Source organism: Streptomyces sp. NBC_00554 (genome assembly GCF_041431135.1).
Lineage (GTDB): Bacteria > Actinomycetota > Actinomycetes > Streptomycetales > Streptomycetaceae > Streptomyces.
This window is the reverse complement of the sequence record NZ_CP107799.1, coordinates 7055632-7111123: the sequence shown is the minus strand read 5'-3', so window position 1 is coordinate 7111123 and position 55492 is coordinate 7055632. Positions and strand designations below refer to the sequence as shown.

Genomic DNA, 55492 nt, shown 5'->3' with positions numbered 1-55492 from the left:
AGCGCCGCGATGGTGGTACCCCGGGCATGGGCACGCCGTAGCGCCTCCAGCACGGGTCCGGGCGCGGGCGTCACATGATCATCGAGCCCCGGGACCACGATCAGCTCGGCCCGCGGCAGCCAGGCCAGCGTCCGGTCCGGGGTGACCGCGAGTCCGCCGCGCATCGCCACGGGGGCGGGGTCGGCGGCGACCCGTCGCAGGTCGAAGGCGGGTACGCCACGGTCGGTACGGTCCACACCCCACACCTCGGTGATGATGCTGACGTCGAAGGCCCGGACGCCGGGAAAGGCGAGGAGCGCGATGCGATGGGCGCGTGTCGTCGACTGGGTCACCCTGGCAGTAAACCATCGAACGCTGGCTTCCTGCCCCCTGGGGCGAGCTGCCGGACGGCGGCACGATGGTCCCCATGGAGATCACAGAGAACGCGGCGCTGATAGTGGTGGACGTGCAGCAGGGCTTCGACGAGATGGCTGCCTCGATCCCGCGCAACAACCCCGCCGCCGACGAGAACATCGCCTCCCTCATCGCGGCCTGGCAGGACACGGGCCGCCCGGTCGTCTTCGTACGACACGACTCGACCAAGCCGGACTCGCCCCTGCGGCCGGGGTACCCGGGCAACGACTTCAAGGAGTACGTCGAGCAGCGGCGCGGCCTTGGCAGGGGCCCGGAGCTGTTCATCACCAAGACCGTCAACTCGGCCTTCTACGGCGCCCCGGACCTGGACGCCTGGCTCAAGGCCTCCGGCATCACCCAGATCGCCATCGCCGGCATCCAGACCAACATGTGCGCGGAGACCACGGCCCGCATGGGCGGCAACCTCGGCTACGACGTCCTGTTCGCCTTCGACGCCACGTACACCTTCGACCAGGCGGGCCCGTTCGGCTGGCACCTGACGGCCGACGAACTGAGCCGCGCGACCGCCGTGACACTGCACGGAGGTGACTTCGCCCGGGTGGTGACGACGAAGGAGGTGGTGGACGCGGCGCGGTCCTAGCCGGGGCTAGAGCTGGGCGACGAAGGCGGTGAAGGCGGCCGGGGTGAGGGCGAGGGCGGGACCGTCGGGGACCTTGGAGTCGCGAACGGCGATGGTGGCGCAGGGGGTTGAGGCGATCTCGACGCACTCGCCACCCTGGTCGCTGCTGTACGTCGACTTGCGCCAGGCCACGGTGCCGAGCGGCGCGCACTCGACGCATTCGCCCCCCTGGTCGCCGCTGTAGCTGGACTTACGCCACTGAGTCCCGGTCGGAATCGCGTTGCTCCCCATAGCGTTCCTCCATTACGTGCCGGATCAGCCCCGCCGAATCCCTGAGGGAGAGAGCGGCGGCCTGAAGATGATCGTAACGGAGTGAACAGTCCTTGACAGTGTCCGGGTTGGCGGTCGGATGCCCCGTCCCGTAGCCCTCGGTGTAGACGATGTCCGGGTCACTCGCGAAGCGGAAGAGGGTGTAGGAACCCTGTAGCCCGGAATGAGCCCCAGCGGAGTACGGCAACACCTGGATGTTGACTCGGGGGTTCTCCTCGAAGTCCAACAGCCGGGCCAGTTGGCCCCGCATGGTTTCCGGACCGCCCATCTCCTGGTAGAGCGCGGCCTCGCTGATGACCGCCCAGAGCACCGGCGGCTCGGCCTTGTCGAAGATGCGCTGACGCGCCAGCCGTACGGCGGTCCGGTCGTCGAGCCTGCTGGAGTCCAGAGCGCCGAGCACGGCACGCGCGTACGCCCCGGTCTGCAACAGGCCGTGCACCATGTGCGTCTGGAAGGTACAGATCTCGATCGCCCGCGCCTCAAGCTCCGCCACCTGCTGGAACCAAGCCGGAAGCTGACTCCTCAACACCAGCCCCACCAGCCGCGACAACAACCCCCCGGTCCCCAACGCCGCATCCGCCCGCTCGCTGAACACATCCGTCGGCAGCTTCCGAGCCGTCTCGATCTGTCCCACCAGCGACCCGGTGTAGTTGACGACGTCTCCGAACTCCTTCTGCGTGAGCCCGGCGGCCTCTCGATGCCGCCGCAGCTCGAAACCGTAGTAATCGAGCGGCGACGCGCTCGGATCGAGGACGCTGATGTTGGTCACGGACGGCCCCTCTCACCCAACTCGGCTTGCGAGCCAGTTGTGTTCGGTCGGTAGCTCAGCGTAGCGAACGGCCGCCACGATCGTCCTGTGAACGAACTCTTCCCTCCCCCACCCGTCCAGTACGGCATGCGCTTCACGGTCGGCGAGCACTCGGCGGGTCACGTACGGCGGATCGTCCGCGCCTACCTCCGCCACTGGGGCATGCCGGACCTGACCGACCCCGTCGGCCTGGCGGTCACCGAGCTGCTCGCCAACGTTCTGCGTCATGTCCCGGACCGCAACTGCGAGTTGCTGGTCCTGCGGCAGTCGTACGGCGTCCGCGTCGAGGTGTCGGACAGCTCGGCCGACCTCCCGACCGTCTCGGCCCCCGACGGTGACTCGGAGGGCGGCCGAGGCCTGGTCCTCGTCGAGGCGATGGCCGACGAGTGGGGTGTGGAGCCGACCGGAGGCGGCAAGACGGTGTGGTTCGAGTGCGCTGCGGCCAAGGAGGACGAAAGGCATTAGAGGCGTCCCGGAATGGTCCCGAAGTCACAACAACCCCTCGACACAGGGTAGTTGGAGCTTCACCATGGTGCCCCATGGCATATGCCGACGGGTGGGCCATGCCGAGCCAGGGGGGTCACTGTGGGATACGAACGACTGCCGCGCGAGTACCGGATGAGACCGTCCCGGAGGAACGCGTTCCTCGGGGTGATGGTCGTGGGCACACTGGCCGTGGTGCTGCCCATGGTGACCGCCGACGACTTACCCGCCGCGTTCAAGTACCTCTTCCTCCTGGGATGGGTGCTGCTCTTCGGGTGGCTCTTCTACGCGACCCTGCGCTGCTCCACCAGCGCGAACATCAAGGCGCTCGATGTGCGCGGCATGATCAGGCACCGGCGGTTGGCATGGGAGGACATCCAGGACATCAGGTCGGAGTTCAGCGCGGCGGGGGCGGCGCAGAGCGGTGCGGCCAGCGTGCTGGTGCACGCGTACGACCGGAACGGCGCCAAGGTGCTGCTGCCGTTCGTCGACGACATTCATGTGAACGTCGAGCGTGAACTCACGCTGCTGCTGGAGGCATGGCAGGAACTGCGCGGTGAGGACTGGGCGCCCGACCCGGCGGCCGCCGTTCGCATCGACCGGCGCGATGCCCGCCAGGCGGCCCTCATGGCGGGGTTCGCCGTCGCGATGATCGCGCTCATCCCGCTGACCGTACTGATGCTGCTCCCACTCTTCGTCGACCTGCCGGAGTGGCTGGAGTCGATCCTGTCACCGCTCACGGTCATGGGACTGGGACTGCCCTTGATCTTCGTACTGACAGCGCTCTCCACGTACCGCAACCGCCGCCCCAGCGGCTGACATTCCGGCGGTCATGCGGACGACCCGAAAGAGGGGCGGTCGCCGTCAGTGCGACGACCGCCCCTCGTTCACTGCGTGTTGCGGGACTCAGGCCGAGGACGGGCGGTACACCGCAATGCGTGCCATCTCCACAGGAGCGGCGTACCGGTTCCAACTGGTCCACGTGGAGTTGTTCTTGATCCGCGAGTTGTACGTTCCGGTGGCGAGCTTGGGGAAGCTCACGTGACCGACCCGGCTGTCGTTGTACTGAATCTCGTGCTCCGCGGTACCTGCGATACCGGAGGACTCCGACACGTAGCCGTCGTGGAAGGCCGACATGGTGGTCCAGTCGGTGCCACCACTCATAGCGGAGTCGGGCATGGTGCTCGGGAGCGAATCGAGGAACGCGCTGCTCGGCCGCATGTCCTTGCACTGCTGCCACACGAACCTGCAGAGGCCGTCGTTGGTGCTGCCGCCGTGGGGGGTGGCGAGCGTCGCGACGTCCTCGATGTAGAGGTAATCCGGGAAGCCCGCGGCGTGGATTTTGGTGTAGTGCAGCGCGGCACGGACGACCAGACCACCCATGGAGTGGGCGACGACGTCGATCTTCTTGCTCCCCTTCGAGGGCTTTGAGAAGTTGTCGTAGACGTAGTTGGCGAATGCCTGGGCCACCACCCTGATCGGCGTGTCCTTGTTGCCGGGGAACTCGTGGCTGCAGTTCGTGTTGGCTTTGTAGTAGCCGAAGGTCAGAAGGCTTCCGCGCCACCCCTTGTCCGCGAAGTGATTACGGGCGGCGGACCAGGTAGCGCGGCAGTCGTGTCCGGACTTGGTCGGATCGCCCTGGATCCCGTGCACGAAGATGACCGTGTTGGTGTTCGTGGTCGACCGGGCCGGCGCCGCACTGGCCGGCGTGACTGTGAGCACGGTGACGGCAAGTGCCAGCACCGCGGAGAGAAACAGCGTGAGCCGTCTCAGCAATCCCTGCATGAAGATCCCCCGTGATTGATGGTCGATTCCGCCCAGGGCGGCCTGGTACGAAATTAAGGGACGGGCTGGAGAAGGACATGTCACGCGAACGCGTGACAGCGCCGCCGCCCCCGGCCTTGCGGGGATGCCATGAGAGAGGCATCCCCGCAAGGCACAGAAGCCCGTCAGCCTCGGCTACGCGGAAGCGGAGATCAGGTCGCCCACCTGTCGCAGGTGCTGGCGTTCACCCAGCGGTGCGAGCTGATGGAGTTGTTGGCCGAGTAGCCGCTGGTGAAGTAGTTGTCGGTGAGGTCTGAGGCGTAGCCCTCGTTGCGGGAGAGGCAGGTGTGGCCGCCGGTCCAGCCCGTGCCGGTTCCGTTGAAGAACTGGACCTCTTGGAAGTTGCCCTTGTTGAGGATGGACGAGGCCTTGTTGGAGTCGACGCCCCAGTCCGAGTCGTTGCCCGAGACCTTGCCGAGCTGCCCGACGCAGTCGACATAGTCGTAGGCGTACATGTAGCCGGCCGTGGCGGCCGAGTAGTTGTCGGAACAGGTCTCGGCGGCGTGCGCGGCGGAGACGGGGACGACGGTTCCGAGAGCGGCCATGCCCAGGACGGTCAGGGTGGCGGACAGTTTTCTCATGGGTGTAACTCCTCGATCATCTGATGGGTGGGACTCCCCGCGGCCATGACGCCACGGAAATCTTCGGTGGGGCGCCTACCGGATTTCGAGGTTCCTGGCCCGGGAAAGGGCGGTCATCCTCAGCTGCTGATAGGTCGCGAACTCTTCGGGGTAATCACGCAGCGTCTTTTCCCTGTATTCACCTTCGAGGGAACGCGCGGTCTCCCCGAGGGATGTTTCAAGGGCACACTCGGCCTCGGCCACAGCCAATTTCACCTCGGCGCTCTGGGCTTGGGCCGCATTCATTCCCTTGACCAGAGACTCCCGTTTCTGGCGTATCTCGTCCGGGCTCCCGAAGGGGTTTCCCGACTCGTTCATACATCGGGACCATGCCTTGACCGCGGTGACCAGGCGCTCGTCCTGGAGAATCTGTGGGACATACAGCGGAGTCAGCCCGGTCACGGTCTTCTTGACCCGGAACCAGGTCGGATGGTCGCCGTAGAGCCGCTCCTGCGCTTCGACGTGACAGCCTTCGCGTGGTGTCCGGATGGTGCCGCCGGACGGCAGTCCGACGGATATGGCGTCGTCGAAATCGCCGTCGAGCGCGCGGGAGTAGCGGATGCGCTCCTGCTCGGGGAGTGCGTTGTGGTAGGTGACATTGGGGTGACTGCGGCGTGCCTTCTCGGCCGCGATGTCGAAGGGCCGGCCGTAGCCGTAACGGCGAGCCCACTCCACGTCGTCCACCACGTACGCCCCGGCCTTGCGTTCCGCGACGCTCGCCACCGGCGCCGGCCAGTAGGGGTGGCCCTGGCGCTCCATGCAGTTCTCGACGAGTTCTTCCTCCGCGCGGTCGACCTGGACCTCCTCCGCGACGGTCAGGTCTCTGACCTGTTCGCCCGCCCCGCCGACCACTTCGCCTTTCTGCGGCCGTTCCATATCCTTCGGGTTTCCGCTCTCGGCCTCGCAGCCGGCCACCAGGCAGACGATGAGAGCCAGTGAAAGAAGGACGGAGGATTTTCCCTTCACACGAACTTCGAATAACACCCGAGATTCCCCCCTAACACCCGAGATTCCCCCTCGATCGGCCCGGTTCCGAAGATTACGGGGCGGGCCGGAGGAAGGCATGTCACGCGAACGCGTGACATGCGCCGCCGCCCCTGCGCCGCGAGATATCGCGAGTGCCCCTGTCGGTCGCGCTCGCGTTCGTCTAAGCTCAGCAGCCGGTCTCGTCGGCGTGCGGAGGAAACGTTGTGAGGAAAGCGGTCGAAATTCCCTCACTTCTCTTAGCGGAGGCGGGAATTCCTTTGGCGGAGAATCCGTGTTGACGCAGGGACCCGCCCAGCTTCAGCTTCGGCGCAAGTCGGCGCGCCTGTCCGCTGTCCTGCGGGCGGCCAGTTCCGTCGGGGCGGCCGTGGTCGCCGTGGTCGGCCTCGCACCGCCCGCCCGCCCCGCCTGGGTGGCCGTCGCGGTCGTCGGACTGCTGGTGTGGAGCGGCCTGTTCACCGTCCTGATGTTCCGCCCGGAACCTCGGCCCTGGCTCTACGCCGGTGACATCGCCGTCGTCCTGCTGCTCTGCCTGGCGCACGGCAAGCTCGTCCCGGCCGAGGTCCTGGGAGCGAGCGCGGGCAGCGGATGGGTCGACATGGTCGCCAGCACCGGCGTCTTCATCGCCCAGTTCGTGCTGCGGCAGCCCTGGGCGATGGCGGCGGCGATCGCCATCGCGGTGGCCTACGCGGTGGGCGCCCCCGGCGTACGGGAAGCCCCCGTCATCCTGGTGCTCCAGGGGCTGCTGGCCGCCGCCGTCGTGGTCCTGCTGCGGCACGGAGCGCGCAGGGCGGACCGCGCACTGTCGGAGGAGGCATCGGCGCGGGCGTCGGCGCGGGCCCGGTCCGCCGCCCGCAGCGACGAACTGGAGCAGCAGCGGCTGCTGCACGACACCGTGCTCGCCACGCTCACCATCGTGGGCACCGGCAGCATCACCCGTTACTCCGCCGCGCTGCCGGAACGGGCCGCGGCCGACCTGGCCGTCATCGAGAACCTGCGGGCGCACCCCGGCGCGGCACGCGATGTGGCGCACGACCCCGCCCCGCTGGATGTCGAGCTGCGCACCGTCGTTCTGACGCGCCGCGTCGGACTCCCGCCACTGGACATCGAGTTCGACGTGCCGCCGCTGGACCTGCCGCACGAGGTCGTGGTGGCCCTCTCGCAAGGGGTCGCCGAGGCCCTGACCAATGTGGCCCAGCACGCGAACACCCGCGCCGCCCGGGTCACGGCCCGGCGTGCCGGTGAGGGCGTCACCGTCGAAGTCCACGACAGCGGAAGCGGGTTCGACCCCATGACCGTCGCCTCCCACCGACGCGGACTGCGGGAATCGGTCTACGGCCGGATGCGTGCCGTGGGCGGCAGCGCCCGGGCGGAATCGTCCCCCGGCGCCGGCACCCGGGTCGTGCTGAGGTGGGAACCATGACCGCCGACGTCGTAAAGGGCATGGTCGCCACCCGTTTCGCCAAGGCCGTCAACATCGGTCTTGTGGTGATCGTCGGCGTCTGGCACCTCGGCCTGGACACCCTGCTGGTGCTCAGGGGCTGGCCGGTGTACGAGCCGCGGGCCGCCGCCGCGGGCTCCTGGCTGGCCCTCACGCTCGTGCTGACGGTCGGTGCGGTCCTGCTGCTGCGTTCGGCGCTCGGCACGGGCACCGCGCGGATGCTTGCGGGGGCGGCGCTGGTCACCGGCGTCGTCGCCACCGCCGCGTACCCGGCGGGCGAAGCGATCGGCGATGTGAGCTGGGCGGGGAACACCGTGGGCTGGTTCGGCGTACTGCTGCTGATACAGCGTCCGCTGTGGGAGCTGATCACCCTGCTCGCCGCCAACACGGCTGTCACGGTGGGCTTCCTGGCCGCCGACGGCGCACTCGACCATGTCACCGTCTCCCGCCTGCTGGCCATGATCTACACCACCGCCGGTATCCAGTTGACCTTCGCGTACCTGGCACGGCAGCTCAACGACGGTGCGAGGGAAGCCACCGAGATCGCCGCGGGACAGGCGGAGTACCTCGCCCGCGCGACCGCCGACGAGACCGTGCACGCCGAGCGCCGGCGCCGCTATGAGTACCTGCGCATCAGGGTGGAACCACTGCTGAGTGGTCTGGCGGAACGTCGACTGGACCCGGCGGACACCGTCGTACGCCAGCGTGCCGCCGTGGAGGCGGCCCGGCTGCGGAGGCTGTTCGTGGAGACGGACGACACCCCGCACCCGCTCCTGCACGAACTGCGGGCCTGTGCCGATGTCGCCGAGCGGCGTGGCGTACGCGTGACCCTGCTGAGCTACGGCGAGTTGCCCGACCTGCCGGCCTCCGCCCGCCGCGAACTGGCGGAAGGAACCTTGCTGGTCCTGGCAACCGCAGCCACCCGAGCGCGCGTGACTGTGGTGACGACACCCGAGGACGTGGTGGTGAGCGTGGTGGCCGACGCCCCGCCGGAGACGCTCGTGGAATCGCCGGGCCCGCTCACCGTGTCCGCCGCGTACGACCAGGAGGAGGATCAGTTGTGGTGGGAAACCCGATGGCCCTTACGTCCGGCTCCCTGACCGTTGCCATCGTCGACGACCACCCTGTCGTCATCGAAGGCATCCAGACCTGGCTGTCCGAGGAGCCGCGGATCTCGGTGGAGCACACCGGCGAAACCGCGGATGTGGAGCCCGGCGTCGCGGATGTCCTCATCCTCGATCTGAATCTGCACGGCAGACTCGTCATCGGCGACATCGCCACGCTGGCCGCGGCGGGCCAACGGGTCATCGCCTTCTCGCAGTTCACCGAGCAGCGGGTGGTGCTCGAATCGCTGGAGGCCGGCGCCTGCGAGTTCGTCGCGAAGAACGAAGGACGGGCCCACCTGGTGAACGCGGTGCTGGCGGCGGCGGGCGACAGACCGTACGTCACGCCCACGGCCGCGGGCGTCCTCGTCGGTGACCGCGGCGCGAGCAGACCCAAACTGTCCTCGCAGGAACGCACCGCCCTGCTCTGGTGGTTCCAGTCCATGTCGAAGGCTTCGGTCGCCCGCCGCATGGGCGTATCGGTTCACACGGTCGACGTGTACATCCGCCGCGCGAGAGTCAAGTACGCGCAGGTCGGCAGAACCGCACCGACAAAGGCGGACATGCTGGCCCGGGCGATCGAGGACGGCTTGGTGACACCCGACGACATCACGGGCTACGAGTCGGCGGCGGTCAGCGGGGGTTGAGCAGTTCTGCCGGTGGTGCAGGCCTTCACAGCAGCCCGAGATCCCGCGCCCGCAGCGCCGCCTGCGTACGGTCGCGCAGTGCCAGGCGGCTCAGGATGCGGGAGACGTGGTTCTTGACCGTGCCCTCGCTGAGGTACAGGCGTGCGGCGATCTCCCGGTTGGTGTGGCCGTGCGCCAGGAGCCGCAGGATGTCCGTCTCGCGTGGGCTCAGCGAGACGGCGGGGGCGGCCTTCGTCACGGGGGTGGGCGACGGGAGGGCAGCCGTCAGGTGGCGGGCGACCGTGGAGTCGAGCTGGGTGACGCCCGCGTGGGCCAGGCGTACCGCTTGGGCGAGTTCCTCGGCGGGGAGGTCCTTGAGGAGGTAGCCGTGGGCTCCGGCGCGCAGAGCCTGGACTACGTACTCCTCGTCGTCGAAGGTCGTCAGCATCACGACCCGGCACTCCGGCGCCCGGCCGCGCAGCACGGCCACCGCCTCGACGCCGTCCATCTCCGGCATCCGTACGTCCATCAGGACGACGTCCGGGCTCAGTTCGAGGGTCTTGGCGACGGCGTCCCGGCCGTCGACCGCCGTACCGACGACCTCGATACCGGGACGGATGGACAGCAGGGAGGCGATGCCGTCGCGGATGAGCCGCTGGTCGTCGACGACCAGCACTCTCACCCGCACCAACTCTTCATCCATGTCACGTCTTTCCTCGCGGAACCGTCACCGTAAGCCGCGTGCCCGCCCCCGGCCCGCTCTCGATGTCCACACTCCCCGCCACCAGTTGCACCCGTTCCCGCATCCCGACAAGACCGAACCCACCGGCCGCCGAATCCGCCGCGTCCGGCGCGAAGCCCAGGCCGTCGTCGGTCACGACCATCCGCGCCGCCTCCCCCTCCAGACAGACCACCACCGTCACCCGCGAAGCCCGCGCATGACGCCGCGCGTTGGTCACGCCTTCCTGCGCGGCCCGGTACAGGGCGGTCAACTCGGCTGCTCCGTAAGCGTTCTCGTCTCCACTCACCTCGACGGTGACCCGCGGCGGCGTCGCTCCGTCCTCCGCGAGCCCGGCCAGCGCGACCGAGAGCGAAGGCCGCGCCGCCTCGTCGCGCAGCGCACGCACCGACTGCCGTACGTCGCCCAGCGCGAGCCGCACCGACCGCCGGGCCTCGTTCAGCGCGCGCTGGGCCGCGTCGGGGTCCAGGGCCCGGAAGTCCGAGGCCATCTCCAACTGCACGGACATCGCGGTGAGATGGTGCCCGAGACTGTCGTGGATGTCGCGGGCCAGCCGGTTGCGTTCGGTGGCGGCGGAGAGCTCGGCGACCTGTGCCGCGTACTCCTCCACCTCGCGCCGTGCGCGCTGCTCGCCGACCGCCACGGCGGCCATGGAGAGCGCGAGGACCAGGCCGACGGTGAGCATCAGCAGGTCGGACACGTGCTCCAGGTCGCGGTACCAGCCGGGTGCGGTCAGCACGTACGCGGTGAGCAGCCCGGCCAGGCACAGGGCGCCGAGGACGAGCGCGGTCGTGCGGCCGAAGGCGAAGTAGGCGGTGAACGGCAGCAGCACGAACAGCACTTGGGACAGTCCCGAGGCGTCGAGGACCACCACCGCGCCGATCAGAGCGCACCGCGCGAGCAGCAACGGCACCCGGGCGGCGGGCCGGCGCCCTCCCATCGCCTCCAGGGCGAAGAGCGCCCCGAGCACGGCGACGAAGCCGGCCGCCCGCCACCACCCCGTCGGTCCCGGGCCGGCCGCCGCGTAGTACAGACCGCCGACGAGGACCACGCCGTACAGCAGCGGAGCCACCCACCGCACGGGCACGAAAACGGCCATAGGCACCCCCTGTCGTCGCCAGGCTAAGCCGGGGGCGGCCCCTGGGTGAGACCGGCGGGAGAACTCAGGGCAGCTCGGGCCGAACGGCACATGCCGAACGGCCTTCCCCCGCACGGGAGATGGTGACTTCCGTCCGCTGCCATGGCCGCTCTGCACCTCCTCTCCCCCCTCGACCGCTTCTTACGGTTGCCGCCCTGCCCCACCGTCCGAGCAACCGGAGAGACCCCATGTATTCGCCCTTCCGTACCGCCGCCCTGTGCGGAGCCCTGTCCGGCCTGCTGCTCGCCCTCCCCGCGCTGATCGAGGCGTTCACCGGGGAGACCTCCGCGACCAGCGTCCTGTTCGCCCTCTCCCCCGCGTTCGCGCTGCCCCTGCTCACCGCGCTGCACCGCAGGCAGAGCGCGGTCACCGGCCGCTTCGGGGACCTCGCCCACACCGTGAACCTCGTCGGTCTCGGGCTGTTCGGCGGTGCCGCGTTCGCCGCGAACCTGGTTCTGTTCCACTTCGACGACGCCGTCATCGACGAGGCGCTGGCCGGCGGCCCCACGGTCCCCGTGCTCATCGGCTCGGCGGCCGTGTTCGCCGTGGGCTGCGCCCTGTTCGGGGCGACGCTGATCCGCGCCCGGGTGTTCCCGAGGATCCCGTCGTGGGGATACGCCGTCGTGCTGCCGCTGTTCGCGTTCCTGACCTCGCTGCCCGACTCCCTGCTCACGGTCGCGCTGCACATCCTGGTCGGCGCCGTCCTGATCTGGCTCGCGGCCGCACTGTGGCAGCACGCGGAGGCAACGGCTTTGTCCACGTCGCGACTTCCCGTGGCTCCCTGATGAACGTTTTCGGTCCACTTCGCGTCTACACACTTGGCGCAGCCGACCCGCACCTTCGAAGACATCGAACGGAAACCCAGAGCCGTGGCCTCTGCCGCACTGACCGACCTGACCCTCGTCCGGCCGGACCGCACGGCCCCGCCCCGGAACCATCCCGTCCGCAGGTTCTGGCACCGCCACCGCCTCCCGCTCCTCGCGACGCTCCCCACGCTCCCGCTGTACGCCGTGTGGTGGGTGTTCCTCGCCACCGGCGGCGGCGACCTCGCGGCCCAGGAGGCATGGGCCCAGTTCGCGTCACGGAACGGCGGATCGGCGTACAACCTGTTCTGGTACGGCGGGATGCACACCGCCAACTACAGCCTGATATCCCCGTACTTGATGGCCACGCTGGGTGTCCGCACGGTGACCGTGGCCTCCGGGCTCGCCGCGACCTGGCTGGCGGCCGTGCTGATCGGCCGTACGGGGATACGGCGGCCGGTGGCCCCGGCACTGCTCGCCTCGCTCGCGCTGTGGTGCAACGTCGCCTCGGGGCGTACGACGTTCGCGCTCGGCGTGGCCTTCGGGCTCGCCGCCTGTGTGCTGCTGACGCGCGAACGGCGGCTGCTGCTCGCGACGGCGTACGCGGCCCTTGCGACGATGGCGAGTCCGGTGGCCGGGCTGTTCCTGGTGGTGGTGGGGGCGGCGTATCTCGTCGCACGGGACCGGGTGCGGGCCGCCGTGCTGCTGCTGCCGCCCGCCGTCGTGGTGGGTGCGACCACGCTGCTGTTCCCGTTCAGCGGCGAGCAGTTGATGCCGCCGGGCCGCATCGGGCCGCCCGTACTGCTCGGGCTGACGGTGGCCGTGCTGGCCCCGCGCGGCTGGCGGGTGGCGCGGTGGAGCGGCGTCGTCTACGCGGCCGGGACCGTCCTGACGTATCTGATCCCCTCACCCGTCGGCACGAACGTCGAGCGTTTCGCGGAACTGTTCGCACCCGCCGTACTCCTTGCGGTGCTGCTGGGCGCGCCGAGTCTCAAGCCCCTGAGGCGCACCGCGCTGATCGCGGCCCTGTGCTACTCGCTGTTCTGGGTCGGGCAGAAGACCGTCGACGACCTGGAGGTGTCGACGAACGTGCCCGCCTGGGCGGCCGACACCCAGGGCGTCATCACCGCCCTGGACCGGCTCGGCGCCGACCGCACCCGCGTCGAGGTGGTCCCGGCCCGCAACCACCGTGAGGCCACCGCGCTCGCCCCGCACGTGAACCTGGCGCGCGGCTGGAACCGCCAGCTGGACATCGAACGCGGCCGACTGTTCTACGACGGCACCTTCTCGGCGGCGACCTACCGGGCCTGGCTGGACCACTGGGCCGTCGGCCTCGTCGTCCTGCCCGGCGGCAAGCCGGACGGGTTCGCCGAGGAGGAGGCCCGCCTGGTCCGGAACCCGCCCGCGTGGCTGGAGCCGGTGTGGAGCGACGCCCACTGGCAGGTGTTCCGGGTGCGCGACGCGGCGCCGCTGGTGTCGGCGCCCGCCTCCGTCGTACGGACCACGAGCGCCGAGGTCGACGTGCGGATACCGAAGCCCGGCTCGGTGACCGTGCGGGTCGCGTACTCGCCGTGGCTGCGCGCCGACGGGGGCTGCCTCGCGCAGGACGGCGAGTTCACGCGGCTGACGGTCTCCCGGCCGGGCGAGTACCGGATCAGCTCCGAGTACGGCCCGTCACCGGGACCGGTTCCTCCGTGCTGACCTCGACCGGTTTCAGCAGCGTCCGGGGCCGCGGGCCCTGGAGCAGATAGGTCAGCCCGAAGCCGGCGCCCACGACGACCGCGCCGCCCGCCGCGTCGAGGATCCAGTGGTTGCCGGTCGCCACGATCGCGGAGGCCGTGAAGAACGGGTGCAGCAGGCCCAGTGCCTTCATCCACCACTTCGGCGCCAGGATCGCGATCACCAGCCCGCACCACAGCGACCAGCCGAAGTGCAGCGAGGGCATCGCCGCGTACTGGTTCGTGAGGGCGGTGAGCGTGCCGTAGTCCGGCTTGGAGAAGTCCTGGACGCCGTGCACCGTGTCGATGATGCCGAGGCCCGGCATCAGGCGCGGCGGGGCCAGCGGGTAGAGCCAGAAGCCGACGAGCGCGAACAGGGTGGCGAAGCCGAGCGCCGCGCGGGCCCAGCGGTAGTCGGCGGGGCGGCGGACGTAGAGCACGCCGAGGACCGACAGCGGCACGATGAAGTGGAACGACGTGTAGTAGAAGTCGAAGAAGCTCCGCAGCCAGTCGACCTTCACGACGGCGTGGTTGACCCAGTGCTCGATGTCGAGCTGCAGGAACCGCTCGATGGACAGGATCTGGTCCGCGTGGTGCTCGGCGGTGACCCGGCCACCGGTGTTGGTGCCGCCCGTCGCGGCCAGCCTGACCTGCTGGTACGCGGAGTAGCCGACGCGGATCAGGAGCAGTTCGAGCAGCAGGTTCGGGCGGGAGAGGACCCGGCCGAGGAACGGGAGCAGCGGGACACGGCTCCAGCGCGCGGGGACGGCGGGCGCGTACTCGGTGGGGATCGGCCTGCGGTAGTACTCGGACGTGCGGGACAGGAACGGCACGGCGAGAGCGGCGGCGAGCGCGGCGATCAGCACCACGTTGTCGCGCAGCGGGTAGAGCGCCGGCATGTTCGGCAGCATCATCTTCGCGGGCAGCGTGATGACGAGGATGACGGCGACGGGCCACATGTAGCGGTCCGAGGTCTTCTTGCCGACCCGTCCGACCACCGCGAGCAGCACCCACAGCAGCTGGTGCTGCCAGGTCGTGGGCGAGACGGCGACCGCGACACAGCCGGTGATCGCGACGGCGAGCAGCAGCTGACCGTCGCGCGCGTAGCGCACGGCCCTGCGCAGCCCGAGGAACGCGACGGCCGCGCCGAGCAGCAGGAAGAGGGCGATCTCCAGCGGGCCTTCCAGGCCGAGCCGCAGCAGCGCGCCGTGCAGGGACTGGTTGCCGAGGCCGTCCGCCTTGCCGCCGAGACCGACGCCCGCCAGGTGGTGCACCCAGTAGGTGTACGAGTCGTGCGGCATCGCGGCCCAGGCGAGCGCGGTGAGGGCCCCGAAGGTGGCACCAGTGGTCGCGGCGGCGTGTCTGCGGCCGGTGAACCAGAGCAGCGGCGCGAAGAGCAGCACGGTCGGCTGCAGGGCGGCGGCGAGGCCGATCAGGACGCCGCTGGCCCGCTGCCCGCGTACGGCGAAGCAGCCGAGCAGGACGAGGAGCACCGGGATGATGCTGGTCTGGCCGAGGTAGAGGGTGTTGCGCACGGGCAGCGACAGCATCAGGAGGCTGATCGCGACGGGTGCGGCGAGCAGCGAGGCCCGCCGGGTCACGGGCTTGGGCAGTGCGCGCGCCACGACCAGGCCGAGCGCGACGACAAGCAGCAGGGTGCCGAAGGTCCAGCCCCAGCCGAGGGCCTGTTCCGCCGAACGGGTGAGAGGTTTGAGGACGAGTCCCCCGAACGGGGTCCCGGTGAACTGCGAGGAGTCGTACAGCGACCCCTTCACATGCAGGACGCCGTTCTCCCCGACCCAGGTCTCCAGATCCGTCAGCCGCTCCCCCTTCGGGGTGCTCAGGACGACGGTGAGCTGCCGTACGGCCAGCACCGCGGCGATCACCCACAGCCCGATGCGGACAGCCTTCAGCCGTGCCTTCGCCGTCTCGGCAGCCCCCGCCCCGAAGGCATTACCCGCTCTTCCGCCGTGCTCCACATTCGCCACGCCGCGTCGGCCCTCCCGCCCCGTCCGTCCCACGCGTCCCACGCGTGGGTATCTGTACCGGTCCCCTTGAGGCTCACACCGCCTCCGATGTGAGACGCAGGCAACCCCCACTTCACCTGACGTCCTTCCATCTTTTGTCCGGATGACGATAGTGCGCGAACGGTTCAGTTCCACCCCAGGTCCGCGACACAGATCACAGACGACCCCCCGAAAGGCCCCGAACGACCAGGTCGCCCCGCCTGCGCACGCGGCATTTCATCGACCGGATCCAGCCGCGAACACCCGGCACAAACCGCTGGAAAACCTCGGCGCCCGCGACTAGATTCACCTCTCGGACTAGTTAGCTCATCTAAATAGGCATACGAAAGGCATGGTGCATGAGCGAGTCGCAACTCTGGAACGACGTCGACGACTACTTCACCGCCCTCCTCGCCCCCGCCGACGACACCCTGGCCGCCGCCCTGAGCGACAGCGACGCGGCCGGACTGCCACCCATCAACGTCGCGCCGAACCAGGGCAAGCTGCTCCAGCTCCTCGCCCAGATCCAGGGCGCCCGCCGCATCCTGGAGATCGGCACGCTCGGCGGCTACAGCACGATCTGGCTGGGCCGCGCCCTCCCGGCCGACGGCCGCCTGATCAGCTTCGAGTACGACCCCGCACACGCCGAGGTCGCCCGCGGCAACCTCGCCCGCGCCGGCCTCGACAAGATCACCGAAGTGCGGGTCGGGCCCGCCCTCGAGTCGCTCCCGAAGCTGGCCGAGGAGAACCCGGAGCCGTTCGACTTCGTCTTCATCGACGCGGACAAGGTGAACAACCCGCACTACATCGAGTGGGCCGTCAAGCTCACCCGCCCCGGCAGTGTGATCGTCCTCGACAACGTCGTACGGGAGGGCGCGGTCACCGACGCGGACAGCACCGACCGGAGCGTGCGGGGCACCCGGGCCGCGCTCGAACTGATCGCCGCACACCCGAAGTTGAGCGGTACGGCGGTCCAGACGGTGGGGAGCAAGGGGTACGACGGGTTCGCGCTCGCCCGGGTACTGGCCTGAGGCCGCTGTTCACACCTCGTGGTAGAAGCCCACGTTCACGCTGTAGGGGCCGGTGCGGTCCAGGATGACGATCTCTCCGGCGCTGCCCGCGGGGAGCCTGGCCGTGCCGCCGTACGGGAGGGGCTGGGTCAGCTGGCCCGCCATCGTCAGCCGTACCTCGGACGAGGGCTCGGGGCGGGAACCCTGCAACCATGTGACCTGCCAGGAGCCGTCCGGGCCGCACAGGAACTCCAGGTGCACCCGGGACACGAACAGCCAGTCGTCCGGGGTCGCGAGACGGCACACGGCCTTGTCCCTGCCCACCCGCAGCATGGCACCGGGGTCGCTCGGTGCGTCGGCCATCAGCATCCCGGCCGTCGCGCCCGCGTCCGCCCCTGTTACCGAGGCCATGGTGAGTTCGAGCACGTGCGCTCCTTCAGTTTCCTGCCGGTCCAATTGTCCACGTACGGAGCGTGTTTGACGCGCCGCCGCCGCATGATAGTTCGCCCCGTCGCCCCTGCGTGCAGCCTCCTGCACAATGGACTCATGACCGAGCGCAAGCCACCCGGTGTCAGCTTCGAGTCCTGGATCGACCGACAGATCCGCGAGGCGGAGGCGCGCGGGGAGTTCGCGGAGCTTCCCGGGGCGGGGCGGCCCATGCCCGAGATCACCGACACGTCGTACGACGAACTGTGGTGGATCAAGCGGAAGATGGCCCGCGAGGGCCTGTCCGTACTGCCTCCCACCCTCGCCCTCCGCAAAGAGGCCGAGGACGCCCTCGCAGCGGCCGCCGCGGCCCCCTCCGAGCGGGTCGTACGCCGCATCATCGAAGACATCAACACCAAGATCCGCGAAGTCATGTTCAAACCCCCACCCGGCCCACCCCTCGGCCTCAAGCCGTACGACGTCGAAGACATCGTCCGAGACTGGCAAGAACGCCGGGAGGGCCCGACCGCCCCCACTGACAACTGAGACCGCGCCCCGGAACATGGTCCGGGGCGCGGCCTCAGTGACACCTACGGGCGGCTGCCGGTGGGGGGCGCGGGGCTCCACTCTTCAACCCCGGGCCAGGGGGGAGATCTTTCAGCCCGTCCGGCGTTTGAGGACGAGGCCGTTCAGGCCGATGGCGGGGGTCTGGGGGCGGCAGCCCCCAGGTACGGGACGGGTAGGGGCGGAGGGGGCGAAGAAAATCGGTGCTCCGGCGTCGGCCGGGTGTCGCCGGGGTCAGGACCTCAGTAGGCGTTCCGTTACCTCGCGGTAGTCCCTCAGGGCGAGCCGGAGTTGCTCGGTGTCGGCGCCGGTCTTCTCCTGCCAGGACGTACGCAGCTTGGTGCGGCGCCGGGAGACGGCGTCGGTGAAGCGCGCGGCGAGCTCCTCCAGTACCTGGTCGGCCTCCGCCACGGCGTCCCGGGGTTCGTCGACGAACCCACCGACGGCATGCCGGATCCGCAGCTCGAACTTGTCGCACTCGTCCTGCGGAAGCAGCCGGGCGTCGTGGTCCGGGACCTGCCGGGTTCCGGACGTCACGGGCCGCCCGCGGACCGCCGTATCGCCCCTGCCCTCACGGACCGCACTGTCCCCGGTGTCACGGCCAAGACCGCCGGCGCCCTCGCGGGACGACGCACCGTGGGTGCCTCGCCGAGCGTCGGGATCGCTCCCGCGGACCGTACCGGCCGAGCCGCTGACCGACTCGTCCGCGGAGGTGCCGACCCCCTCGCGGGCCACCGTGCCAGGAGCGGGCCGGACGGGGACGGCCCGGTGTACGGGCGGGTCCTCGCCGCCGGTCGGGGCCTCGCGGGCGGGAGCGGCCTCGCCGGGCGCCGGGCGCGCACTGCCCTTCGTCGGGTCGGAGCGCGTCGGGTCGGACCGTGTCTGGTCGGACCGTGTCGAGTCGGGGCGGGCAGGGTCCTTGGTCTCGTCGGCCGGCATGTCCTTCATGATGTTCAACTCCCCTTCGCCTGACGCCTGGTGAACGACCAGGGCAGGTGGGTTCGACCCTCGGGGACGGAGCCCTCCGGGCGGTTGGATGCGGTCGGCGCGGTGGGCGACTTCTCGTCCGCCCCGTTGCTCGACGTGTCCTGGCGGATCGGCGTCACCAGCTCCTCGAAGAGGGCGCGCGCCTCGACCATGGCCTTGCGCAGCCCCTCGGTGCTGGCGCCGTCACCGTCCGGGGTACGGGCCAGCGCGGCCCGGTGCACCCGGCGATAGCCGAGGACATGGGGCCCGTGGTGGACGGAGAGCGCGGCGTACTGCTCCTCGTACTGACCGTCGGGGAACCCGCGCGCCCCGGCCACCTCACCGATCAGCCGGTCGGCCTCGGCCACGGCCTCCCGGGGCGACTCGACGAAGCGTTCCTGCGCGGCCGCCCAGCGGACCACGTACTTGTCGCGGACCGCGGGCTCCAACGCCCGCTCCCGCAGCGAACCGTGCCGCCGCACGCGCTCCGCGAGGTCGTGCTCGGCGGCCTTGGTGTCGCCGTCGTGCCGGGCGACGGTCCGGTCGTATTCGGGCCCGAAGCGCCGCTGCAGGCTGCGTCCGCCCTGCGGCCTTCGAGCAAGGATGGTCACGGCGGCCGCGACAACGGCGACGGCCGCCACGATCACGATCAGAGCGATGATCACGCCTGTGGACATGGGTGCCTTCCCGGGTACTCCGACTTATTCGAATTGCTCGATCTGCTCGAACTGCTCGACCCAACGGGCCGGTTCCCGCACCGGGTTGCCCGCAGAACGCCTCTCAAACAGGAACGCCCCGGAGACCGCCCGCCGAAATCCGCTTGCGGACCGCGTACGGCACCTCGTGACAATGACCGCCATGACCCGTACGCCGGCTTCCTGGACCGTCGCCCCCGAACCCTTCGACTCCCCCGTCGCCGCCGCGCTGTGGCGGGCGTACTACACGGAGGTCAGCGACCGCTGGTACCTGCTCCACGAGGGGCACCCGACCGATCCGGCGGAGCTGGAGCGGGAGGTCGCCGCCGACACCGGGGACTATCTCGCGCCGCCCGGCGGGCTGCTGCTGGTCGCGCGGTACGACGGCGAGCCCGGCGGCACGGCGGGCGTGCGGATGCTCGACGCGGGCACGGGTGAGCTGAAACGGGTCTTCGTCAGCGAGCAGCTGCGCGGCAAGGGCGGCGGCCCCGTGCTCCTCGCGGCGGCCGAGGAGGCGGCACGCGGGCTCGGCGCCGAGCGGCTGATCCTCGACACGCGAAGCGACCTGGTGGAGGCGCGTGCGCTGTACGCCCGGCACGGTTACGAGGAGACCGAGCGGCACAACGACGACATCTACGCCGAGCACTGGTTCGAGAAACGGCTCAACAGGTAACCACAACGTCAGACCGAGCGCCGCGGCACCGTCCCGTCGTGCGGGCGCTCCTCGTCGGACCCGCACAACTCGGCGTTCAACTCCTCGACCAGCTTGACCAGATCGGTCGGGCGGTCCGGCCCCCACCAGTCGCCGAGCAGCTCCCCCAGGGACTCCTCACGCGCCCTGGACAGCGTCGCGGCGGCCTCTCGGCCCTCGTCCGTCAGCACGAGGTCGAGTCCCTCGCGGACGGCGAGCCTGCGCTCCTCGACCTGCCGGGCCGCGGCCATCACGACGGTCAGCGGTACCGCGCTGTGCTCGGCCAGCTGCGCGGGCTCGGCCCACCCGTACTTCCTGATGCGCAGCAGCAGCCAGCTCGCGGCGGGCAGCAGGTCGTAGCCGGCCCGCACGGTGATCTTCTCGTAGATCTCGCGCCGCCCCTCCCGGGTGCCGAGCACGGACAGCGCCCGGCACACCTCGTCGTACGACGAACGCTCCACCGGATTGCTCGCGAGCGTCTGGGTGGCATCCGGCGCCGTGACCGACCCGCGCAGCTTGTCCTCGCGCAGGAACCACGCCAGTACGAAACCGAGGAGGGCGACCGGGGCGGCGTACAGGAACACGTCGGTGATGGCCGAGGCGTACGCGTGCAGGACGGGCGGCCTCAGCGCGGCCGGCAGGTCGGCGATGCCCTTCGGGTCGGCCTTGAGCGAGTCCACGCTGGTGCCCGCCGGGAGCTGCTGTCCGCCGAGCGCGGTCGTCAGCTTGTCGCCGAGGCGGCTCGCGAAGACCGAGCCGAAGATGGCCACGCCGAACGCGGCGCCGATGGAGCGGAAGAAGGTGGCGCCCGAGGTGGCGACGCCCAGATCCTCGTACGGGACCGCGTTCTGCACGATCAGCACCAGCACCTGCATGACCAGGCCGAGGCCCAGACCGAAGACGAAGAAGTACGCGCTCATCTCGCCGGTACTGCTGAACTCGTCGAGCTGGTGGAGGAGCAGCAGACCGAGGGCCGTGATCCCCGTACCGGCGATGGGGAACACCTTCCAGCGGCCGGTGCGGCTGACGATCTGCCCGGAGGCGGTGGAGGCGAGCAGCAGGCCGAACACCATCGGCAACAGGTGCACGCCGGACATCGTCGGCGTCACGCCCTGCACGACCTGGAGGAACGTCGGCAGGTAGGTCATCGCGCCGAACATCGCGAAGCCGACGATGAAGCTGATGACGGCGGACAGGACGAAGGTGCGGATGCGGAACAGCTTGGGCGGGAGGACCGGTTCGGCCGCCCTGCGTTCGACGGACACGAAGGCCACGGCCAGTACGACACCCAGGACCGCGAGGCCGATGATCTGCGGCGAGCCCCAGCCCCAGGTGGTGCCGCCGAACGAGGCCACCATGATCAGGGCGGTGGCGACCGCCGCGATGAGGAAGGTGCCGAGGTAGTCGATGACGTGCTTGGCCGACTTCCTCGGGATGTGCAGGACCGTCGCGATCACGATGAGCGCGACGACGCCGATGGGCAGGTTGATGTAGAAGACCCAGCGCCAGCTGAGGTGTTCGGTGAAGAGTCCGCCGAGGAGCGGGCCGAGCACACTGGTCGTGCCGAAGACGGCGCCGAACAGGCCCTGGTACTTGCCGCGTTCGCGCGGCGGGACGAGGTCTCCGACGATCGCCATCGACAGGACCATGAGTCCGCCGCCGCCGAGGCCCTGAAGCGCCCGGAAGCCGATCAGCTGCGGCATGTTCTGCGCGAGGCCGCACAGCGCGGAGCCGATCAGGAAGATCACGATCGCGGCCTGGAACAGCCTCTTCCGGCCGTACTGGTCGCCGAGCTTCCCCCACAGCGGGGTCGCCGCGGTCGACGCGAGCAGGTACGCGGTGACCACCCAGGACAGGTGGTCCAGGCCGCCGAGGTCGCTGACGATCGTCGGCAGCGCCGTCGACACGATCGTCTGGTCGAGGGAGGCCAGCAGCATGCCGAGCAGCAGCGCGCCGATCGAGACGAGGACGCTGCCGTGCACGTGCTCGCCGGCGTCGGTGGCGGCCGCCTCGCGCCGTCTGACGGCGCTCTCGTTCACGCCCAGCGGCGCGGACGGCGTGCCGTCCGTGCCGTGCCCGTCCTCGGTCATGCAGACCTCCCGCCGGCCCCGAGGGCCCCGGTAGCGTCCCGGTCACCCTCCATCCTGATCGGTGTGACCGGTTATGGCCTGTTGAGTCCTGCGGAGGCCGGGATTCCGGGGGCTCCGGGGAGATTGTGTGGGGGACGTACGGATAACCTCGGGAGTTCCTCAGGGGGAGGACAGGGGATGGATCCACGCGTGAATGAACCGAACGGGCACATATGCCCCGAGTGCGCGGCGCCCCGTGCGCCGGACGGCAGCCCGTCGTGCGCCTGCACCCAGCGTGCGTCGGATGCGCTGCGCGACGCGCGTACGGCGGAGGCGGCTGCGGCGGAGGACTTCGATCCGCTGCGGATCCGGCCGTACGTGGAGCTTGAGCCGGGGGACGCGGACACGGCCGTGGTGCCGGTGTCCGTCGCCGTACCGGGGTTCTCCGACGATGCGTCCGCGTCGACGATGCGGCTGGCGGCCGTGCCTAGCGGCGCCGGCGCGCCGCCGGACGTACCACCCCGGTCCGGGCGGCGGCGTCGCGTCGTCCTCCTGGGCGTCGCCGGGGCCGTGGTGACGGTCGTCGCCGCGGCGGGCTTCGCCAGTGGGCTGTTCTCGTACGACACTCCCTCGCGGGACGGCGCCCTGCCGGACGCCGTTCGAGCGAGCGTCCCGGAGGCGTCCCCCACGTCCGCCTCGGCGTCACCGTCCACGAGCACGTCGTCGTCGCCCCCGGCGCCGGCCGCCCCGGCGCCGCCGCCGCCCAGCGCGACCCCCTCACCGTCACGCTCGTCGGCCGCGTCCTCGACCCCGTCCCCGTCGGCCACTCCGTCCCAGACCCCGACGACCGAGCGCGCCACCGGCTCGGCGGAGGCCACCGGCGACGAATCGGACGACGGACGCCAGACCGAAATCCTGCGCCGCGGCGACGAGGGCCCCGAGGTCACCGAACTCCAGCTCCGCCTGACGCAGTTGGCCCTGTACGTCGGCAATGCCGACGGCGACTACGACAACCAGGTCGAGGAATCCGTACGCCGCTACCAGTGGGCCCGGGGAATCACAGCCGACGACCTGGGCGTGTACGGCGGGGCGACCCGGACGAGCCTGGAAGCGGAGACGACGGAGCCGTGACCGTTTCGGCCTGCTGCTCGGTGGGTGGGTCGGGGGCGTGCCGGTACGTCCGCCCGTCGCCGCCGGATCAGACGTCGCCCGAGCACTGAAACGTCCGGTGACGCGAACGTACGCGACGGGCTTTGGACGTACCGGCACGCCCCCTCCCGCCGGTGGGCATCATCAGCCAGCCCGTCCGGCGTCCGGGAAAAGTCTGCGCCATCCCAATCCCCCACCCACCCGCGGAGCCGCACCTCTCAGCCCGGCGAGCACCCTTCAGCCCGACCGGCGCCCGGGAAAACACTGCGCCATCCCAATCCCCCACCCACCCGCGGGGGCGGCACTCTTCAGCTCCGGGCAGGGCCATTCAGCCCGACCGGCGTCCAGGAAAACGCTGCACCATCCCGATCCCCCACCCACCCACGGGGGCGGCACTCTTCAGCTCCGGGTAGGGCCATTCAGCCCGTCCGGCGTTTGAGGACGAGCCCTTCGGGCGAACGGGGGTCTGGGGGCGGAGCCCCCAGGAAGCAAGGGACGGGTAGGGGCGGAGGGGGCGAAAAAACCCTTCCCCCGCACCCGCGTCGGGCCCACGCCCTCACCCCACGTACAGCCGAATCCCCCCACCGTCCACACCCTCGACCCGCACCTGCGTAAGGTCACGGACCACCACATCGGGCCGGTGGAACCCGGCCCGAGGACCGACCCCGACGACCCGCATCCCGGCGGCACGCCCCGCCGAGATCCCCGCCCCGGAGTCCTCGAAAACGACACACTCCTCAGGCGCGACGCCCAGTTCCGCGGCCCCCTTGAGGAACCCCTCGGGATCCGGCTTGCTCGCCCCGACGGACTCGGCGGTGACCCGCACATCGGGCAGCGCAAGCCCGGCCGCAGCCATCCGCGCGGTGGACAGCCCCACGTCCGCGGAGGTCACCAGCGCATGCGGAAGCCCGGCAAGGGACGCCAGGAACTCCCCCGCACCGGGAACCGCGACGACGCCGTCCATGTCGGCCGTCTCCTCGGCAAGCATCCACGCGTTGTCCGCGTAGTTCTGCTCCATCGGCCGGCTCGGCAGCAGCACGGCCATCGAGGCGTACCCCTGCCTGCCGTGGACGACCTTCATGACCTCGTCGCCGTCCAGCCCGTGCCGGTCGGCCCAGCGGCGCCAGACGCGCTCGACGACGGCGTCCGAGTTGACGAGGGTGCCGTCCATGTCGAGCAGGAGGGCGCGGGCGGTCAGAACGGTGGGAGCCGTCATCGGCATGCTCCAGGGCGCGGAAGACGTGGGAAACGAGGAAAACCCAGCAAAGGGGACCGGTTACGGCCCCCAGGGACAAGGTGACCCCGCCCGCCGGTCAGGGAGTGCGGACGGGAGCCACTTTGTTCCTTCACGATACAAAAAGAGAGGGCCTCGGCGCCACCGCCCCTGACCAGGCGCTTTACCAACGCACCTACGGAAAGTCACCCCCAAGACAGCAGGGAGACACCACCCGTACGCCGCACGGACACCTGCCCGACCGAGCACGGGGGCCTCAGCCCGTCACCGCCTCGAACAGGCTCCACACCCCGAGCCCCAGCATCAGCATCGCCGCGACCTTGGTGATCAGCCGCAGCGGCACCCGCTTCATCAGCGCCTTGCCGCCGACGATCCCGAGCCCGGCGACCGCCCACAGCGCGAGCACCGCACCGAGGCCGACGGAGAGCGGATCGTCGTAGCGGGCCGCGAGGTTCGCCGTCATGATCTGGGTGAGATCGCCGAACTCGGCGACCAGGATGAGCATGAAGCCCGCCCCGGAAACCTTCCAGAAGCTCTGGTTCGCGGGCTTGCGGACCTCCTCCTCGTCCTCGTCCTTCTTCATCAGCAGCACCGCCGCGCCACCGAGGAAGAGCACACCGGTGACGGCGTGCACGATCTGCTGCGGCAGCAGGGTCAGGACGCTGCCCGCAGCGACTGCGAGCGCTACATGGAGGGCGAACGCGGCGGCGACGCCTGCGAAGACGTACGAGGCGCGGTAGCGGGTGCCGAGGACGAGTCCGGCTAGCGCGGTCTTGTCCGGCAGTTCGGCGAGGAAGACGACGCCGAAGACGACGGCCATGACACTGAAGCTGATCAAAATTCCTCAATCGGTCGGGCTGCCCCACCGAGAGTGCTGTGACTGCGACGCGACACCTCGGCACGGCAGCACACAGGGGCACCCGTACGAAAACGTACGAATGACGCACATGTTGTGCACTGCTTGCCGAAGGTCTCGCTGGCCGGCCCCGTGAACGAGGTCTGCCTCCGGGCGCCGGCTCAGACGAGCTGAGCAGTATGTCGACGGTCCGGCGAAGAGCTACTCCCCTTCTGCGCCATCCATCGTACGGGACGGCCGCGCGGACCCCGTAGGGCCTTTGGTCCCGCCGCAGGCGTAGGAGTTCTGGTTCGTCGGACTGGCGTAGGACATCTGGTTCGCCAGATTCGTCAGAAGTCTTGATGTGTCATGAGCACGTCACTAACTTCTCACCTGACGCACATCCTCTGGAAACACGCCGCCGCAAGCATGTGCTCGCTCGCCCCCAACGACCCCCCACTCCAAGGGAGTTCGCATGCCAAAGGTCTACGCGCGTCGACGGCTGAGTGTACTCGCAGCCGTCACCGGTCTGATAGCCATGGTCGGGATTTTCAACGGCCCGACCGCCTCCGCCGCGCTGCCCACCCCGGTCAGCGCCGCCACCGCCCGCACCTACCTCGCCTCCCTCACCGTGGCGACCGAGGACCGCACCGGCTACGACCGTGATCTGTTCAACCACTGGATCACCATCAGCGGCACCTGCAACACCCGCGAGACGGTCCTGAAGCGGGACGGCACGAACGTCGTCACCAGCTCCGCCTGTGCCGCCACCAGCGGCAGTTGGTACTCCGTCTACGACGGCGCCACCTGGACCGCCGCGTCCGACCTGGACATCGACCACCTGGTCCCGCTGGCCGAGGCCTGGGACTCCGGCGCCGACAGCTGGACCAGCACCCAGCGGCAGAACTTCGCCAACGACCTGGTCCGCCCGCAGCTCATCGCCGTCACGGACAACGTGAACCAGTCGAAGAGCGACCAGGACCCGGCCGAGTGGATGCCGTCCGTCACCTCGTACGCCTGCACGTACGTCCGTGCCTGGGTCCAGGTGAAGTACTACTACGACCTCTCGGTCGACACCGCGGAGAAGGCCAAGCTGACCTCGGTCCTCAGCGGCTGCTGATCCGGCGCAATTCACAAGGTCGCGGTTCCCGGAACCTCCCCGCCGACCTCCGTCGTTCCGTACCGTACGGGGCGACGGAGGAGGCTGATCAACTTGGCGGAACTGCGCCTGGGACCGCTGCTGAGGTACGTCGACGGCTCGTCCGCGACCTTCTGGGTCGAGGCGAGCCGTCCGTGCATCGCCGAGGTGCGCTGCGCCGACGGCTCTCGCGGCGAGGCCCGGACCTTCCAAGTCGCCGGACACCACTACGCGTTGGTGCCGGTGAGCGGACTGACCCCGGGGACGGCGACCGCGTACGAGGTGTTGCTGGACGGTTCCTCCGTCTGGCCGCTGCCCGACTCCGGGTTCCCGCCCTCGGTCGTCAGCACCCTCGACGGTGACACCGTCCGGGTCACCTTCGGCTCCTGCCGCTGGGCCGCGCCGCCCGAGGACGAGAAGGACCCGGTGGGCCCGGACGCCCTCGACACCCTGGCGGCCCGCATCGCCGGGGCTCCGGAAGGCGAACGCCCGGACGTTCTGCTGCTGTTGGGCGACCAGGTGTACGCGGACGAGGTCTCCCAGGCCACGCTCGGCTGGATCGCCGCCCGCCGCGGCCTCGACGACCCCCCGGGCCACCAGGTCGCGGACTACGAGGAGTACACCCGCCTCTACTACGAGTCCTGGCTCGACCCCGAGATCCGCTGGCTGCTGTCCACCGTGCCCAGCTGCATGATCTTCGACGACCACGACGTCATCGACGACTGGAACACCAGCGCCTCCTGGGTCGCCGACATGCGCGCCACCCCGTGGTGGCGCGAGCGGATCCTGAGCGGCCTGATGTCCTACTGGGTCCACCAGCACCTCGGCAACCTCTCCCCGCGCGAACTGTCCGAGGACCTGCTGTACGCCGCCGTCCGCGAGACCCCCGACGGCACCGACGTCCTGCGCGCCTTCTCCGCCCAGGCGGACGCCGACCCCGCCTCCGTCCGCTGGAGCTACCGCCGCGACTTCGGCCGCGTCCGCGTCGTCATGCTCGACACCCGCGCGGCCCGCGTCCTCGACGAGAAGAACCGCCGGATGATCGACCCCGGGGAGGCCCAGTGGCTGCGCGAACAGGCGCTGGAGTCGCCCGGCTCGTACGACCATCTCCTCATCGGCACCTCCCTGCCCTGGCTGCTTCCCCCGCTCATACACGACGCCGAGACCTGGAACGCGGCGCTGTGCGAGGGGAAACGGGGTGAACGGTGGGCGCGGTTCGGCGAGAAGATGCGCAGGGCTGCCGACCTGGAGCACTGGGCGGCGTTCCCGTCCTCGTTCGAGGCGCTCACGGAGTTCATCGCCGGGGCGGGCTCAGGGGACGACGCCCCGGCGACGGTGTGCGTGCTGTCCGGAGACGTGCACCACGCGTATGTCGCCGAGCCGACCTGGCCCGGCGGCGCCCAGCCCGCCGCCCGGGTGCTCCAGCTGACCTGCTCCCCCGTCCACAACTCGATACCGCTGCACATAAGGCTCGGCTTCCGCTTCGGCTGGAGCGGCCTCGGGCGGGCGATCGGGCACCGGTTCACCCGGCACGGCCGCTGCGCGCACCCGCCCGTCGAGTGGCGCAGAGCCGGCGGCCCCTGGTTCGGCAACCAGCTGATGACCCTGACGCTGCGCGGGCGTTCCGCATCCCTGCGCCTGGACCAGGCACGGGCTCTGCGCGGCGGAGGCGCCCGCCTCGAAACAGTGGAGGAGTCCGTACTCACCACCTAATAGGCGCATTGCGTACGGTTGTTGTGCGCGTTGTCCCTGATGCTCGTGAGGCATCCCACACCTGACGCCGATCATCCGCCCCAGGTCTCGGCTCCCGCTCCGTACGACGGCATGATGAGGCGGACCGTCCGCTTCCAGTGGGCGGTTTGCTGCCCTGCGCCCCACACGCCCGGGAGTCACCCCTTTGTCCGCACCACCCGCCGCGCCCGCCGGGACCACCCACGCCTCGGTCGCCCTCGTCGGCGCGGGCCCGCGCGGCACCAGCGTCCTGGAACGCCTCTGCGCCTCCGTGCCGGAGCTCCTGCCGCCCGATGTGCGGCTGACCGTCCACGTCGTCGATCCCGCCCCACCGGGACCCGGCCGCGTCTGGCGCACCGCACAGTCGCCGCAGCTGCTGATGAACACCGTGGCCTCGCAGGTGACCCTGTTCACCGACGAGAGCGTGGACTGCTCGGGGCCGATACGCCCGGGGCCGAGCCTGCACGCGTGGGCGGGCGGCGAGCTGGGCCCGGACGACTATCCGACCCGCGCCCAGTACGGCCGTTACCTGGAGTGGGTCTTCGGCAGGGTCGTGCGCGGGGCACCGTCCGAGGTGCGGGTCGAGGTGCACACCGCCCGCGCGACCCGGCTCGACGACGCGCGCGACGGCCGTCAGACACTCACCCTCTCCACCGGCCGCACGTTGTCGGGGCTCGCCGCCGTGGTCCTCGCGCAGGGCCATCTGCCGGTCCTCGCCGATCCCGCGGACAGACACCTCACCGCGTACGCCGAACGGCACGGCCTGCGCCGCGTGCTGCCCGCCAACCCGGCCGACGTCGACCTCTCCGCGCCCGCCCCCGGCGAACCCGTCCTGCTGCGCGGCCTCGGCCTCAACTTCTTCGACCACATGGCCCTGTTGACCACGGGCCGCGGCGGCCGCTTCACCCGCACCCGCCAGGGCCTGCGCTACCTCCCCTCGGGCGAGGAGCCCCGCCTGTACGCCGGCTCCCGCCGCGGCATCCCGCACCAGGCCCGCGGCGACAACGCGAAGGGCCCCTACGGCCGGCACCTTCCCGTCGTCCTCACCGACGACGTGATCGCCGGCTTCCGCAAGCGCGCGGACTCCGGTGACGCGCCCGACTTCCTGCGCGAGATATGGCCACTGGTGGCGAAGGAGGTGGAAACGGTCTATTACGAGGGGCTGTTGGAGCAGGCTGGGGCGGGGCCGTTCCGGGACCGCTTCCTGGCCGTCCCCCACCGGAGTCCCCAAGAGGCCGCGCTTCTCGACGAGTTCGAGGTTCCCGCCGCCAACCGCTGGTCCTGGGACCGCATTTCACGCCCGTACGCCGGTCAGGTCTTCACGGGGCCCGATGCCTGGCGGGACTGGCTGCTCGGGTATCTGCGCGAGGACGCCGAGCAGGCCGCGCTCGGCAATGTCGAGGGCCCGCTCAAAGCCGCCCTCGACGTGCTGCGGGACCTGCGCAACGAGCTGCGGCAGATCGTGGATCACGGCGGCCTGTCGGGTGCTTCGCGCCGCGAGCACCTTGACCGCTGGTACACGCCGCTCAACGCCTTCCTCTCCATCGGGCCGCCCCGGCAGCGCGTCGAGGAGATGGCGGCGCTGATCGAGGCGGGCACGCTGACTGTTCTCGGACCCCGCCTCGAAGTACGGGCCGAGGACGGGGCCTGGGTCGCGCACTCCCCCGACGTGCCGGGTTCCGCCGTACGCGCGACGACGCTCATAGAGGCGCGGCTGCCGGAAGCGGACGTGCGGCGGACGGCCGACGAGCTGCTCGGGCGGCTGCTGAAGACGGGCCGGTGCCGCCCGCACACGGTTGACGGTTACGAAACCGGAGGGCTGGACGTAACACCTCGCCCCTATCGTCTGATTGACCGTCAAGGGCAGGCGCACACAAGGCGGTTCGCGTTCGGGGTGCCCACGGAAGGGGTGCACTGGGTGACCGCGGCCGGGGCCAGACCGGGGGTGGATTCGGTCACGCTTTCGGACGCCGACGCGGTGGCGCGGGCGGTACTACGGGTGGCACTACGTGCGACGACAGCCGAAACGGAAGCGCAAGCGGAAGCGGGTCCGTGGCTGAATGTTGAACTTGCAAGCATTGATTAGGTTCACCTAACGTAGGTGGCTCACTCGGTTCCGTCCCCCACGACCGGTCCGCCCCACAGGACCGGCCCGACCGAAGGAGACCCCCCATGTCCGGACGCCTCAACAGCGCCCAGCCCTATGCCGTCGGCCTGTTCCGCATCGTCGTCGGCCTGCTCTTCGCCTGCCACGGCGCCGCCTCCCTCTTCGGCGTCCTCGGTGGCGCGGCGGGCGGCGGCAGCATCGACGCCGGCACCTGGCCCGGCTGGTACGCGGCCGTGATCCAGCTCGTCGGCGGCACCCTCGTCCTGCTCGGCCTCGGCACCCGCGCCGCCGCGTTCATCGCCTCCGGCTCGATGGCGTACGCGTACTTCGACGTGCACCAGCAGGGCGCCCTGTGGCCGATCCAGAACGGCGGCGAGGCCTCGGCGATGTTCTGCTGGGCCTTCCTGCTGCTGGTCTTCACCGGCTCCGGCGCCTTCGGTATCGACCGTGTCTTCGCCTCCCGCACCACCTCGGACCCGGCGGACAAGCGGACCTCGCAGCCCGTCGCCGTCTGATCGCTCACGCGACGGCGCACATCCCGTCGTACGAAGGCGGCGCCCATCCCCTCGTACGAAGGGGTGGGCGCCGTCGCCGTTACGCGCTCAGCCCGTTCCGGTCACCCATCCGAACGGAACCGTGAAGCAGCCCACCCGGGAGCCGCTCATGCCCTTCTCGTCGTGCAGCACCACGGAGGTGGCCCCGTCGCGCCGGAAGCCCCAGCCGTGCCGGGCGACCGCCTCGCCCGCGCCCTGCGCATCGGCCTTGAAGTCCAGCCAGACCTCGTTCTCGGCGTTGGCGTAGGCAGGGTCCTTCGACGGCTGCACCGGATCCACGGTGTGCTGGTAGTGCCCGCCTGCGGCGGCGGGATCGGCGGCGCACGGCTTCTGGTGCACATGCACGCCGTACACGTACCCCGGCTTCAGCCCCTCCGCCTTCAGCCGCACGGTCGTCGCCCCGCTCGCCTCGATGTGCTGGCTCACCTGGATGTGGGCCGCCGCGGGCACGAGCGACATGTCGTACGTCAGTGCCGCCGACGGGACGAGGGCGGTGGGCGGCGCGAAGCGCGCGTCCGTCTTCATCCAGTAGCCGTCGGGGGCGGCCGTACCGCCGCTGCCCGCCGCCAGTACGGCCGACGCCAGAGCGCCTACGAATATCCCTGCCACCATCGCTGTCCAACTCCTCTTGGGTCTGTGCGCACCCCCACCGCGTCGATCCCCCTGCTTCGTTGGTACGGGAAGTCGGCGCCGCGCGCCGTGCGGGGGCGGCAGCCGGGTGAACGTGATGTGAGAGACCCACGAGCCCCCCGTGGAACTCCTGTCACACCCCCCGCGTACGCTGTATGGCTGTCACAGGCCGCCTTGCCGCTCCCCGCTACGCCGCGGCGTGGTTGTGCCTACGGGGGAGTACAGGGGAGTGTTTCGGTGCTTGAGAGTGTGGGGTCGCTGACCGGCAGCCCATGGATCTACGCGGCGGTGGCCCTGTCGGTCCTGCTCGACGTCTTCCTGCCGGTACTGCCCAGCGGCGTACTGGTCATCATGGCCGCCACCGCCGCGGCGGCGGGCACCGCGACCGGCGAGGTCCCGCAGGCGGTGCCCGACATCCTGTTCCTCACCCTGTCCGCGGCCACCGCCTCGGTGCTGGGCGACCTCGTGGCGTACCGCCTGGCCTGGCGCGGCGGCGAACGCCTCGACCGTGCCATCGCCCGCTCCCGCCGCCTGACCAGCGCGCAGGAACGTCTCGGCGCGGCCCTCGCACGGGGCGGCGGCCCGCTGGTCGTCATCGCCCGCTTCGCCCCGGCCGGCCGCTCGGTCGTCTCACTCGGCGCCGGCGCGGCCCACCGCCGCGTCCGCGAGTTCCTGCCCTGGTCGATCCTCGCGGGCCTGTCCTGGGCCGTCTACAGCGTCGCTCTCGGCTACTTCGGCGGCCAGTGGCTGGGCGCGACCTGGCTCGCCACGGGGGTTTCACTCGTGGCGCTGTTCGGCGCGGGCGCGGGGGCGGCGTACCTGATGCGGCGACCGGCTACCGAGGATCTGGGCAGCGGGGCATAAGCGGGGGTCCAGCGCAGCGCCCCAAAGGGGCGCGGGGAACTGCGCGACCAGCCACGACGGACCCGCAGACGACGCACCGGACCAACAGCGGAGCGCTCACGCTCGCTGGGCCGCCGCCCCGCGTACCTCCAAGCCGCCCAGGAGTTCGGCGGTGGCCGCCGCGATCGCCTCGACCGCCTGGTCGAAGACCTCACGGTTGTGGGCGGCGGGGGCGCGGAAGCCGGACACCTTGCGGACGTACTGGAGCGCGGCGGCGCGGATCTCCTCCTCGGTGGCCTCTTCGGGGATCACGGGCGGGCGGAGTGTCTTGATGCTGCGGCACATACGTCCAGTGTCGCGCGTACCCCGGGCAACGTCTGCAGCCCCCGGGGTTTCGGGACTCCCGTACCGGCTGCGATGATCCACTCCGAGGCGGCCACCCTTCCCGGGGGCCGACCGACGAGAGGACCGAACAGACATGACCAAAGAGCAAGTCACACCTATGACGGTCGCCGTCCTGGGCCCCGGCGGCATCGGCGGCCTGCTCGCCGCACTGCTGTCCCGTGCCGGGCACCGGGTGATCTGCCTGGCCGGGGACGAGACCGCACGGACGCTGAGGGCGGACGGCATGCGCGTGCGCAGCGGGCCCTTCGGCGACTTCATGGCGCGTGTCGAGGCGGACACCGAGCTGCGCGAGCCCGTGGACGCCTGCCTGATCGCGGTCAAGGCCACGGCGCTCGACGCGGCCCTGCAGCGGGTCCCGGTGAACGCGCCGGGCGACGGCCTGCTCGTACCGTTCCTGAACGGCGTCGAACACCCGGCGGCCCTGCGCGAGCGCTACGGCCCGAGCCGGGTGGCGCCCGCGGTGATCCGCGTGGAGTCGACTCGCGTGGCCCCGGGGCTGATCGAGCACGACAGTCCCTTCGCGGAGGTCGACCTGACCGGCGAGACGGTCGGGCGCGAGCAGTTGGACGCTCTCGCGGGAGCCCTGGCCGGGACCGGCATCGGCACCCGTGTCCAGGACGGCGAGGCGGCGACGCTGTGGGCGAAGATGTCCTTCCTCGCGCCCCTCGCCCTGCTGACCACCCGCTACGGGCTGCCGCTCGGCGACGTACGCACGCTCCACCGCGAGGAGTTGACAGCGCTGGCCGAGGAGACGGCGGCCGTCAGCACCGCGTGCGGCGCTCCGGCCGATCCGGCCGCCGCCCTCGCCCGTTACGACTCCTTCCCGCACGGCACCAAGTCCTCCATGCAGCGCGACGCCGAGGCGGGCCGTCCGCTCGAACTGGACGCGATCGGCGGGGCGTTGCTGCGGGCGGCCGAGCGGTACGGGGTGCCCGTGCCGGTGGCGAGCGCGCTGGTGCGGGAGTTGGCGGCGACGGGTCGCTGACCCGCCGCCTACGGCCTCCAGGGGGCCGGAGCCTCGTCAGGGGCGGGTCTTCGCCAGCAGCTCGACGACCTCGGCCGTCGTCCCCGTCTCGCCGAGGCGGGGGAAGATCCGCTCCACGCTGTTGCGGTGGGTGTCGGCGTCGATGTCGGTCATCGCGTCGGTGGCGAGGGTGACGTGGTAGCCGTGTTCGTGGGCGGCGCGGGCGCTGGACTCCACGCCGATGCTGGTGGCGATGCCTGCCAGCACGATCTGGGTGATCCCGCGGCGGCGCAGGTGCAGGTCCAGGTCGGTGCCGTAGAAGGCGCCCCAGTTCCGCTTGGTGACGGTGATGTCCTCGGGGTGCCCGGCCAGCTTGTCGGCGATGACGTCCCAACCCTCCGGCCAGGTGCGGGGGTGGCTGCCGCCGTCGATCCGGCCGGGCGCGGCGTCCGATCCGTCGGCGGCCGCGGTGACCCGTACGAGGACGACGGGGAGGCCGTGGCCGCGGAAGGCGTCGGCGAGCTGGCTCGCGCGCTCCAGGACCTCGGCGGCGGGGTACGGGGCGAGGCCGGGGTTCCCGACGATCCCGTTCTGCAGATCGATGAGGACGAGCGCGGTACGGGGGTCGAGCGTGGTGAGTGCCATGGTCAGGCCTTTCCAGATCCGGAAACAGGGGTTCCGGGGGTGGGGGTGATGGTGCGGAGGGAACGGTCGAGGAGGGTCACGGCCAGGAGCAGCACGGCTCCGGCGAGCATGAACAGGGCCAGCTCGTGCAGCCCGTGGGTGTCGGCGCCGTGGGCGAAGAAGGCCGCGGTGGCGGCGGAGGCGCCCATCGCGCCGAGGTAGGTGAAGGTGCGCAGCAGTCCGGCGGCGGAGCCGATGCGGTCGGGGTCGGCCTGCCGGTAGAGGGCGGTCTGGTTGGCGAGGCCGTTGAGACCTTGCGGTACGCCCATGAGGACGCCCGCGGCGGCGAGCAGCCAGACCGGGGAGCCGGAGCCCACCACAAGGAGCACCGCACAGCCGGCGATCTGCGCGAGGCTGCCGACGACCAGCTTGGCGCGGACGGCCTCACGCCGTCCGGTGGCGCCGGCGAAGGCCAGCGCGGTCAACGACAGCGGCAGCAGCAGGAGTCCGGCGGCGGAGGCGTTCAGCCCGCGCCCCTCCTCCAGCCACTGCGTGAAGCCGTACAGGAACGCGTACACGGCGGTGAAGGCCAGGAACTGGCGCAGGAACGTGGCCAGCATGGGCAGGTTCCCGCCGAGCACCCGCAGATCGATGAAGGGCTCCGCGACGCGCAGTTCCCGCAGGACGAGCCCACTGCCCGCGACGGCTGTCAGCCCGAGGAGATACAGGCCGGCGACGCCCGGGTTCATCAGGAACAGCATCAGCGAGACGAGCATCGCGGCGAACAGCACCATGCCCACGAGGTCCACGGCCCGCTTCGCAGGCGGCGTCGCGAACGAATGCTTCGGCAGGCGCAGCGAGCCGAGCACCAGACAGGCCAGCGACAACGGGATGTTGACGGTGAAGACGATCCGCCAGCCGCCCGCGCCGATGAGCAGTCCGCCCAGTGTGGGGCCGATGACGACGACACTCTGGTTGGCGACCGAGAGCGCGGTCAGGACGCCGGTCGGGCTGTCGTGCCCGGTGCGCTCGGCCTCGCTCCGGGTGAGGTACATGGACGCGGGATACGCGGCCGACGTACCGAATCCGAGCAGCACCCGGGCGGCGATCAGCACGCCCAGGGAGGGGGCGATGGCACCGAGGATTCCGGCGATCCCGACCAGCCCCGTACCGATGAGGTAGAGGCGACGGGGTCCGTACGTGTCGACCAGCCGCCCGATGACGGGCTGGCCGACGGCGGTGGCGAGGTAGAGCGCGGAGACGAGCCACGCCGTCTCCGAGGGCGGCGCCCCGAAGGCGGCCCCGATCGGCACCAACGCCACCGCGATCATCGAGGAGTTGACCGGGTTGAGTACGGAACCGAGGACCATCGGGGCGATCAGGCGCCGGTCGAAGCCCGTCGGGGCCGCGCGCGGCGGCCTGGTGGAGCGGGCGAGTTTCGGTATCACTGCCGGGTGAGCCGTTCCAGTACGGCCATCGCCTCGACGACGGTCTGCCGCTCGGCCTCCGTGCAGCGGTCCTGGAAGGCCCGGGCCAGCCACTCCTCGCGGGCCTGCCGGGTGCCCTCGACGCGCTCGCGGCCGGCGTCGGTCAGCGTGACGAGCTGACGCCGGCCGTCGTTCGGATCCGGGCTGCGCTCGATCAGCCCCTGCTCGTCGAGTGCGGCGAGGGTGGTGGCCATCGACTGCGGGCGGACCCCCTCGGCGGCCGCGAGCGCGCTGGCCGTGGCGGCCCCGCTCTTGCTCACCAGGGTGAGCGCGGACACCTGCGAAGGCGTGAGGTCGTCCGTCTCGGAGACCTCCCTGATCCGCCGCCGCAGCCGGCTGAACGCCACGCGCAGATCGAGTGCGGCGCGGGCGGCGGACCCGGAGATGCCCTCGGGGGCCTCGATGCCTTTGTCCACGCCACCGTCTTTGTCCATGCCACCAAGCTAATTTATTCAGTCTGGACTGTCCAGTTGAAACTGAACAGTCTGGGCTGATGCCACCTCCTCGCGAAGTGCAACCGGTGGGTTGCGCCTAGGGCCCCGTTGTGCAACTCTGGGGTTGCAAGTCAATGGCGGCGATGAACGGAGTCAGCTCATGAGCTCGGACCGAATCGAACGCGAAACCCTTATCTCGGCACCCCTGGAGCGGGTCTGGTCGCTGGTGGCCCAACCCGGGTTCTGGGTGGCCGACAAGGCGAGTCTGCCCGGCACCGTGGCCAAGGAGGGCGAGACGATGGTGGCGAAGAACGCAGAGCACGGCGACTTCCCGGTGCGCGTGGAGAAGGTCGAGCCGCCGACGTACCTGGCGTACCGCTGGACCAGCGCGTTCCCTGGAGAAGAGCTGCGCGAGGACAACAGCACCCTCGTGGAGTTCACATTGACCCAGGAGGGCGACCAGACGCGGCTGCGCGTCGTCGAGAGCGGGTTCGCGGCGCTGGCCGGGTCCGAGGAACTGCGCAGTCAGAACCTCAAGGACCACAGCGAAGGCTGGCCCCTGGAGCTCGACGCGCTCAAGACGCGCGCGGAACAGCCGTCCACGTGACCGCAGAACGTACCGGCGCCGCCGAGGCCGTCGACAGCGTCCTCGGCGCGCTGGCCGACCCGACGCGACGTCAGTTGCTCGACCTGCTCGCCGCACAGGGCGAGGCCACCGCGACGACACTCGCCGAACGGCTTCCCGTCTCCCGGCAGGCGGTGGTCAAGCACCTCGCCGTCCTGGACGCCGCCGGACTGGTCTCCGGCAGCAGGGTCGGACGCGAGGTCCGGTACGCGGTCCGGCCCGCGGCGCTCGACACGACGGCACGGTGGATGGCCTCACTCGCCGCCGACTGGGACCGGCGCCTGGCGAACATCAAACGCGTCGCCGAGGCGGCGGAGCGGGATTCGGGGTCGACACAGCCCGACCAAAAGGGCGGTTGAAACGGCCCGACTGAAAGGGCAGTCGACACAGCCCGACCGAAAGGACACAACTCATGGACTCGTCAGCACTTCGCAGCGCCTACGACAGCCTGCTCGACGCGGCGGCTCTCCCCGACCTCGGCGACGCGGACGACGGCGGATGGAACGCCGACCAGATCCTGGCCCATCTCCTCAGCGTCGATGCCGCGACCGCAGCGGTTGCGCTCGGCGTCGTCGCCGGCTCGCGACCCACCTTCGACAACCGGGTCTCCCTCGACACCTGGAACCTCGACCGGATCATCGCCGAACACGCGGACAGGGCAGCCCTGATGAGTCACGTCCGAAGCCAGGCCGCCGTCCTGTGCGACATCGCCGATCAGCTCAACGAGGAAGCCGCCTCGGTCCTGGTGCCCTCGCTCCTCCTGTCCAACGACACCCTCGTCGTGGACCAGCCGATTCCCCTCGCAAGCCTCATCACCGGCCTCGCCGAGAACCACGTACCAGGGCACACCCAACAGCTCCTCGACCTGCGCGTCACGACCCCTGGACACGTCTGAAAGGCGTCGGACCCATCGGATACCGATGCATTGACCCTTGGCAGGTGGCGCGCTTTCATCGCGTGAATCCTTGTGAGTCCTCTGCGCAGGGCCGGGGGCACGGGATACGGGGGGCGGCTGTGGCCGTCCCCCGCCGAAGGGGGAGCCACCTGATGAGACCTTCCTTACGCATCACCCTGACCGCCGTGCTGGCGGTCGCCGTCTCCTGTCTCGCCTCGCCCGCGGGGGCGGCGAGCGACGACCTGGTCCCGAGCACCGAACGGATCAGCGTGGCCCCAGACGGCACCGGCGGAAACAGTCACTCGGTGGATCCGGTGGTCAGCGCGGACGGACGCGTCGTCGCCTTCGCGTCGACGGCGACCAACCTGGTGGCCGGTACGGACGTGCGGAACAACGTCTTCTACCGGACGGCTCCGGGCGCACCGCTGCAGCGTGTGGTGGTGCCCGGCGAGACGACGTCGACGCCCCAACTGTCCGAGTCGGGGCGCTACCTGACCTTCACCTCGTACTCGGCCACGACCGCGACCTCCTCCGTGCACGTCATGGACCTGCACACCGGGCTGATCGAACGCTTGGCGCCCGCGATGGACGAGGGCTACCAAGTGTCGTACGGCATCGCCCCGATCAGCGCGAATGGACGGTACGTCGCCTTCGTCGCCCGCCCCACGGTCGACGAACACGGCGCGTTCGCCTGCCGGATCATGCTCCTTGACCGCCGGACGCAGCAGGTGCAGCGGGTCAGCCGGCCCTCGGACGGCTCCAAGAACTTCCACCAGTGCCAGCAGATCTCGATGAGCGCCAACGGCCGCAAGGTCGCCTATCTGGAGGGCTACTCCGGGCCGGCCGCCGACGACCAGGGCGACATCCTGGTGTACGACCGGGTGACCGGGCGGACCGTGCAGGCGGATGCCACCCATGACGGTGGGCCGGCCGACATGTCGGCGATCGCTCCGGTGCTCAGCGCCGACGGCTCCAAGGTCGGCTTCAACTCGCAGGCCACCAACCTGGTCCCGGACGCCGACCCGAACAACGGCTGGAACGCCTTCGTACGTGATCTGTGCACGGGCACGCTCCAGCGGTACGACGGTCGGTCCCCCACCGATCTCACCCTGGTCTCGGACCTGTCGGTGAACGGCTCGAAGCTGCTCCTGAACACGGCGGACGCGGACCGCAGGTCGCTGGGGCTGATCCTGCGCGATCTGCCCGCCGGCCACGAGGAATTGCTGTCGCCGGGGCAGGACGGCAGTCCCGTCACCGTGGGGCGAGCGGCGCTCAGCGCGGACGAGTCGACGGTGGTCTTCGACTCCTACTACCCCGGCCTGGTCCCCGATGACACGAACCTGATCGGGGATGTGTTCGTCCGCACCTTGGGCTGAGCCAAGAGACCACTGCACGACGAAGGGCAAGGAGAGTTCGTACTCCTTGCCCTTCTCAACGTATAGCGCACCGGGGGGCTTGCGGCAAGGCCCGGGTGGTGTCGCAGAATGGTCGGCCAAGGCCAGGACCTGCGGAAATGGCAGATTTTCGGAGCGCGTGCCTCCGGATTTGCGCGGGTCGGCCGGGCCGAAAACCAGTTTCGTTGAACGGGTGTATCGATGATTGACGTGATCGTGGTCGGCGGCGGACCGACCGGCTTGATGCTGGCCGCCGAGTTGCGGCTGCACGACGTGCAGGTGGTCGTGCTGGAGAAGTTGACCGAGCCGACCACGCAGTCCCGCGGGCAGGGCCTGCACGCGCGCAGCGTCGAGATGATGGACCAGCGCGGCCTGCTCGACCGATTCCTCGCGGTGAGCGAGAAGTTCCAGGTCGGCGGTCTCTTCGGCGGCATCGCGAAGCCGTGGCCGGACCGGTTGGACACGGCTCACCCGTACGGCGTCGCCACCCCGCAGCCGCTCACCGAACGGCTGCTCAACGAGCGTGCCCTCGAACTCGGTACGGAGATCAGGCGCGGCTGCGAAGTGGTCGGGCTGAGCCAGTCCGAGGACGACGGGGACGAAGACGGGGCCGGAGTGACCGTCGAGCTGGCGGACGGTACGCGGTTGCGCTCGCGCTACCTCGTCGGGGCCGACGGCGGCCGCAGTGCGGTGCGCAAGCTGCTCGGCGTCGGTTTCCCCGGCGAGCCCGCCAAGGTCGAGACGCTGCTCGGGGAAATGGAGGTGACCGAGGATCCGGCGACGATCGCCGCCACCGTCGAGGAGGTCCACAAGACCCAACTGCGGTTCGGCGTCGCCCCACCCGATGAGAACGGGGTGTGCCGCGTCGTCGTGCCCGCCGACGGGGTGACCGAGGACCGTGCCGCCGAGCCGACCCTCGACGACTTCAAGAAGCAGCTGCGGGCGTTCGCCGGCACCGACTTCGGCGTCCACTCGCCGCGCTGGCTGTCCCGGTTCGGCGACGCCACCCGGCAGGCCGAGCGCTACCGGGTCGGCCGGGTGCTGCTGGCCGGCGACGCGGCGCACATCCACCCGCCGACCGGCGGACAGGGGCTCAACCTCGGTGTGCAGGACGCGTTCAACCTCGGCTGGAAGCTGGCCGCCGCAGTCAACGGCTGGGCTCCGGAAGGGCTGTTGGACAGTTACCACACCGAACGGCACCCGGTGGGCGCCCGCGTGCTGGACAACACCCGCGCGCAGATCACGCTCCTTGGGGCCGACGCGGGTGCGACCGCGCTGCGGGAGCTGTTCTCGAAGCTGATGGACTTCGAGGAGGTGAACCGGTACGTGACCGGGATGATCACCGCGGTCGAGATCCGCTACGACTTCGGCGAGGGCCACGAACTGCTCGGCCGGCGGATGCGGGACGTGAAGCTGAAGCAGGGCCGCCTCTATGAGCTGACGCACGGCGGCCGCGGACTGCTGCTCGACCAGACCGGCCGCCTTTCGGTGGCGGGTTGGGCGGACCGGGTCGACCACGTCGTCGACGTCAGCGAGGAACTGGACGCACCCGCAGTGCTGTTGCGGCCGGACGGCCACGTGGCGTGGGTCGGTGACGACCAGCGGGATCTGCTCGGCCACCTGCCCAAGTGGTTCGGCGCGGCGGCCGGTTGAGCCTGCGGTCGCCTTTCGGTCGGCTCGAGCTGCGGGGCGGGTGCGCAGGGGTCCTGCCCCCGCAGGGTCGAGTGGCTCGGGCCTACCAGGTGAGTTCGAGGGAGCCGCCCACCGGCAGGGCGTGCCAGCGGTCCGCGTGCTCGTCGAGGCGGGTCACGATGCGGTCGACGACCGGGGGGAGCTCGTCGGCGCGTACATACGCGGGGAGGGTCTTCGCGTGGCCGCGGCGTACCTCCCAGACCGGCACGGCGATGCCCGCCAGCTCCTCCGAGCGCGCCATGTCCGCCCGCGCCTGCGGGGACGGCTGAACCGGCTTCGACTTGCGGCGGCGTGCCGCCTTGTTCCGTTCGGCGGGGTCCGCGGGCCAGAACAGGCCGTTGTCACCGGCGGCCAGTCGCCCGTACACCCCGAGCCTGATCCCTGCCTCCGCCTCGACCAGGAAGTGGACCAGGTCGTGCGGCAGGTAGGGATGTCCGCCGGGACCGTTGCGCGGGGCCAGCGCCGCGCCGCTCTCGCGGTGCACCGAGATGTCGTAACTCGTACCGGGGCCCTTGGTGAAGACGACGCGCATGGCCGACACGCTAGGCGTCGGCCCCGCACCCCCGCACCCCGTTTTCCAGCGGCCGCAGCCCCCACGGTAGCCGGACGGCGGCCTGCCGTTCGCGAGGGCTCGGCCACACCCGTTCGCGTGAAGTCCCGGAAGGAACTCGCATCCCAAAATCGAACAGGCGTACCATTGCCGTGTGGCTGCGACCTATGACTTTCCGAGTGACCTCCTGGCCGGTCAGGAGGAGCTGCATCAGGTCCGGGCCGAGCTACTGGCCCTGCTGAAGCGTCTCCCCTGGTCGGTCGAGCCCCTGGACGGCTTCAGCGACACCAACGGCTGGCGCAAGGTGGAACGGCCCGCCTCCCCCGGCTGGACGGCGGACGAACAGGCCGAGGTGGAGAAGCTCCGACAGCGCGAGCGCGAACTCGCCGTGTTCGTGAGCTGCCACCGCTTCTGGTCGGAGGTCATCCCCGCGGAAACGGTCGACGCCCGCGCGAGCCTGAAGCACGCCCACGAGGACCCGGTGTGAACGCGAAGGCTCAGTCCGCCTTCGGAGGATTCGGAGGATTGCGAGGTGTACGCAGAGTCCGCCGGAGCGTCTCGAAGGCCGTGGGTCGCGGGCGGTCCGCCAGGAAGTCCCGTACGCGAAGAGCGCATTCCAGCGGGCTCTGAAGACTGGTGTCGACGTCGAGGTCATGCAGTTCGTGGGAGTGGACCGCGTCGTACTGCATGGCGGCCAGCCCCCGCTGCCGGTCCCCGCGCTCGGCCTCACGCCGCTCCAGCTCGGGCAGCGGACAGCGCACCCCGACCAGAACGGTGTCCCCGGGCACGAGCAGGTCGAGAAGATCGAGCAACCGCCAACGACGACTCAGCGGATGGTCGACGACGACGTTGTTGCCACCGGCCGCCATACCCGCGACGGCCCGGTGGAAGCCCTTGACCGTGCGGTCGATCTCCGCCTGAAGATCGCCGTCGGCCAACTCACTGCCGCCCCGCATGGAATGGAAGACGTCCACCGGCATGTGGAACCACGTCCCGTCGAGAACGCCGAGCAGTTCCCGGGCGATGCTGCTCTTCCCGGAGCTGGACGTGCCGTTGAGCAGAATGACCGTGCCCCCGGCCTTCGTGTCGGGGATACGCACGTGATCCGGGACCGCAGTGCCCGGAGCCGCCTCGGTCGCCATCGTGTCGCCCTTCTGCTTTCAATGGGCCGGTTTCAACGGGCCGGTCTCAGTGGGCCGGTCTCAGTGGGCCAGTTCTCAGTGGGCCGGTCTCAATGGGCCCGGCGCACCGGATAGGACGCCTGGAAAGCCAACCGCTGGTCCGCTCCGTCACCGAGGACCCCGAGGACGTCGTCGAACGCCAGGAACTCCTCCCACCTCGTCCGTCCACTCGCCTCGGCCAGCCGAGCCACCACGAGATCCTCCAGCTCCTGGACCCGCTTGTTCTTCCAGATCTTGTCGGCCACGCTCACCAGCAGATCCTCGATCCCGATGTCCGGCCCGGTCCAGGCCGCGTGGGTCCCCGCGAACCGGGCCAGCTCGGCGCTGACGCCCTGGGCCAGCAGCAGTTCACGTCCGGCCTCCTCGTGCGCGGAGCCGGGCCCGGACAGTTCACCGACGTGCGCCGTCTTCCCTACGTCATGCGTGGCGGCCCCAAAGAGCACGGCATCGCGGTCGAAGCGCAGTGCCGGCTGCCACTCCTCCAACCAGTCGACAAGTCGGTGCGCGACATCATGAACGGCCCGCAGATGAGCCGCGAGACGCGGAGGAGCGTCAAGCTTCCTCAGAAGCTCCGCCACTCGGTCCGGCAGCGGACGCAAGGGCGGGTTTCCCGCGTCGTGCAGGGCCCGCAACAGCAGATCGGGAGGCGTCACCGCGCCAGGATAGAAGCCGGGGAAAAGCTCAAGGCCCAGGTCTCCGGGTGAATACCCGCTGACCTGGGCCTCTCTCATGCCCCGAACCTGGTGGGCGCGGACGGTTTCGAACCGCCGACATCCGCCTTAGGGCTGTTCCGTAACTGCTTTCACTCAGGGCACGGCTCGTCCGGGTGGATACCGATGGCGCCTGCAGAGCGGAGCGAATCGCCCAGGTCTCCGGTGAGGATGCGGGGGTGTCGGCGCCACCACCACAGGTCCGCGTGCGGCAGCTTGTGGAACTGTCCGAGGGCTTGGCCGTCGTCCACGACTGTCGCCGCCCTGAACTGATCGTCCACAGCCTTGATCCTCGGTGTCCAGAGCTGGACAACGTGGTCGTCCAGCAGGATCCATGCCTCGTGGAGCCAGTTCCGGCAGTAGAGGTCGTTTGTGTACTCGTAGATGTCGTCGCCGTAGCCACGTTCGACGAGACTCACCAGACCGGCCCAGGCGTTCACTCGTTCGGCAACCGTGAATACTGCACGCCAGCCGCGCTGGTGCAGTAGTTCGCCAACCTCGGCTTCGTTGTGAGTGCTCATCATCGGGAGACTCTCATCCCCGGCCAACCAGGGCCACTGAGATGCGGTCGGACGGCCGACTACACCCAGCGGGGGGCGTACGGGGCAACAAGGTGATCTTGTGGTGGTTGGTGTGATCACGGCATCGGAGCCGTCCTGGATAACCCCCTTCACCGGGCTGAGCCGGCGCTGCTTCGGCAAGTTGGTGACCGCGGCACGGCGTGAGCACGCGGCGGAGGTGCACCGCGGACGGCCATGGAGCCTCCCGCTGGAGGACCGCGTGTTGCTGGTCGCGGCGTACTGGCGCACGAACTTTGACGATGCGCCAACTGGCACCGCTCTTCGGCATAGCGAAGTCGGCGGCGGACCGGATCATCAACCATCTCGGGCCGATGCTCTCGCTGCAGCCGCGCAAGCGATTCCGTAAGGACACCGTCCTCATCGTCGACGGAACCCTGGTCCCCACCCGTGACCACACGGTGGCCGAGCAGTCGAAGAACTACCGCTATTCCACGGCCCATCAGGTCGTCATCGACGCCGACACCCGCCTGGTCGTCGTGGTCGGCCGGCCCCTGCCCGGCAACCGGCACGACTCCCGAGGCGGGGAGGAGTCCGGTGCCAAGGCCGCCGTCGGCACGACGATGACCATCGCCGACGGCGGTTACCAGGACACCGGACTCGTCATCCCACACCAGCGCCGCAAAGGCGAAGAACTCCCGGACTGGAAAGAGCAACACAACCGGTCGCACAAGCAAGTCAGCGCCCGTGTTGAGCACACCTTCGCCCGCATGAAGAGCTGGAAGATCCTGCGCGACTGCCAACTCAAGGGCGATGGCGTCCACCACGCCATGCTCGGTATCGCCCGCCTCCACAACCTCACCCTCGCCGGATAGGCGAGCAAGCAGTACAGCGAACAGCCACGGCCGCACCGCCTCAGAGATCATTTACGGGACAGTCCGCTGTAAGCCAGGTGGTGACCGGTAGCGGAAGTGCACAGGTTCCTCCAGCCATAGGAGTGCCCCAGGTCAGCGCCATATCTCGGCTGGAGCGAACCGTCGTTGACCGCGATTGACCGCCCGATATGGCACTGCTGTGGCACGGCTCCGCCCCGCGACGTGAACTATGGACACGAAGGCCACTGAGGTCTCCCGAGCTGGTGATGGGGTGAACCACCTCATCTTGCGACGACTCGTTTGCAGAGGTGTGCCAACTCCAGTGCAAAGTCCCACAGGGAGCCATATGATGACGTGACTCGTTTAACAGGAGGGGTAATGGGGCTGGCGCTTGCCTTGGTTGTAGGAATCGACGCATACAAAGATCGCTGGCCGAAACTCTCATGCTGTGCCCACGATGCTGACCAAGTTGCGGCCGTACTTCAGATGGAAGAGTACGGGTTCAACGTCACACTCCTCCAGAATGAACAAGCCTCAAAGACCGATATTCTGCGATGGCTTGTTGACGCCAAGAACTCCGGAGCCGACAAGATTCTTTTCTATTTTTCCGGCCACGGAGCTTCCACAGACCTCGGTCATTATCTCGTCACGTACGACAATCGAGACCTGGATGAAGGTGTAGCTCTTCCGGATATCCTCCGAATCTTGGAGCCAAGTGAGGCTCGAGACTCTCAGGTTTTCGTCCTGCTCGATTGCTGCCATTCTGGCGGCGCGTTGACTGGTACCGGTGGATCTGTTATTCGTGTCACGGAGCTGAGGGCTTCAGAAGTATCGGAAGTACTGCGACAGGTCGAATCATCTTCGGCTGTAGTAGCTGCTTGCACCGAAGCCCAGACCGCTTGGGAAGTCAACAATCTCGGACACGGAATATTTACTTACTATCTCCTCTATGCGCTGACTGGTGCCGCTGCAGACCATACGGGAAGTGTGACTGCCCACAGCATTTACGAGGTAATCTCACGTGAAATGTCGAAAGCCAGCTCGGATCACGATCAGCTACCGATTTTCGGAGGTCGCGTTCGCGGCCGCCTTTTGATTGGCAGCGGATTTACCCCGGAATTAGGCCCCCCTCCTCCAGAGTCAGAGTACGAGCACTATGAAGATGAGGCTCAAGACTTCCTGGACTCCTATAACAGATTCAAGTCCGCCTTTGACATTAGCTCTTGGCGCAGCACCGGGCATTATGCTTCATGTCGCCGACTAGAGAGTATTTCGAAATGGTTCGATGAAAAAGATAGGATTCAAGGCCTCGCCACTCGCTCTCGCTATAAGAAAGCCCGCGATACGCTGACGCGTTATCAAACCGAGCTAGGACTGATCGAGGTCGACACGAAAATGAAGGAGGGGGTAGTCACTCAGCAGATCGGCGCTGGAGGTTTTGGTGCGGTATGGAAGGTACAGGGCCCGGGGGTTGACGATTCCGTCTACGCCTATAAAGTTTACCATCCACACGAACTCCATGATCGTGAAAAAGTAAAGCGCTTCCGGAATGGTTACGATGCTATGGAGATGCTGGCGCACCCCCAGATCGTCAAGGTGCATCGCTATAGCGACTGTCCGACCGGTTTCGTGATGGACTACATTGACGGCAGTAATTTGCGAGAATTGCAGCCGGGTGCATTCCTGCCCCCTGCGGAAATCATCGCTATCCTATTGAAGTCGGCGGAGACAATTGAGCATGCGCATAACAACGGCGTGATTCACCGGGATATCAAGCCGGAGAATATCGTATGCCGGTACACTAGCGAAGGGGAATATCTTCCGTATCTCACGGATTTTGATTTGGCCTGGTTTAGTACACAAACACAGAGGGCCACAAAGAGCGCGATGGGAGTCGTGTATTATGCCGCTCCCGAGCAGTACATTGCGTTCGACCCCAGGGCTGTTTACAGCAGGGAACCTACCCTAGACGTTTTCTCGTTCGGCCAGCTACTCGCTTTCTGCTTTATCAATCGTGATCCGGATCCCCTTAACGTGACAGGCAACGCGGAGAACATTACTAATGCACTTAAAGGATCTTGTTCGAACGAATCATCTTCTAAGCTAATGAAGCTCTACGAGGAGTGCGTGCAGTTCGATCCGCGCCAACGTGTTCAGGATTTTTCTGAGATAGTCGGACGTCTGGGTGAGATTCATAACGAGCTCCAGCACACGGAGCTAGACACCAAGATCACTAACGCTCAGTACTCCAGGGAGCTTGCCTTCCAAATTACTCGTAAGGCGCAAAGGCAGGATGATATTACATCCTTCGTTAGCGCTTCGGGTGCCTGGGAGGCTTCCATTGAATGGCGTGAGAAGTTTGCTGGGCGCGAATATCGCCCCCTACTTGTTTTATGCCTTTCGCCGACCAGTCGCGTGTCGCTTGAAAACGTTTCGAACGACAGGATGAGGAGAATCCTCAATAGGCGAGTCGATCAGGCTATTCAGCCTTACCGGAATAAAGCTACACGTCGCCCCGGCCAGCGTGGAGCTTATGAAGTATTTGTAGAATGGTTTCCAACGCGGATGGTCCGGAACGACACCTTGGAACTCGCCGAAATGCTGCGTAACGTATTTGCGGCTCTTGAGGGGTAAAGGATTTACGTCCCGATCAGGTCGGTGGAGCGGCTTTGGGCTGGAGCTGCTTTGGCGCGAGTGATCATGGCCCCGTAAACTCCCGGCGCGTCGGGACAGGTAGTGGACCTGCCAGGTGAAGCACGTCGTGGGGCGATGATCTTCGAGGCTCGTGCCAAAGTGGCTGCGCAAAGCCGTGGAGCCGACTGCCCCAGCCATGACGTACCCCTTCTACGGCAAGTGGCTGGTCGCTGTGCGCGCGGCACGGGCAGGAGCGCGGGCCCGCCCGGGGGCGGGCAGGAGCGCGGTAAGCAGAACGAGCCGCCTTGATCAATGTAGGGAAAGTTCTATCCCGCTGGGATCAGAACAAGGTGGGTTCGGCGCCTTTGCGGAGGCTGGGATCAAGGATCGCGACTACGCGGCTATCCCCCGCGAGCGCAACGCGCGCGTGCTCAACCTGCACATCCTGCCGCCGTTCCGCACGGTCCCCCTGCGCGAGATCACCACGCCGCAGGTACGGCGCTGGCGTACAGACCTCCTCGACGCGGATGTCGGTCCGGCCACCGTTTCCAAGGCCTACCAGTCCTCCGCGCCATCATGAACACCGCCGTGGATGACGGACTGATCCAGCGCAACCCGTGCCGGATCAAGGGCGCCGGGTCGGTCACCCACACCGAGCGGCCGTTCCTCTCCGTGGCCGAGGTCTACCGGCTCGCCGACACCGCTCCGCCTCACTGAGCCTTTTTCAACCTGTCGCGGAAGCAGGGCAGTTGGGCCGCCAGCGAGGTGAAGTCCCTGGTAGATAGGTTCTCGACCAAGAAATCCGTCTCACCAGAGGCTTCGTGTGCTCGTCTACCTGTCCGGGCTGGACCTGTCCAGCTCCGTCTTGTTTCCTCTCCGCTCGCCTGCGGGAGCGCCGTCAGATGCTCGGTACCCGGTGGCGGCGCCTGAACGCCGGCCGAGAGGCCCTGCTGGCACTGGCTCACTTGCGGTGCGGCCACACCTACGCGCAGCTCGCGGCTGGCTTCGCAATCGGTACCACCACCGCGTACCGCTACGTCGCCGAGGCCGTGGATGTCCTGGCGGCTATCGCCCCGACCCTCGCTGAGGCGATGAGGACCGCTTCCAGCAAGGCGTTCGTCATCCTGGACGGCACGCTTGCCAGTCGACCGGATCGCGGCGGACCGGCCCTTCGACTCCGGTACTCCGGGAAACACAAGAAGCACGGCGTGAACGTGCAGGTCATCTCTGATCCGGCGGGACGGCTGCTGTGGGCATCTCCCGCCCTTCCCGGAGCGGTCCACGACATCAAGGCCGCACGGGTCCACGGCATCGTCAACGCCCTGGAAGAAGCCGGAGTGCGGTGCTAGGCAGATAAGGGCTACTGGGGAGAGGGGGGCACCGTGCGAGTGCCCTACGGGGGCGCCGGCAGAAGCTGTCCGCCGATCAGCAGGCCGTCAACCGCGCGCACGCGAAAATTCGCGCACTCGTCGAACGGGCCATCGCCACCCTCAAGACCTGGCGGATCCTGCGCAATCCGCGCTGCTCCAGCATCCGCATCACGAGCCCCGTCCAGGCCATCCTCAGCCTGCACACCGCGCAGGTTGCAGAAGCTCATTGCGGGTACGGCGACTCCAGTAACGCCAACGGCGCCTGGCCTCACCTTCCTTGTGGAGAACGGGGCTACCTCCTCCGATGAGTTTCGGTCACGGGAGTGGTCCAACTTCCGAAACAACTGTGAGGAGTGGTCCGAGTGGACCTGTACAGCGTCATGTGTGTGAGTGACCGGATCAAGGCACTGGAGTGGTTCGAGGTGTTCTTCGGGCGCCCAGCGGACGAGATCATCGGCGAGGAGTATCTGTGGCAGGTCGGTGAGAACGCGTGGGTCGTCGTTGACGATCGAGACGTGCGCGCTGAGCGAGTAGGCGGAGCCATGATCACGCTCGGCGTGAACGACCTCGACGACATCCTGGCCCGACTCGCCGCACACGGGATCGACCACGAACCGGTCGAGACCTACAGCAACGGCGTACGCCACGTCGTCATGCTGGACCCCGACGGGAACAGCCTTTCGCTCGCCGAGGCACCCACCCAGTAAGCCTCTTTCAACCTGCGCGCTGGATCACACTGCATCTGACCTGCTCAAAATGAGCGTTCACGGCGCTCCGCTTCGGTGAGCTGGCCGCTCTCCAGCGCCGGGACATCGACCTGGAGGCCCGCACCGTCTCCATCCGTCGCTCGTACGCCGAGACGCGCACAGCGTGACCACCAAATTGCCGACTACGTCGACGGGCAGATCCGCAAGGCGAAGAGGCCCCCGCAGGATCCTTCTGGCACGTAAGTGGCACAGCGCCGAAAAGTCGCCGAGAAAGATCAAGGCCCAGGTCTCCGGTTTCGCACCGGTTGACCTGGGCCTTAGTCGTGTCCTGAGACTGGTGGGCGCGGACGGTTTCGAACCGCCGACATCCGCCTTGTAAGGGCGGCGCTCTACCACTGAGCTACGCGCCCAGGACGAGTCGACAGCCTACATTGCCCGAGGGTGTGCCTCGCAAACCCGTATCCGGGGACCGGGAACAGAGAACCGGGGCCGGGTCGGGGGTTTTCCCTACCCTTCATCCGGGAGTGGCCCGGATCCCCCCGCAGCCCCCGGCTCCGTACGGTCGAAGAGCGTCGGAAGAGCAGGTGCCCAAGAGGCCCGGCGCATGTCGACGTAATTCTCAGGGGGAGATCTTCATGGCTCGCACCGTACGTACCCGCACTCGCTCGACACGTACCCGCGCGGTGGCCGTCACCGGTGCCGTCACCGTCGTGGCGCTGCTCGCCGCCGGGTGTGGTGCCAGTGCCGGGGACGACAAGGACCCCGAGCACCGGTCCTTCGAACTGCAGGGCCGCACGCTCACCGTCGACTCGGACGACTCGGCGCTCGAACTCGTGGTGGCGGACTCGGACGAGGCCGACAAGGTCGAGGTCACGCGCTGGTTCCAGGGCAGCGTCGCCGTCGGCGGGGATCCCGAGGTGACCTGGAAGATGGACGACGACCGGCTGGTGCTGCGGATGAAGTGCTCGGGCGTGATCGCCGACTGCTCGGCCAAGCACCGGATCGTGGTGCCGCGCGGCGTCGCCGTCACCGTGAAGGACGGGGACGGCAGCGTGCGCGCGCAGGGGTTCAAGGACGCGCTGAGTATTCGTACGGCGGACGGTTCGGTCCGGGTGACGGACTCCTCCGGGCCGCTGAACCTGCGTACGTCCGACGGTTCGGTCCGGGTGACCGGCTCCTCCGGACCGCTGAACCTGCGTACCTCCGACGGCTCGATCCACGCGGACGGCGTCGACTCGCGGCGCGTGCAGGCACGTACCAACGACGGCTCCGTACGGCTCGAACTCGACGCCGTGCCGGACCTGGTGGAGACCCGCACCGGGGACGGCTCCGTCACGATCGCGCTGCCCCAGGAGACGTACCGGGTGACGACGGAGACCGGTGACGGCTCGGTGGATGTGTCGGTGCCCCGGGCCGACGCCAGTTCTCATGTGGTGTCCGCCCACACCGGCGATGGGAAGATCACGGTGCGAACCGCGAACTAACCAGCCCGTGTGTTCGTCCTTAACGGGTGGGAGAATGACACCGGGCAGGGCGGATCACAGCACGGGAGAGGGATGTGACGGCGACACCTTCACAGCCGTACACGCCGTTTGTGCCATGCGCACGGGCAGAAGGTGGTCGCCCTCCGAGGTCCCGGAAGGGCCGCGCCGCCGGGATCCCGTACGCCGCTCGTGACGCGCTGACCCTCATGGCCCTGCCGCTGCTCGTCGCTCTCGCGCTGCCCGCGGCCTTCGCGGGCGGCGGCACGCGGCGCTGGTTCGGCGGGCGCTCGGAGAGTCAGCGGGCCGAGGCGCAGGCCGCGAAGGACTCCGCCGCGGCCGCTTTCTACGAGCTCGACACCGCCCAGCGCGATCTGCGGATCTCGATAGAGACCATCACGGCCGTCGACGCCTCCCCCGCGGCCCGCCGCGCCGTCTCCGACTTCGAGGCGCTGGGACGGCGCATCGACGAGGCCAGCCAGAAGTACATCACCGCCGTCGACGCCCACGACCTCGACCGTGACGACCTGGAGGCGTCGGTCGCCGCCCAGGCCCGGACCGAGCTCACCAGCGCCAAGGACGAACTGGGCCGGGTCAAGCAGCAGCTGGACCGCTTCGAGCAGGGCCTCGAATCGCTGCTCGGCAAGGCGGAGACGCAGCTCGCCCGGCTCGCCCCGTCCGTCGAGCGCGCCCGCCAGTCGCTGCTGGCCGCCTCGAACGCGCTGGACGGCGTACGGGGATCGGGGCTCAAGGCCGACGATCTCGCCGCCCGGCTCGCCGCTCTCGGGCCCGAGCTGACCAAGCTCAACCAGGGGGCCGGGCAGCACGGCGTACCGGAGACTCTGGAGCGCGCCGAGCGGGTCTCGAAGGAGGCCGAGGGGGTACGGGCGGAAGCCGAGCGGCTGCCCGAGCGGGCGGCCGAGATCGACCACCGGCTGGTCTCGCTGCGCACCCGCGCCCAGGCGCTGACCACCCGCGCCGGGCAGGTGGAGCCGGTGCTGAGCGAGCTGCGGCGCCGGTTCACGGCGCCTTGCTGGCAGGACCTCCAGCACGTTCCGGAGCAGGCCGCGGAGAGCGTACGGCAGGCCGAGCTGAAGCTGAAGGAAGCGCAGACCGCGCGCGACGAGCAGCGCTGGCCGGACGCGACCTCCCTCCTCTCGACGGTTCGGGCGCTGCTCAACAACACCGACGAGGCGGTCTCCGCGGCGGGCGACCGGCTGCGCCGGCTGAACGCCGTGTCGAAGGACCCGCGGCAGGAGATCGACCGCACCCGCTTCGCCATCCGGGACGCCCAGCGCCTGGCCATGTCGGGCCGCAACACCCCCGACCCGCGCCACGCCCGCCCGCTCGACGAATCGGTGGCCCGCCTGGAGCGCGCCATCACCACGCTGGAGGGCCGCCACCCCGACTACTGGCACTTCCTCACCGAGACCGAGGCGGTACGGCAGACGGTGGGGCGGGTGGTCTCGCAGATCCGGGAGGAGCGGGGCGGCGGGGCCTGACATCACGTACGACGCCGGGGTTGGCGATCCGGGTACCCCGGGCGGATGCTGAAGGTACGTACGGCCTCCGCTAAATGCGTGAGCGTGAGGAGGCGGACATGGCCACACACGTACTTCGCCCGGGAACCAGGCGGCGACGCATCAACTTCGACGAGCATCTGCCCGTCGATCACCGTCTCAGCACCTTCTACCGGATCGGCGCGGGCCTGATGGGCCTCGTGCTGCTCGCGTTCGGCATCCTGGGCCTCATCGACAGGGTCGGCTTCTTCGACACCCGCGGGGACCAGGTCGCGGGGCTGAGCACCAACGGCGCGCTCAGCGTGCTGTCGATCTGCGTCGGGCTGCTCCTCTTCGTGGGGATGGTGATCGGCGGGAACTTCGCCTCCACCCTCAACATGATCCTCGGCGTCGTCTTCATCCTCAGCGGCTTCGTGAACCTGGCGCTGCTCGACACCGGCTACAACTTCCTCGCCTTCCGCATCCAGAACGTGCTGTTCAGCTTTGTGGTGGGCGTCCTGCTGATGTTCTTCGGGATGTACGGGAGGGTCGGCTCGGCCCTGCCCCACGACAACCCGTACTGGAAGTCCCGCCATCCCGAGCAGCAGGAACACGAGCAGCGGCTGCGGGCCAAGGCCCACGCGCTCGCCCTCCGGAAGGCGAACCGAGGCGAGCTGCGCAAGTGACCCTCGTCGGCGGCACGAGGCGCCCGCTAACCTGTGCCCCATGCCTCGCTATGAGTACCGCTGCCGGACCTGCGGCGACACGTTCGAAATGAGCCGCCCGATGGCGGAGTCCTCCGCCCCGGCGGCCTGCCCGTCCGGCCACGACGACACGGTGAAGCTCCTGTCGACGGTCGCGGTGGGCGGCTCGGCCTCGGCGCCGGCACCGGCCCCGGGCGGCGGTGGGGGTGGCGGCGGCTGCTGCGGTGGGGGCTGCTGCGGCTGACCTTCCGGGCGGGTCACCCGTATACCCGTCCGTCCGTACGGGAGACCAGACGTCTATACGTCGGACACCAGACGCCGTACGGCTTCGACGACCGCTCCGCGATGCGAGCGCAGTACGGCCTCGTCCAGGCCCCCGGGCGCCATGGCGCTGGTCGGTGTCCACGCGCCGGCCAGGGCCAGTACGAACGTGAGGAGATCCTCGGCGCCGAACGCCCCGGGGACGCTGCCGTCGGCCTGCGCCTGGGCGATCGCCGCCGTCTTCTGCTCCATCGACGCGGCCAGGCGTACGGGCCCGGGGCCGCCATCGGTTCGTTCGAGACGGTTCCAGGTGGCCAGCCGCAGCTGGTGCGGGTTGGCGATGAGGTAGTCGAACAGCTTGCCCGCGTAGTCCGGGAGATCGCCGGGCGTGAAGGGGACGTCGTCCAGGACCCGCGTCACGTGCAGGTCCATGACGATGTCGAAGAGCTGGTCCTTGTTTCCGAAGTACGTATAGATCTGAGCCTTGTTGACCTTGGCCGCGGCACCGATGCGGTCGATACGGGCACCGGCGATGCCGTAGGCGGCGAATTCGTCCGTGGCCGCCTGCAGAAGTCGGGCCTTGGCGGCCTCTGAATCGCGGGTCCGTGGGGCGCGGGGTGTCTCGGGCATGCCCCCAGAGTAAAGCAAATAAACGTTCAGTTGCTCCCGCCCTCGATCGGAGCTACTGTCTAAATGAACGTTTAGTTATTAGGACGGGATGGACAAGATGATCGTCTACGACAAGCTCTACATCGGCGGCCGCTGGACCGACCCCACCGATCCCCAGCTCCTCGACATCCGCTCCCCCCACGACCGCTCCCTGCTCGGCCGCGCCGCCCAGGCCACCGCCGCCGACGTCGACAAGGCGGTGGCCGCCGCCCGGGAGGCCTTCGACCACGGTCCCTGGTCCCGCACCACCCCCGAGGAACGGCAGGCCTTCGTCGTACGCCTCAACGAACTGCGCACCGGCCGGGCCAAGGAGATCGCCGCCCGCATCAGCGCCGAGACGGGCGCCGCGCTCTGGTTCGCCGAGTGGGGTCAGCCCGCCCTCGACAAGCAGGCCGACGCTTATCTGCGCGCCGCGCGCTCCTTCGGCTGGGAGGAGCCCCTCGACCCCACCGGCGCGTCCGGGAGCCTGGTGCGCCGGGAACCGATCGGTGTCGTCGCCGCGGTCATCCCGTGGAACTCCCCGTACATGGCCGCGCTGGTGAAGATGATCCCGGCGCTGTTGGCCGGCAACACCGTGGTCCTCAAGGCGTCCCCGGAGAACTCGCTCAGCATCATGCTGCTCGCCGAGATCTTCGACGAACTCGGCCTGCCCGAAGGCGTCGTCAGCGTCCTGCCCGCCGACCGTGCCACCAGCGAGCACCTGGTCTCGCACCCCGATGTCGACAAGATCGCCTTCACCGGTTCCACCGCCGCGGGCCGCCGGATCGCCTCCATCGCCGGTGAACAGCTCAAGCGGGTCTCCCTGGAGCTGGGCGGCAAGTCCGCCTCGATCATCTGCGAGGACGCGGATCTCACCGCGATGGCGGACGGCCTGAAGTTCGCGTCCTTCGCGAACAACTCGCAGAACTGCCAGGCCCACACCCGCATCCTCGCCCCCCGCAGCCGCTACGACGAGGTCGTCGGCGTACTGAAGGACCTCGTGGACTCGCTCACCGTGGGCGACCCCACAGACCCGGACACGTTCATCGGCCCGATGACCAGCGAGGTCCAGCAGCAGCGGGTGCTGGACTACATCCGGATCGGCATCGACGAGGGCGCCCGCGTCGTCACCGGCGGCCCCGGGTCGCCCGAGGGCCTGGAGGGCGGCAACTACGTGCGCCCCACCCTCTTCGCCGACGTCGACAACGGCATGCGCATCGCGCGGGAGGAGATCTTCGGGCCCGTGATCGTGGTGATCCCGTACGAGGACGAGGAGGACGCCGTACGGATCGCCAACGACTCCGCGTACGGCCTGGGCGGCGGCGTATGGAGCACCGATCCCGAACGCGCACTGGCCCTCGCCCGCCGTGTCCGCACCGGCTTCTTCATGGTCAACGCCGCTCCCGTCGGCTTCGACGGACCCTTCGGCGGCTACAAGGCGAGCGGCATCGGCCGCGAGATGGGCGCCTTCGGCCTGGCCGAGTTCGTCGAGCTCAAGACCATCAACGTCTGACCGCCCCGGACCGTCAACGTCCGCCTCCCACAGGAAAGTTGAGAGACTCATGTCCAAGACCTGGCTCATCACGGGCAGTTCCC

At 69.2% G+C, this 55492-nt stretch carries 59 protein-coding genes, 1 tRNA gene and 2 pseudogenes (2 of these 62 running past the window's edge); 36 read left to right on the top strand and 26 right to left on the bottom strand.

Annotated features, from left to right (window positions below; translation table 11 throughout):
- Window positions 1-332 carry the start of a GlxA family transcriptional regulator gene (locus OG266_RS31410; protein ID WP_371549750.1) on the bottom strand. The gene continues 703 nt to the left of window position 1, outside the view, so 332 of the gene's 1035 nt are visible here — the first part of the coding sequence; the start codon lies at window positions 330-332; the stop codon falls past the left edge of the window.
- A 74-nt stretch (window positions 333-406) separates the two neighbouring features.
- Here OG266_RS31410 and OG266_RS31405 point away from each other — a divergent pair, with 74 nt between their 5' ends.
- Window positions 407-994 carry a cysteine hydrolase family protein gene (locus OG266_RS31405; RefSeq protein WP_371549747.1) on the top strand — a complete coding sequence of 196 codons (588 nt, stop codon included), beginning with the start codon at window positions 407-409 and terminating at the stop codon, window positions 992-994.
- 6 nt (window positions 995-1000) lie between these two features.
- On the opposite strand, the gene OG266_RS31400 is transcribed toward OG266_RS31405, so the two are convergent.
- Both OG266_RS31400 and OG266_RS31395 read right to left on the bottom strand, forming a co-directional pair.
- The gene (locus OG266_RS31400) at window positions 1001-1264 is read right to left on the bottom strand and encodes a DUF397 domain-containing protein (protein WP_371549745.1); all 264 of its coding nucleotides are present in this window, start codon (window positions 1262-1264) and stop codon (window positions 1001-1003) included.
- Entirely contained in the window at window positions 1224-2072 is an 849-nt protein-coding gene (locus tag OG266_RS31395; protein ID WP_371549743.1) for a helix-turn-helix domain-containing protein, read from the bottom strand. The genes OG266_RS31400 and OG266_RS31395 overlap by 41 nt, the downstream gene beginning before the upstream one ends.
- 87 nt (window positions 2073-2159) lie before the next feature.
- On the opposite strand from OG266_RS31395, the gene OG266_RS31390 reads away from it, so the two are divergent.
- The gene (locus OG266_RS31390) at window positions 2160-2576 is read left to right on the top strand and encodes an ATP-binding protein (protein ID WP_371549741.1); all 417 of its coding nucleotides are present in this window, start codon (window positions 2160-2162) and stop codon (window positions 2574-2576) included.
- 120 nt (window positions 2577-2696) lie between these two features.
- The gene (locus OG266_RS31385; RefSeq protein ID WP_371549739.1) at window positions 2697-3413 is read left to right on the top strand and encodes a PH domain-containing protein; all 717 of its coding nucleotides are present in this window, start codon (window positions 2697-2699) and stop codon (window positions 3411-3413) included.
- 87 nt (window positions 3414-3500) lie between these two features.
- Here the strand turns inward: OG266_RS31385 and OG266_RS31380 are convergent, their stop codons facing one another.
- From OG266_RS31380 to OG266_RS31370, 3 genes are all read right to left on the bottom strand, one after another.
- Window positions 3501-4379 (bottom strand): esterase/lipase family protein, encoded by an 879-nt coding sequence (locus OG266_RS31380; RefSeq protein WP_371549737.1) that lies wholly within the window; start codon window positions 4377-4379, stop codon window positions 3501-3503.
- Between the two features lie 191 nt (window positions 4380-4570).
- Window positions 4571-4999 (bottom strand): hypothetical protein, encoded by a 429-nt coding sequence (locus OG266_RS31375; RefSeq protein WP_266826726.1) that lies wholly within the window; start codon window positions 4997-4999, stop codon window positions 4571-4573.
- A gap of 75 nt (window positions 5000-5074) precedes the next feature.
- The gene (locus OG266_RS31370) at window positions 5075-6004 is read right to left on the bottom strand and encodes a hypothetical protein (protein WP_371549734.1); all 930 of its coding nucleotides are present in this window, start codon (window positions 6002-6004) and stop codon (window positions 5075-5077) included.
- A gap of 292 nt (window positions 6005-6296) precedes the next feature.
- Here OG266_RS31370 and OG266_RS31365 point away from each other — a divergent pair, with 292 nt between their 5' ends.
- Genes OG266_RS31365 through OG266_RS31355 form a run of 3 tightly spaced genes read left to right on the top strand, consistent with a single transcriptional unit; the run spans window position 6297 to window position 9213 of the window.
- Window positions 6297-7445 (top strand): sensor histidine kinase, encoded by a 1149-nt coding sequence (locus OG266_RS31365; RefSeq protein WP_266463446.1) that lies wholly within the window; start codon window positions 6297-6299, stop codon window positions 7443-7445.
- Entirely contained in the window at window positions 7442-8563 is a 1122-nt protein-coding gene (locus tag OG266_RS31360; protein ID WP_371549732.1) for a hypothetical protein, read from the top strand. The genes OG266_RS31365 and OG266_RS31360 overlap by 4 nt, the downstream gene beginning before the upstream one ends.
- A complete protein-coding gene (locus OG266_RS31355; protein WP_371549730.1) occupies window positions 8539-9213 on the top strand; it encodes a response regulator in 675 nt (224 codons plus the stop codon). The genes OG266_RS31360 and OG266_RS31355 overlap by 25 nt, the downstream gene beginning before the upstream one ends.
- Before the next feature lie 25 nt (window positions 9214-9238).
- Here the strand turns inward: OG266_RS31355 and OG266_RS31350 are convergent, their stop codons facing one another.
- On the bottom strand, window positions 9239-9895 hold the full coding sequence (locus OG266_RS31350; RefSeq protein WP_371549728.1) for a response regulator: 657 nt from the start codon (window positions 9893-9895) through the stop codon (window positions 9239-9241).
- A 1-nt stretch (window position 9896) separates the two neighbouring features.
- Entirely contained in the window at window positions 9897-11030 is a 1134-nt protein-coding gene (locus tag OG266_RS31345) for a sensor histidine kinase (protein ID WP_371549726.1), read from the bottom strand.
- A gap of 227 nt (window positions 11031-11257) precedes the next feature.
- Between OG266_RS31345 and OG266_RS31340 the strand changes: the two genes are divergently transcribed.
- Window positions 11258-11854 (top strand): hypothetical protein, encoded by a 597-nt coding sequence (locus OG266_RS31340; RefSeq protein ID WP_266463433.1) that lies wholly within the window; start codon window positions 11258-11260, stop codon window positions 11852-11854.
- A gap of 108 nt (window positions 11855-11962) precedes the next feature.
- Window positions 11963-13573 carry a hypothetical protein gene (locus OG266_RS31335; protein ID WP_371553028.1) on the top strand — a complete coding sequence of 537 codons (1611 nt, stop codon included), beginning with the start codon at window positions 11963-11965 and terminating at the stop codon, window positions 13571-13573.
- On the opposite strand, the gene OG266_RS31330 is transcribed toward OG266_RS31335, so the two are convergent.
- Window positions 13527-15578 carry a bifunctional glycosyltransferase 87/phosphatase PAP2 family protein gene (locus OG266_RS31330; protein WP_371549723.1) on the bottom strand — a complete coding sequence of 684 codons (2052 nt, stop codon included), beginning with the start codon at window positions 15576-15578 and terminating at the stop codon, window positions 13527-13529. The two genes, OG266_RS31335 and OG266_RS31330, sit on opposite strands and share 47 nt — an antisense overlap.
- Window positions 15579-15955: 377 nt before the next feature.
- On the opposite strand from OG266_RS31330, the gene OG266_RS31325 reads away from it, so the two are divergent.
- Window positions 15956-16627: an O-methyltransferase gene (locus OG266_RS31325; protein ID WP_371549721.1), complete on the top strand. Its 672-nt coding sequence runs from the start codon at window positions 15956-15958 to the stop codon at window positions 16625-16627.
- Window positions 16628-16636: 9 nt separating this feature from the next.
- On the opposite strand, the gene OG266_RS31320 is transcribed toward OG266_RS31325, so the two are convergent.
- On the bottom strand, window positions 16637-17032 hold the full coding sequence (locus tag OG266_RS31320; protein WP_266463423.1) for a hypothetical protein: 396 nt from the start codon (window positions 17030-17032) through the stop codon (window positions 16637-16639).
- Between the two features lie 120 nt (window positions 17033-17152).
- On the opposite strand from OG266_RS31320, the gene OG266_RS31315 reads away from it, so the two are divergent.
- Window positions 17153-17578 (top strand): DUF1992 domain-containing protein, encoded by a 426-nt coding sequence (locus OG266_RS31315; protein ID WP_371549718.1) that lies wholly within the window; start codon window positions 17153-17155, stop codon window positions 17576-17578.
- Window positions 17579-17830: 252 nt separating this feature from the next.
- Here the strand turns inward: OG266_RS31315 and OG266_RS31310 are convergent, their stop codons facing one another.
- The gene (locus tag OG266_RS31310; protein ID WP_371549717.1) at window positions 17831-18544 is read right to left on the bottom strand and encodes a hypothetical protein; all 714 of its coding nucleotides are present in this window, start codon (window positions 18542-18544) and stop codon (window positions 17831-17833) included.
- A gap of 5 nt (window positions 18545-18549) precedes the next feature.
- Window positions 18550-19239: a hypothetical protein gene (locus tag OG266_RS31305; protein ID WP_371549715.1), complete on the bottom strand. Its 690-nt coding sequence runs from the start codon at window positions 19237-19239 to the stop codon at window positions 18550-18552.
- A gap of 181 nt (window positions 19240-19420) precedes the next feature.
- On the opposite strand from OG266_RS31305, the gene OG266_RS31300 reads away from it, so the two are divergent.
- Entirely contained in the window at window positions 19421-19930 is a 510-nt protein-coding gene (locus tag OG266_RS31300; RefSeq protein ID WP_329547905.1) for a GNAT family N-acetyltransferase, read from the top strand.
- Between the two features lie 8 nt (window positions 19931-19938).
- Here OG266_RS31300 and OG266_RS31295 read toward each other — a convergent pair whose 3' ends face one another.
- Window positions 19939-22038 carry a DHA2 family efflux MFS transporter permease subunit gene (locus OG266_RS31295; protein ID WP_371549713.1) on the bottom strand — a complete coding sequence of 700 codons (2100 nt, stop codon included), beginning with the start codon at window positions 22036-22038 and terminating at the stop codon, window positions 19939-19941.
- Window positions 22039-22227: 189 nt separating this feature from the next.
- On the opposite strand from OG266_RS31295, the gene OG266_RS31290 reads away from it, so the two are divergent.
- Window positions 22228-23148 (top strand): peptidoglycan-binding protein, encoded by a 921-nt coding sequence (locus OG266_RS31290; protein ID WP_371549711.1) that lies wholly within the window; start codon window positions 22228-22230, stop codon window positions 23146-23148.
- A 574-nt stretch (window positions 23149-23722) separates the two neighbouring features.
- Here the strand turns inward: OG266_RS31290 and OG266_RS31285 are convergent.
- Both OG266_RS31285 and OG266_RS31280 read right to left on the bottom strand, forming a co-directional pair.
- Window positions 23723-24388: an HAD family hydrolase gene (locus OG266_RS31285; RefSeq protein WP_329547902.1), complete on the bottom strand. Its 666-nt coding sequence runs from the start codon at window positions 24386-24388 to the stop codon at window positions 23723-23725.
- A 268-nt stretch (window positions 24389-24656) separates the two neighbouring features.
- Complete coding sequence (locus tag OG266_RS31280) at window positions 24657-25238, bottom strand: TMEM165/GDT1 family protein (protein ID WP_266463402.1); 582 nt, start codon at window positions 25236-25238, stop codon at window positions 24657-24659.
- A gap of 472 nt (window positions 25239-25710) precedes the next feature.
- Between OG266_RS31280 and OG266_RS31275 the strand changes: the two genes are divergently transcribed.
- The 4 genes from OG266_RS31275 to OG266_RS31260 all read left to right on the top strand — a co-directional run bounded on the left by OG266_RS31275 (window position 25711) and on the right by OG266_RS31260 (window position 30726).
- Window positions 25711-26355 carry an HNH endonuclease family protein gene (locus tag OG266_RS31275; RefSeq protein ID WP_371549708.1) on the top strand — a complete coding sequence of 215 codons (645 nt, stop codon included), beginning with the start codon at window positions 25711-25713 and terminating at the stop codon, window positions 26353-26355.
- Window positions 26356-26448: 93 nt separating this feature from the next.
- Window positions 26449-28086, top strand: coding sequence for an alkaline phosphatase D family protein (locus OG266_RS31270; RefSeq protein WP_371549706.1), 1638 nt, complete (start codon window positions 26449-26451; stop codon window positions 28084-28086).
- Between the two features lie 184 nt (window positions 28087-28270).
- Window positions 28271-30190: an FAD/NAD(P)-binding protein gene (locus OG266_RS31265; protein ID WP_371549704.1), complete on the top strand. Its 1920-nt coding sequence runs from the start codon at window positions 28271-28273 to the stop codon at window positions 30188-30190.
- 86 nt (window positions 30191-30276) lie between these two features.
- Entirely contained in the window at window positions 30277-30726 is a 450-nt protein-coding gene (locus tag OG266_RS31260) for a DoxX family protein (protein ID WP_371549703.1), read from the top strand.
- 87 nt (window positions 30727-30813) lie between these two features.
- Here the strand turns inward: OG266_RS31260 and OG266_RS31255 are convergent, their stop codons facing one another.
- Window positions 30814-31377 (bottom strand): superoxide dismutase family protein, encoded by a 564-nt coding sequence (locus tag OG266_RS31255; RefSeq protein WP_371549702.1) that lies wholly within the window; start codon window positions 31375-31377, stop codon window positions 30814-30816.
- 255 nt (window positions 31378-31632) lie between these two features.
- Between OG266_RS31255 and OG266_RS31250 the strand changes: the two genes are divergently transcribed.
- Window positions 31633-32259: a DedA family protein gene (locus OG266_RS31250; RefSeq protein WP_371549700.1), complete on the top strand. Its 627-nt coding sequence runs from the start codon at window positions 31633-31635 to the stop codon at window positions 32257-32259.
- Window positions 32260-32355: 96 nt separating this feature from the next.
- Here the strand turns inward: OG266_RS31250 and OG266_RS31245 are convergent, their stop codons facing one another.
- Window positions 32356-32583 (bottom strand): DUF2277 domain-containing protein, encoded by a 228-nt coding sequence (locus OG266_RS31245; RefSeq protein ID WP_266463376.1) that lies wholly within the window; start codon window positions 32581-32583, stop codon window positions 32356-32358.
- Window positions 32584-32716: 133 nt separating this feature from the next.
- Between OG266_RS31245 and OG266_RS31240 the strand changes: the two genes are divergently transcribed.
- Window positions 32717-33628: a ketopantoate reductase family protein gene (locus OG266_RS31240; RefSeq protein WP_371549697.1), complete on the top strand. Its 912-nt coding sequence runs from the start codon at window positions 32717-32719 to the stop codon at window positions 33626-33628.
- A 36-nt stretch (window positions 33629-33664) separates the two neighbouring features.
- On the opposite strand, the gene OG266_RS31235 is transcribed toward OG266_RS31240, so the two are convergent.
- The 3 genes from OG266_RS31235 to OG266_RS31225 are packed head-to-tail and all read right to left on the bottom strand — an operon-like array spanning window position 33665 to window position 36152.
- Window positions 33665-34252, bottom strand: coding sequence for a hydrolase (locus OG266_RS31235; protein ID WP_371549695.1), 588 nt, complete (start codon window positions 34250-34252; stop codon window positions 33665-33667).
- A 2-nt stretch (window positions 34253-34254) separates the two neighbouring features.
- Complete coding sequence (locus OG266_RS31230; RefSeq protein ID WP_371553027.1) at window positions 34255-35676, bottom strand: MFS transporter; 1422 nt, start codon at window positions 35674-35676, stop codon at window positions 34255-34257.
- Window positions 35676-36152 (bottom strand): MarR family winged helix-turn-helix transcriptional regulator, encoded by a 477-nt coding sequence (locus OG266_RS31225; protein ID WP_371549694.1) that lies wholly within the window; start codon window positions 36150-36152, stop codon window positions 35676-35678. Before OG266_RS31225 ends, OG266_RS31230 begins: the two co-directional genes overlap by 1 nt.
- Window positions 36153-36312: 160 nt before the next feature.
- On the opposite strand from OG266_RS31225, the gene OG266_RS31220 reads away from it, so the two are divergent.
- The 5 genes from OG266_RS31220 to rox all read left to right on the top strand — a co-directional run bounded on the left by OG266_RS31220 (window position 36313) and on the right by rox (window position 40719).
- The gene (locus OG266_RS31220; RefSeq protein ID WP_371549691.1) at window positions 36313-36759 is read left to right on the top strand and encodes an SRPBCC domain-containing protein; all 447 of its coding nucleotides are present in this window, start codon (window positions 36313-36315) and stop codon (window positions 36757-36759) included.
- Window positions 36756-37136 carry an ArsR/SmtB family transcription factor gene (locus OG266_RS31215; RefSeq protein ID WP_371549689.1) on the top strand — a complete coding sequence of 127 codons (381 nt, stop codon included), beginning with the start codon at window positions 36756-36758 and terminating at the stop codon, window positions 37134-37136. Before OG266_RS31220 ends, OG266_RS31215 begins: the two co-directional genes overlap by 4 nt.
- A gap of 53 nt (window positions 37137-37189) precedes the next feature.
- Window positions 37190-37672 carry a hypothetical protein gene (locus tag OG266_RS31210; RefSeq protein ID WP_371549687.1) on the top strand — a complete coding sequence of 161 codons (483 nt, stop codon included), beginning with the start codon at window positions 37190-37192 and terminating at the stop codon, window positions 37670-37672.
- Window positions 37673-37824: 152 nt separating this feature from the next.
- Window positions 37825-39048: a TolB family protein gene (locus OG266_RS31205; RefSeq protein WP_371549685.1), complete on the top strand. Its 1224-nt coding sequence runs from the start codon at window positions 37825-37827 to the stop codon at window positions 39046-39048.
- Window positions 39049-39267: 219 nt separating this feature from the next.
- A complete protein-coding gene (gene rox, locus OG266_RS31200; RefSeq protein WP_371549683.1) occupies window positions 39268-40719 on the top strand; it encodes a rifampin monooxygenase in 1452 nt (483 codons plus the stop codon).
- An 82-nt stretch (window positions 40720-40801) separates the two neighbouring features.
- Here the strand turns inward: rox and OG266_RS31195 are convergent, their stop codons facing one another.
- A complete protein-coding gene (locus OG266_RS31195) occupies window positions 40802-41290 on the bottom strand; it encodes a hypothetical protein (RefSeq protein WP_371549681.1) in 489 nt (162 codons plus the stop codon).
- Window positions 41291-41462: 172 nt separating this feature from the next.
- Between OG266_RS31195 and OG266_RS31190 the strand changes: the two genes are divergently transcribed.
- Window positions 41463-41795 carry a hypothetical protein gene (locus OG266_RS31190; RefSeq protein WP_371549679.1) on the top strand — a complete coding sequence of 111 codons (333 nt, stop codon included), beginning with the start codon at window positions 41463-41465 and terminating at the stop codon, window positions 41793-41795.
- A gap of 10 nt (window positions 41796-41805) precedes the next feature.
- Here OG266_RS31190 and OG266_RS31185 read toward each other — a convergent pair whose 3' ends face one another.
- The 3 genes from OG266_RS31185 to OG266_RS31175 all read right to left on the bottom strand — a co-directional run bounded on the left by OG266_RS31185 (window position 41806) and on the right by OG266_RS31175 (window position 43723).
- On the bottom strand, window positions 41806-42450 hold the full coding sequence (locus OG266_RS31185) for an AAA family ATPase (protein WP_371549678.1): 645 nt from the start codon (window positions 42448-42450) through the stop codon (window positions 41806-41808).
- Between the two features lie 89 nt (window positions 42451-42539).
- Window positions 42540-43142 carry an HD domain-containing protein gene (locus tag OG266_RS31180; RefSeq protein WP_371553026.1) on the bottom strand — a complete coding sequence of 201 codons (603 nt, stop codon included), beginning with the start codon at window positions 43140-43142 and terminating at the stop codon, window positions 42540-42542.
- 149 nt (window positions 43143-43291) lie between these two features.
- Entirely contained in the window at window positions 43292-43723 is a 432-nt protein-coding gene (locus OG266_RS31175) for a hypothetical protein (protein ID WP_371549676.1), read from the bottom strand.
- Between the two features lie 100 nt (window positions 43724-43823).
- Between OG266_RS31175 and OG266_RS31170 the strand changes: the two are divergent.
- The 6 genes and pseudogenes from OG266_RS31170 (at window position 43824) to OG266_RS31145 (ending at window position 49303) form a co-directional block, all read left to right on the top strand.
- Window positions 43824-44592, top strand: a pseudogene (locus tag OG266_RS31170) (transposase).
- Window positions 44593-44970: 378 nt separating this feature from the next.
- Window positions 44971-47226, top strand: coding sequence for a caspase family protein (locus OG266_RS31165; protein WP_371549675.1), 2256 nt, complete (start codon window positions 44971-44973; stop codon window positions 47224-47226).
- A gap of 427 nt (window positions 47227-47653) precedes the next feature.
- Window positions 47654-47806 carry a hypothetical protein gene (locus tag OG266_RS31160; protein ID WP_371549673.1) on the top strand — a complete coding sequence of 51 codons (153 nt, stop codon included), beginning with the start codon at window positions 47654-47656 and terminating at the stop codon, window positions 47804-47806.
- Between the two features lie 8 nt (window positions 47807-47814).
- Window positions 47815-47943 (top strand): hypothetical protein, encoded by a 129-nt coding sequence (locus OG266_RS31155; protein ID WP_371549671.1) that lies wholly within the window; start codon window positions 47815-47817, stop codon window positions 47941-47943.
- A gap of 106 nt (window positions 47944-48049) precedes the next feature.
- Window positions 48050-48829 (top strand): annotated as a pseudogene (locus OG266_RS31150) (transposase family protein); the annotation flags it as partial.
- Between the two features lie 129 nt (window positions 48830-48958).
- Complete coding sequence (locus OG266_RS31145; RefSeq protein ID WP_326718208.1) at window positions 48959-49303, top strand: VOC family protein; 345 nt, start codon at window positions 48959-48961, stop codon at window positions 49301-49303.
- Between the two features lie 335 nt (window positions 49304-49638).
- Here OG266_RS31145 and OG266_RS31140 read toward each other — a convergent pair.
- A tRNA-Val gene (locus OG266_RS31140) sits at window positions 49639-49713 on the bottom strand.
- Between the two features lie 225 nt (window positions 49714-49938).
- Here OG266_RS31140 and OG266_RS31135 point away from each other — a divergent pair.
- From OG266_RS31135 to OG266_RS31120, 4 genes are all read left to right on the top strand, one after another.
- Window positions 49939-50787 (top strand): DUF4097 domain-containing protein, encoded by an 849-nt coding sequence (locus OG266_RS31135; RefSeq protein WP_371549669.1) that lies wholly within the window; start codon window positions 49939-49941, stop codon window positions 50785-50787.
- Between the two features lie 74 nt (window positions 50788-50861).
- Window positions 50862-52286, top strand: coding sequence for a hypothetical protein (locus tag OG266_RS31130; protein ID WP_371549667.1), 1425 nt, complete (start codon window positions 50862-50864; stop codon window positions 52284-52286).
- 98 nt (window positions 52287-52384) lie between these two features.
- Window positions 52385-52969 carry a DUF4383 domain-containing protein gene (locus OG266_RS31125; protein ID WP_371549665.1) on the top strand — a complete coding sequence of 195 codons (585 nt, stop codon included), beginning with the start codon at window positions 52385-52387 and terminating at the stop codon, window positions 52967-52969.
- A 40-nt stretch (window positions 52970-53009) separates the two neighbouring features.
- Complete coding sequence (locus tag OG266_RS31120; protein ID WP_329547862.1) at window positions 53010-53231, top strand: zinc ribbon domain-containing protein; 222 nt, start codon at window positions 53010-53012, stop codon at window positions 53229-53231.
- A 53-nt stretch (window positions 53232-53284) separates the two neighbouring features.
- Here OG266_RS31120 and OG266_RS31115 read toward each other — a convergent pair whose 3' ends face one another.
- Window positions 53285-53878, bottom strand: a complete 594-nt coding sequence (locus tag OG266_RS31115; protein WP_371549663.1) for a TetR family transcriptional regulator — start codon at window positions 53876-53878, stop codon at window positions 53285-53287.
- Window positions 53879-53975: 97 nt separating this feature from the next.
- Here OG266_RS31115 and OG266_RS31110 point away from each other — a divergent pair, with 97 nt between their 5' ends.
- Together OG266_RS31110 and OG266_RS31105 are read left to right on the top strand one after the other, a co-directional pair.
- Window positions 53976-55409, top strand: a complete 1434-nt coding sequence (locus OG266_RS31110; RefSeq protein WP_371553024.1) for an aldehyde dehydrogenase — start codon at window positions 53976-53978, stop codon at window positions 55407-55409.
- A gap of 49 nt (window positions 55410-55458) precedes the next feature.
- Window positions 55459-55492: the beginning of an oxidoreductase gene (locus OG266_RS31105; protein ID WP_371549661.1), read on the top strand. 803 nt of this gene lie beyond the right edge of the window; only the first 34 of its 837 coding nucleotides appear in the window; it begins with the start codon at window positions 55459-55461; the stop codon falls past the right edge of the window.

Bases quoted from the DNA above. Each gene is read 5' to 3' on its own strand.
- OG266_RS31405 (WP_371549747.1), top strand. From the start codon at position 407: ATGGAGATCACAGAGAACGCGGCGCTGATAGTGGTGGACGTGCAGCAG.
- OG266_RS31400 (WP_371549745.1), bottom strand. From the start codon at position 1,264: ATGGGGAGCAACGCGATTCCGACCGGGACTCAGTGGCGTAAGTCCAGC.
- OG266_RS31380 (WP_371549737.1), bottom strand. From the start codon at position 4,379: ATGCAGGGATTGCTGAGACGGCTCACGCTGTTTCTCTCCGCGGTGCTG.
- OG266_RS31375 (WP_266826726.1), bottom strand. From the start codon at position 4,999: ATGAGAAAACTGTCCGCCACCCTGACCGTCCTGGGCATGGCCGCTCTC.
- OG266_RS31360 (WP_371549732.1), top strand. From the start codon at position 7,442: ATGACCGCCGACGTCGTAAAGGGCATGGTCGCCACCCGTTTCGCCAAG.
- OG266_RS31355 (WP_371549730.1), top strand. From the start codon at position 8,539: ATGGCCCTTACGTCCGGCTCCCTGACCGTTGCCATCGTCGACGACCAC.
- OG266_RS31350 (WP_371549728.1), bottom strand. From the start codon at position 9,895: ATGGATGAAGAGTTGGTGCGGGTGAGAGTGCTGGTCGTCGACGACCAG.
- OG266_RS31345 (WP_371549726.1), bottom strand. From the start codon at position 11,030: ATGGCCGTTTTCGTGCCCGTGCGGTGGGTGGCTCCGCTGCTGTACGGC.
- OG266_RS31340 (WP_266463433.1), top strand. From the start codon at position 11,258: ATGTATTCGCCCTTCCGTACCGCCGCCCTGTGCGGAGCCCTGTCCGGC.
- OG266_RS31325 (WP_371549721.1), top strand. From the start codon at position 15,956: ATGAGCGAGTCGCAACTCTGGAACGACGTCGACGACTACTTCACCGCC.
- OG266_RS31315 (WP_371549718.1), top strand. From the start codon at position 17,153: ATGACCGAGCGCAAGCCACCCGGTGTCAGCTTCGAGTCCTGGATCGAC.
- OG266_RS31310 (WP_371549717.1), bottom strand. From the start codon at position 18,544: ATGAAGGACATGCCGGCCGACGAGACCAAGGACCCTGCCCGCCCCGAC.
- OG266_RS31305 (WP_371549715.1), bottom strand. From the start codon at position 19,239: ATGTCCACAGGCGTGATCATCGCTCTGATCGTGATCGTGGCGGCCGTC.
- OG266_RS31300 (WP_329547905.1), top strand. From the start codon at position 19,421: ATGACCCGTACGCCGGCTTCCTGGACCGTCGCCCCCGAACCCTTCGAC.
- OG266_RS31295 (WP_371549713.1), bottom strand. From the start codon at position 22,038: ATGACCGAGGACGGGCACGGCACGGACGGCACGCCGTCCGCGCCGCTG.
- OG266_RS31285 (WP_329547902.1), bottom strand. From the start codon at position 24,388: ATGCCGATGACGGCTCCCACCGTTCTGACCGCCCGCGCCCTCCTGCTC.
- OG266_RS31275 (WP_371549708.1), top strand. From the start codon at position 25,711: ATGCCAAAGGTCTACGCGCGTCGACGGCTGAGTGTACTCGCAGCCGTC.
- OG266_RS31260 (WP_371549703.1), top strand. From the start codon at position 30,277: ATGTCCGGACGCCTCAACAGCGCCCAGCCCTATGCCGTCGGCCTGTTC.
- OG266_RS31255 (WP_371549702.1), bottom strand. From the start codon at position 31,377: ATGGTGGCAGGGATATTCGTAGGCGCTCTGGCGTCGGCCGTACTGGCG.
- OG266_RS31245 (WP_266463376.1), bottom strand. From the start codon at position 32,583: ATGTGCCGCAGCATCAAGACACTCCGCCCGCCCGTGATCCCCGAAGAG.
- OG266_RS31240 (WP_371549697.1), top strand. From the start codon at position 32,717: ATGACCAAAGAGCAAGTCACACCTATGACGGTCGCCGTCCTGGGCCCC.
- OG266_RS31235 (WP_371549695.1), bottom strand. From the start codon at position 34,252: ATGGCACTCACCACGCTCGACCCCCGTACCGCGCTCGTCCTCATCGAT.
- OG266_RS31225 (WP_371549694.1), bottom strand. From the start codon at position 36,152: ATGGACAAAGACGGTGGCGTGGACAAAGGCATCGAGGCCCCCGAGGGC.
- OG266_RS31220 (WP_371549691.1), top strand. From the start codon at position 36,313: ATGAGCTCGGACCGAATCGAACGCGAAACCCTTATCTCGGCACCCCTG.
- OG266_RS31210 (WP_371549687.1), top strand. From the start codon at position 37,190: ATGGACTCGTCAGCACTTCGCAGCGCCTACGACAGCCTGCTCGACGCG.
- OG266_RS31205 (WP_371549685.1), top strand. From the start codon at position 37,825: ATGAGACCTTCCTTACGCATCACCCTGACCGCCGTGCTGGCGGTCGCC.
- rox (WP_371549683.1), top strand. From the start codon at position 39,268: ATGATTGACGTGATCGTGGTCGGCGGCGGACCGACCGGCTTGATGCTG.
- OG266_RS31195 (WP_371549681.1), bottom strand. From the start codon at position 41,290: ATGCGCGTCGTCTTCACCAAGGGCCCCGGTACGAGTTACGACATCTCG.
- OG266_RS31185 (WP_371549678.1), bottom strand. From the start codon at position 42,450: ATGGCGACCGAGGCGGCTCCGGGCACTGCGGTCCCGGATCACGTGCGT.
- OG266_RS31175 (WP_371549676.1), bottom strand. From the start codon at position 43,723: ATGATGAGCACTCACAACGAAGCCGAGGTTGGCGAACTACTGCACCAG.
- OG266_RS31165 (WP_371549675.1), top strand. From the start codon at position 44,971: ATGGGGCTGGCGCTTGCCTTGGTTGTAGGAATCGACGCATACAAAGAT.
- OG266_RS31135 (WP_371549669.1), top strand. From the start codon at position 49,939: ATGGCTCGCACCGTACGTACCCGCACTCGCTCGACACGTACCCGCGCG.
- OG266_RS31125 (WP_371549665.1), top strand. From the start codon at position 52,385: ATGGCCACACACGTACTTCGCCCGGGAACCAGGCGGCGACGCATCAAC.
- OG266_RS31120 (WP_329547862.1), top strand. From the start codon at position 53,010: ATGCCTCGCTATGAGTACCGCTGCCGGACCTGCGGCGACACGTTCGAA.
- OG266_RS31115 (WP_371549663.1), bottom strand. From the start codon at position 53,878: ATGCCCGAGACACCCCGCGCCCCACGGACCCGCGATTCAGAGGCCGCC.
- OG266_RS31110 (WP_371553024.1), top strand. From the start codon at position 53,976: ATGATCGTCTACGACAAGCTCTACATCGGCGGCCGCTGGACCGACCCC.